The sequence below is a fragment of the Actinosynnema sp. NPDC020468 genome (genome assembly GCF_040642015.1).
In the GTDB taxonomy this organism is placed as follows: Bacteria; Actinomycetota; Actinomycetes; order Mycobacteriales; family Pseudonocardiaceae; genus Actinosynnema.
This window is the reverse complement of the sequence record NZ_JBFAEO010000056.1, coordinates 1-50994: the sequence shown is the minus strand read 5'-3', so window position 1 is coordinate 50994 and position 50994 is coordinate 1. Positions and strand designations below refer to the sequence as shown.

The window sequence follows — 50994 nt, the reverse complement described above, 5'->3', positions numbered from 1 at the left end:
GACATCACCTTGCTGGTCACCACGACGACGTCGCCGTCGCGCAACCAGGGCGCGGGGGGGGGGGGCGGGCCCCCCCCGGCGGCCGCCGGCCGGGCCGCCGCGGCCCCCCCGCCCCCCCCCGCCCCGCGCTCGGCGAGGTGGCCTGGTCGATTCGGCGCCGTGGCGCGACGCCGGTCAGGCGTAACGCGGGGGAGTGGTCATTCGACCAGGAGACGTATCCCGGTCGTCCCGTGGTCGGAGAACACCACGAACGACTTCGCCGCCGCGCCCGACGGAAACCCCTCGTCACCACCGGAATTCGCGCAACCGCACCAGGTCGCGGCGTCGTCCCACCGCCGCGCGATCGCTCTCCTCGTCCTCCTCGCCGTCGGAGCTGTGCCGCTGTCCGGCGGGCCGGCCGCGCCGAAGACGTTCGCGGGCGAGTGCGCCGGCGGCTACGCCGACATCGCGGAGGGGGCGCGGGTCACCGTCTACGACGCGGCGGGGGAAGGCGGTGGCCCTGGGGCGGCGTGTGCGCGTTCGACTTCACCGCGACCGACGTGCCGACCGGATCCACCAGGTCGAGGTGACCCCACCGGGGCAAGGTGTCGTTCGGCGACGAGGCCGCCCGCCGGGGCGACGTGGCGTTGACGCTCGGCTGAGCCGGCGGGCGCGCCGCGAGTACCCGACGCCGCGAAGGCCAGCCGAACGCCGGTGCGCCGGTGCGCCGGGAAAGGCTTGGCACACCGGCGTTCCCGGCGTTCACCTGAGGTAGTCGCGCAGCAGTTCGTCGCCCATCGGCCCGGCCAGCGCGTGCGCCAGGTCCCCGCCGCCGTGCACCACGTCCGGCGCGTTGCCGCCCACCTCCAGCAGCACGGGCCGCGGGTGGGCGGCGGCCAGGGTCGCGATCGCCTGGCCCGTTTCGGCCGAGCCGGTGAACGCCACGGCGTCCACGCCCTGGTGGGTGATCAAGGCTCGTCCGGTGTGGTGGTCTCCGGTCAGCACGTTCACGACGCCGTCCGGTACGCCCGCCTGCTGGACCAGTTCCGCGATCCACAGCGCGGGCAGCGGGGTGTCGCCCGCCGGTTTCAGCACCACCGCGCACCCGGCCGCCAGCGCCGGCGCCAGCCGCCACACCGCCATCAGCAACGGCGAGTGGCGGGGCAGGATCTGGCCGACCACGCCGATCGGGGCGCGGACGACCCGGTCGGCCCGGTCGGCCATGTGCCGGAACAGCTGCGCGGCCATCGGCACGTCGGCGTAGCGGGCGAAGGTGACCGGTCGGCCGTCGTCCATGGACGCGACCAGCGCCAGCTCCTCGCCGTTCTCCAGCACCAGGTCGGAGATCCGACGCAGCAGGCGACCGCGCCCGGCGGCCGCCATCGTGCGCCACGGCGACCCGGCGCGGACGGCCCTCCCGGCCGCCCGCACCGCGAGGTCCACATCGGCGGACCGGGCCTGGGGCACGGTCGCGAGTTCGACACCGCACTCCGGGTCGACGGTGGGAAAGCGGTCGCCGCCGACCGCGTCCACCCACCTGCCGTCGATGAGCATGTGCCGCACCTCCGACGCGGACCTGACCGGCGGCGACACGTCAGCCGACCGGCGCGGGAGTCGCGGGCTTGCGGGTCAGCGCGTGCGCCCGCTCGGCGACGACCAGCGCGAGGACCAGGCCGACGGCCGCGATCAGGCCCAGGTTGTGGGTGCCGACCAGGGACACGCCCGCCGCGCCGACCAGGCCGGACAGCGAGATCGCCAGGTACAGGGCGGTGCCGTTGAGCGCCAGCACGATCGGCGCGAGCGCCGGGTTCACCCCGATCAGGCGGTGCTGCTGCGGCACGATCAGCGCCCAGCCCGCGATGCTCCACACCACGACGGCGACGATGCCGGTGACCAGGTACGCGCTCGTGAACGGCATGAGGGCGAAGTCGACCGCCAGCACCACGAGGCTCACGTTGAGCACCCGGCGGCTGCCGAACTTGTCGGTGAGCGCGCCCGCGCCGAAGTTGCCCACGACCGCCGCCACGCCCCACGCGAACAGCAGCACGGTCAACGTCTCGCCGGAACCGCCGGTGGCGCGGTCGAACGACACGCTGATGTAGGTGTAGACGCTGTAGAGGCTGACGAACGCGAGCAGCGTGCCGAGCAGGATCGTCGCCACCCGCTTGTCCTTGAGCGGCGCGAGGCGCTGGGCCAGGCCCACCGGCGGCAGCGTCGGGATCGCGGGCAGCAGCGCGGCCACGCCCACGAAGCACAGCAGGCCGAGCGCGGCGACGAACCACATCGTGCCGCGCCACGTGGTCACGGTGGCGAGCAGCGTCCCGATCGGCGCGCCCAGCGCGGTGGACACGCTGGTGCCGCCCAGGACGACGGCCAGCGCGGTGCCGCGCTTCTCCGGCGGCGCGAGGGTGGCGGCGGCCGCGGTGGCGGCGGCGGCGTACCCGGCGGCGCCGATCGCGGCGATCACCCGGCTCGCGAGCACGAGCGGGTAGGTCGGCGCGATCGCGGTCAGCGCGTTGCCCACCACGAACAGGGTCAGCGCGGTGAGCAGCAGGGTGCGCCTGCTCCACCGCGCGGTCGCGGCCGCGAGCACGGGCGAGAGCACCGCGTAGCAGAGCGCGAACACGGTCACCAGCTGGCCGGCGGCGGTGACGCTGAGGTTCAGGTCGGCGCCCACCTCCGGCAGGATGCCCGCGATCACGAACCCGTCCGTGCCTATCGCGAACGTACCCAGGGCGAGCACGAACAAGCTGCGGTACATGGCTAGGCCCCCTTCTTACTGTTTGATGATCGTCATACTATCGACGGGCCATCAGGGCGGTCAACGAACAGTTTGACGATCATCCAACCTTTAGGAGAACGCGCGGTGCAGCAACCGCAGCGTGGCCACGTCGAGTCCACCATCGGGTGAAATCACCTGTCCGGTCAGGTAACGCGCGTCGTCGGACGCCAGGAACGCGATCACGCCGGCGACGTCCTCCGGCTCGCCGAGCCTGCCCAGCGGCAGGAACGCGCCGCGCCTTCGCTCCTCCTCCTCGGTGTCGCCGTACGCGCCGCGCATGCCCGGCGTGCGGACGAGCCCCGGCGCGACCGCGTTCACCCGGACGCCGCGCGCGGCGTACTCCAGGGCGGCCTGCCTGGTCAGCGCGATGAGCGCGGCCTTGGTGGCGGGGTAGATCCCGGCGCCCGCGAGCGGGTGGCGCGCCAGCACGGACGACACGTTCACCACGCTGCCGCCGGACTGCTCGAGGAACTTCGCGCACGCCTGGGTCATCAGCAGCGTGCCGAGCAGGTTCACCCCGACCACCCGGTGGAACCGCTCGGGTGTCACCGAATCGAGTGGTCCGAATTCCACCACTCCGGCGTTGTTCACCAGAAGGTGTACAGATTCCAGTGACGAAGCGAAGTCGGTCACCGCGGCCGGGTCGGACACGTCGCAGCGCGCCGCCCGTCCGTTGACCAGCGCGGCCACCTCTTCGGCCGACTCGTCCACGTCCAGCGCGACGACCGAGTAACCCTTGTCCCGCAACGCGATCGCGGCCGCCCGGCCGATGCCGCGCCCCGCGCCCGTCACCACCGCCACCGGGCTCACGGTTTCACCCGGACGGGGAGTTCCGCCAAGCCCCGGATGAACGTCTTGTCCCGCCACGACAACTCCTCCACCGGCACCGCCAGCTCGACGCGGCGGAACCGCCGCAGGAACGCCCGGACCCCGATCTCCACCTCGACCCGACCCAGCGTCGCGCCGGGGCAGCGGTGCCTGCCGTGCCCGAACGACAGGTGCGGGTTGTCCGCGCGCGCCCAGTCCAGGTCTGCCGGGCAGGAGAACACCGCCGGGTCCCGGTTGGCCACGTCGGTCAGCGGCAGCACCACGCCGCCGGCGGGGATCGTGCCGCCGGGCAGCTCCACGTCCTCGGTGGCCACGTGCAGCGCGCCGCCGGTGGAGTTGAGCGACATCCACCGCATCATCTCCTCGACCGCGCGCGGCACCCGGTCGGGCTCGGCCCGCAGCGCGTCGGCCGCCTCGGGGTGCCGGATGAGGATGTACAGGCACGCGGTCAGCGTGTGCGCGGACGTCTCGTACCCGGCCAGCAGCAGCCCGGTGCCCAGCACGACGAGGTCGGCGAACGGCAGCGCGAGCGCGGGGTTGGCGGGCTGGAGCAGCTCCTCCAGCATGTCCGCGGGCTCCCCGCCCGCCGCGAGCCGCGCCTGCTTGGCCTTCAACACCCCGGTGAAGTACGCGGCCATCCGGTGGTGCGCCTCGCCGACCTCGGCCTCGGAGTGCTTGGCGATGGACATCATCACCTCGACCCACGGGTGGAACACCGCGCGGTCGGACTCCGGCAGCCCGAGCAGCCGGCAGATCACGATCACCGGCAGCGGCCAGGCGAACGCCGGTCCGAGGTCGACCACGCCGTCGGCCGCCTCGACCTCGTCCAGGAGCGACTCGGCCAACTCCTCGATGCCCGGTTGGAGATCGCGGATCCGGCGCGCGCTCAGCGCGGACGAGATCGACCGCCGGCGCCCGGTGTGCACCGGCGGGTCGACCACGTTGAGGGGCAACGAGGTCGGCTTGCGCGCGGTGATGGTGAGCGCGACGGCGGCGGCCCGGCTGAACCGGTCGTCGGCGAGCACGGCGCGCGCGTCCTCGTACCGGGTCACCAGCGTGACCTCACGCCCGGACGACCGCAGGTGGGCCGGGCACAACGCCTCGGCGCCGACGAGCGAGAGCGCCTCGGCGGACGGCTCCACGCCCGCGTAGTCGGGAAACGGGAACAGCACTAGAACCTCCTCGACCGCGCCCGCCGCGCCGCGACGAGCGAAACGGGCGGCACGAGCGAGAGCCCGCGCACCGCCACCGACACGTCCGCCGCGGTCACGACCTCGTCGACCACCGCGCCGATCCACCGATCCCGCCCGGTCGCGACGACGGGCACCGCCAACCCCGCCACCCGCCGCAGGTTCCCCGCGAACACCGCGAACGCCGCCGCGTCCGACTCACCGCGCGACCCGGGCTGTGCCGGGATCGGGACCTCGCGCGGTCCGAGCACGCCCGACCCCGGACGCCCGCGGGCATGCCATCCCCAGGTGTCCAGGGATCGGGTCGACCCGGCGGGCGGGACCTCGCGACCTCCGGTCACGCCCGGCGCGTCGCCCGTTCCCGGTTGCCGCGCGCGCACCCCGAAGTACGGCCCGGTCGGGAGGCCGAGTCCCTCGGACGGGTCCCGGCGAGCGGTCGGGACGGTCGGGTCGCCGGTGATCACCACCGGCAGGGCGAGCTTCGCGGCCAGGCGCAGCGGACCGGCCGCGTCCGCCCGGTACAGCGCGCGGGTGTCCACGGTGATCACCGGGACGCCGTGCCGCCAGTCCACGCCGCCACCGCCCGCGCCGCGCAACGGCACGAAGCCGCCCGGCTCGGGAGCGGTCGGCAGGCCCGCGTCGCCCACGCCCAGCAGCCACTGCGCCGCGTCCGCCAACTCCGCCACCGGCGCGACCAGGTCCGCCGGCCCGCGCACCCCGGGCTCGGCCAGCACCACGTCGGCCAGGGAGGCCACCGCGCCCGCCGAGCCGAGCCGGCGCAGCGCGACCACCAGCACGCCCGCCTCGTCCAGCTCGCCGAACGCCCCCGCGACCGCGGCCAACCCGGCCGGGTCGGGGTCGGGGCAGGACAGGACGAGCAGGGGCAGCCGCGCGGAGCACGCCCGCAGCGCCGCCCGGACCACGGCCGGAGCCGGGCCGTCCGCCACCACGGCGGACCGGCCGGCCTCCAGCAGGGTCGTCACCCGAACACCATCGGCAGCACGTGCGGACCGCGGAACGTCGGCGTCGCGGTCCGCTCGACCTTCGCCAGGTCGACCCGGGGGTTGCGCACCCGCGCGGCGAACGACTCCAGCGCGATCTCCGCCACCAGCTGCCCGAGCTGACCGCCGAGGCAGTAGTGCGCGCCGTGGCCCAGCGCCAGGTTCTGCGTCTTGGGCCGGTCGATGTCCAGCACGTCCGGGTCGGCGAACGCGGCCGGGTCGCGGTGCGCCGCGCCGATCCAGACGAACACCTCCTCGCCCTCGGAGATCAGGTGCCCGCCGAGCTCGACCGGCCGCACCGCGCGCCGCTTCGTCAGCTGCACCGACGAGTCGTAGCGCAGGAACTCCGGCATCACGTCGGGCACGACCGACGGGTTCGCGCCGATCCGCGCCAGCACGTCCGGGTGCGCCACGAGCCCCAGCACGGTGTTGCCGATCTGGTGCGCGGTCGTGGTCTGGCCGGCCGTCAGCACGAAGATCAGGTTGCCGAGCAGCTCCTCCTCGGAGTCGAAGTGGCCCTCGTCGAACCCGTCGGCCAACGCCTGGAGCAGGTCGTCGGCGCGGTTCTCCCGGCGGGACGCGACCTGCGCCCGGAAGTAGTCCATGTACTTCGCGATGCCGGCCAGGTGGTAGTCGGGGTTGTCGTCGCTCATCGGGCCGCCGTCGACCATGACGCCCCAGCTCAGCACCCGCTTCCAGATCTTCGGCCGGTCCGCGAGCGGCACGCCGAGGACCCGCGCGACGATCGCGGCGGGCAACGCCATCGCGAAGTCGGCCATGAAGTCCATCTCGCCGGAGTCGCCCACCCGGTCGAGCAGCTCGGCCGCGGTCCGCTCGATCTCGCCGCGCAGCAACTCGACCGCGCGCGGCAGGAACGGCTTGGCCATCAGCTTGCGCAGCCGGGTGTGCTCGGGCGGGTCGCTGACGAAAACCTGGGTGAACAGCGCGCGCAACGGCGCCGACAGGTGGTCGTCGCGCTGCTCGGGCGACCACTGCGGCCGGCGCGCGGACAGCTTCGGGTCGCGCAACGCGGTCAGCGCGTCCCGGTACCCGGTCACCTGCCACGCGCCCACCCGCTCGTCCCAGAACACCGGGTCGATCTCCCGGACGCGGCGGTACAGCGGGTACGGGTCGGCGATGAACTCGGGGCGGTGGACGTCCGCCATCGTCACGCCGTCGACGGTCGTCGTCATGTCGGATCTCCTCGTCGCAAGGGGTGGACGTCGAGCACGGGGGTGCCGGACGGCTCGCGCGACACCCGCAGGCGCCCGGAAGCCGGGTCGGCGTCGATCCGGCACGGCCCGTGCGCCGCGCCTCGGTCGTGCAGGGCGATCCGGCGCACCGCGAGCCGGTCGACGTGGTGGCCGAACGCCAAGCGCAGCGCGTTCTCCAGCGCCGCGTGCGGCAGCAGGGAGCGCGGCGCCTGCGGCAGCACCCACAGGTCCTCGGGCAGCACCGCGCCGACCACCCCGTCGCGGGCGACCGGCAGCACCCGACCGCGCCAGCACAGCAGGTGCCCGCCGGTCGGTTCGGGAAGCACGCCCGCGGGCGGCAGGGCGGCGACCCGGTGCGGCCGTCCGACGACGCGGTGCGCCAGCCGGGCCGAGGCGACCGGGTCGCCCGAGGCCGTCGCGTACTCGGCCAGCACCACCCACTCGTCGCCCTCGTGCCGCCCGGTCAGCGTGCGCCGCAACGTGGTCCGCCCGTCGCGCAGCGCCAACCCGGCCGGGTGCACCACGAGGTCGTCCACCCGGTCCAGCACCAGCCGCGGCAGGTCCTCCGGCGTCACCCACTCCGCGGCCCGCGCGGCGTTCTCCAGCAGCACCGACACCGGCACCGCCTCGACGCCGTCCACCGCGAACTCGGCGAGCACCGGCGCGCAGGTCCGGTCGAACAGCACGTCCGCGGTCTGCCACTCGTGCGGCCGGGACGCGACGAGCGTGCCGAGGTGGCCGACGCGGGGCAGCACGTCGGCGAACCCCGGCACGTCGGTGCTCGCCGGGTACCCCGCCGCCTGCACCGGCGTCAGCGCCGGACCCAGCGGCAGCACGAACGTGACCTCACCGCTCGTGCCGGCGAGCAACTCCGCGACCCACCGCCGGACGCCGTCCTCGACGCCCAGCGGGGCCATGTACCGCAGGGTGGCCTCGAAGTTCGCCACCATGCCCAACCGCTCCCACGTCGGCCAGCACAGCGTCGACACCGGGAAGGCCACCTCGCCGCGGGCCCACAGCCCGAGCCGGGCCAACCCGTCGTTGGCCGCCGCGTAGTCCAGCTGGCCGACCATGCCGCCCAGCCGCCCGGTCAGCGAGCCCACGTTGCAGAAGAACTTCAGCGGCAGGTGCCGCACCGCGTCGAACAGCGACCGGAAACCGTCCACTTTGGTCTCCACGGTGCCGGCGAAGTCCGCGTCGGACTTGCGCGGCAGGCGGACCGGGTGGTCCACGCCCGCGTTGTGCACCACGCCGGTGACCCGGCCGAGGTCCGCGACCAGCCCGGCGACCCGCGCGCGGTCGGTGAAGTCGCAGTGCTCGTAGGAGATCCGCAGGCCGGCGGCCCGCGCGTCCGCCAGGTTCGCGAGCAGCTCCCGGGACCGGGTGATGCCCTCGATCGTCCGGCGCACCGCGGCGAGCGGCTCGGACCGGCGCACCAGCAACCCGTTGCGGTACCGCTTGAACTCCGCCTCGGACAAGCCGGCCCACGGCGGCGACCCGGTCGGCAGCTGCTGCCGGCCGGTCACCACGACCCGGCAGTCGAACTCCTCGGCGAGCGTGCGGGCCAACCGGAACCCGATGCCGCGCCCGCCGCCGGACACCAGCACCGTGTCGTCCGGTCCCAGACGGACGGCGTTGGACCCGACCGGCTCGTGCCGGGCGGCCAGGGTGGTGCGCCGCCCGTCCCGGTGGCCGACCTCGAACAGCCCCCACCGGTACAGCTCGCGCACCAGCAGACCCGGCAGCGCCGCCACGTCCGCCACGTCGAGCACCCGCGCGTTGCAGTTCGGGATCTCCCGGTGCAGGGTCTTGGCGAACCCGGCCCACACCCCGCCGAGCGGCTGGTCCGGCCGCACGTCCTCGCGGTACCCCATCGTGCCGCCGAGGTAGGTCACCGCGACGTAGCCGATCCGGGTCGCCGACGACTCGGCCGCCCAGTCCTCGTACACCGCGCGCACCGCGGCCACCGTGCGACCCAGCGCCGCGCGGTAGTCCGCCGCGCCGGGCGGCAGCGTCAGGTCCACCAGCGCGTCGACCACGCCGCCGTCGACCACCACCGCGCCCGCGCCGACCAGCTCGGCGGCGACCGCGCCGGCCGTCTCCGGCGTGCCGTTGAGCACCCGGACCCGCTTGCCGCGCAACAACTCCGACGGCCCGCCGGGCAGCGGGGGAGCGGCCGCGAGGGTCCACCGGATCCGACCGGCCGACGTCGTGGTCCACGCCCGCGCCGGCGCCTCGACGAGCGCGGTCACGACTTCCTCCGGTGCACGGCCATCATCACCTGCGGCTGCGGGCGCAACGACACCAGCGCCGCCGCCCGCACCGGGTTGCCGCCCGCGAGGTCGAGCCGGTACCGCTGCACGACCATCGCCACCACCAGTTGCAGCTCCAGCAGCGCCAGGTCCATCCCGATGCACTTGCGGTTGCCGCCGCCGAACGGGAAGTACGCGTACCGGTCGGGCGCCTTGCGCGCCGGGCAGAACCGCTCCGGGTCGAAGGCCTCCGGGTTCGGCCAGTGCTCCGGGTCGTGGTGCGCCGCGTACGGCGGGATCAGCACCGTCGTGCCCGCCGGCACGTGGTACCCGGCGATCACGTCGTCCGCCACGGTGTCCCGGGGGAACAACCAGATCGGCGGGTACATCCGCAGCGTCTCGTCCACGACCTGGCGCAGGTAGGGCAGGTCGGCCAGGTCGTCGGCGGTCGGCGCGCGCCCGTCGAGCACCTCGGCGAGCTCTGCCTCGAGCCGCCGCCGCACGTCCGCGTGCTGGGACACCGCGTACAGCGTCCAGGTCAGCGCGCACCCGGTGGTCTCGTGCCCGGCCAGGAACAGGGTTTTCAGCTCGGCCCTGATCTCCCGCTGGGTGAACGGCCGCCCCTCCGCGTGCTGCCCGTTCAGCAGCGCGGTCACCACGCTGTCCGGACTGCCGCCACCGGCGCGGTGCAGGTCGATGATCTCGTCCATCACGCCGTTCAGCACGGCCTGGTGCCGCTTGAGCTCCCGCTGGTACCTCGTCGGGATCCACTTCGGCAGCATCTGCTTGACCTCGCCGGTGATGATCATCGCCTTGAGCGAGAACCGCACCGACGGCAGCAGCCGTTCCGCGTAGTCGCGCAGGTCCACCCCGTAGAGCAGGCGGCCCAGCACGCCCATCGCGACCCACATCATGTCGTCGGTGATGTCGAGCTGCTCGCCGCGGTCGGCCACGCCGTCCCACTTGTCGAACAGCTGCCCGACGGTGTCGGTGATCACCGGCGCGCCCGCCCGCAGCCGCGGCTTGTGGAAGAACGGCTGGCTCACCGCGCGCCGCGCCTTCCACTCCGGTCCGTCGGTGGTGAGCATGCCGCGACCGAAGAACAGGGTGAAGCCGCGGTAGAAGCGGCCGCGCACGTAGTTGCGGGGGTTGTCCTGCAACACGTGCTTCACGGCCTCGGGCGAGGTCACCTGGTGCACCAGGTACGGGCCCATCTTCATCCGGCTGACGCCGCCGTACTGCCGGCGCAGTTCCACCAGCAGCCGCAGGGTGTCCTTCTTGAACTCGCTGAGCGCGCCGAACAGCACGCTGCCCTGCGGTCCCGGCGCCTCCTTCGGCGTCGGCTGCTGCGTCACCACGTGGTCCTCCCGGGCCTCGGTCATGCGCCTGCCACCCCCGCGAGCGCCCCGTCGGGCAGTGAGGTGAGGTCTTCGTGGAACCCGCCGGTCACCGTGTCGACGTAGCCGATCACGGTGGCGCGCATGTCCTTCATCTGCGCGACGACCCGGCCGTCCGGCGTCGCGGCGACGAACCTGTTGCCGGGCGCGGACTCGTCCAGCCCGAAACCGGCGGGCTCGGCGTAGAGCTCCAGGTGCCCGTGCCGGCGCACCAGCTCCACGTCGTTGCCCTGCTCGTAGAGGTCGATCCGGCGGATCGACAGCGGCGCGGCGATCGGCACGTACCGGCCCTCCAGCAGGTTCAGCACGCCGGTGCGGGCCAACCCGTCGAGCAGCACCGCCGGCATGGTGAACCGCTCCCACACCGGGTCGGTCAGCCCGACCCGGTACCGGGCCCGCTTGCCGCGCGGTGTCCAGCGGGTGTCCGAAGTGGACACGAACGGCCCGGTCAGCGTCACCGGCGACCCGGCCACGTGGTACGGGTCGACCACCGGCAGCGCGCCCTCGGCCGACCACGCGGGCCAGCTCGGCGCGGGCGGTGTCTCGGCGTGCAGCAGCACGCGCGCGGTGAAGTGCGGCCGGTCGCGGACCAGCAGCACCCCGGTCGGCGACACCACGTCCGTGGTGATCCGCACCTCGACCTCGGTGACCTCGTCGGTGTCGGCGACCACCCGCGCGTGGATCCGCTTGGGCGCGGTCGGCAGATCGCGGTGCACCCGCAGGAAGTTGAGGAACCGAAGGTCCTCGAACGCCACCACCTGCTTGCCCGGCACCAGGTCCCGCGCGGCCTCGGCCGCGATCTCGGTGACGAACGTGCCCGGCAGCGTCGGGTGGTCGCGCACCAGGTGGTGCTCCAGGTAGGCGTCGGTGTCCAGGTCGAACCGGCACTCGTGCACCGCCTCGCCCGGGCCGGACGACACCCGCTCGCGCAGGTAGAACGGCGTCACCGCGGGCGCGGGGTAGAACTTCGCGACCGTCGCCCACTCGGCCTCGCCCAGGTGCACGGTCGACGGCCGGCGCACCGACGCCTGGAGTTCGCGCACGAAGTGGTGCACGCCCTCGGGGATCGCCATGTGGCTGTAGGAGCCGGCGCGCTCGAAGTACGCCTTGGTCAGCTCGTTGGCGCCCATGCCGACGCCGTCCCACAGCGTCCAGCCGACGGTGAACTCACCGCCGCCCGCGTAGGACGCCGCGGTGGCCAGGAAGTCGTTGCCCGACGCGTAGTCCGGCTCGCCGAGCTGGCCGTAGTGGCCGAGCAACGAGCCGAAGTTGCACCACAGCCGGGGCGGGCTCGCCGCGAACGCCCGCTTGAGGTTGCGGTACCCGCGCAGCTTGAGGTCCCGGATCGCGGTGAACTCGGCGAAGTCCTTGTCCGCGATCCGCGCCGACCGGTTGCGGCCCGGCGCGTTGAGCACCAGGTCCACCGAGCCGGCCTCGGCCAGCACCGCGTCGACCACCCGGGCCACGTCGTCCGGGTCCAGCACGTCGCAGCGCAGGTAGGTGACCCGACCCTCGCCGCTGTGCGCGGCCATGGCGCCGATGTTGCGGTGCGCGGCGCGGGCGTCGACCATCCGGTCGAAGTCCCGGTTGAGCTGCGCCACCGTGCGACCGGAACCGAGCCCGGCCCGGATGTGCGCCTGCCTCGTCGCCGCGAACGCCTCGTCGTCGCCCTCGAACACCGCGGCCGGGTACTCCGCCACGGGGTTGCTGCCGACCACGTAGATCCGCGACCCGTAGTGCTCGGCCACCGCCTTGACCACCTCGGCGGTGATGCCGCGCGCGCCGCCGAACGCGACCACGGTCGACTCGCGGGTCAGCACCGCCTCCGCGAGCGGCTCGGCCTCCTCGTCCACCAGCTCGTAGGCCAGCCGCAGCCCGTCGACCTCGTACACCGTCGGGAACCTCCGGCGCAGCGCCGACTCGTTCTCCGCGGCCAGCGCCGCCGTCCGGACCCGGGTCGTGTCGGTGCACAGCGCGAACACCAGGCCGGCGCCGAACTCCAGGAACGCGGACTTCACCAGACCGCTGAACAACCCGGCGAACGGGTGCGGCGTGCGACCCTCCACCGCGCCCAGCAGCACGGTGACGAACGACGACCCGGCGGCGTCCAGCGACGCGTGCGCCGCCTGCGCCACCAGGAACGCCGCGTCGTGCAGCGCGATCACCGAGTCCGCGCCCCCGCTCAGGCAGCGCGGCGCGGGCGCGGTCCGGCTCAGGTCGGCGACCACCCGCAGGTGCCGCACCTCCCGGCCCGCCAGCGCGGCCCGCACCGACTCCGGTGTCACCTTCGCGAGGTGCGTCCAGCCGGGTCGGGTCACGTCCAGCGGCGCGGTGGACAGCACCAGCGCGTCCGCCGGCAGGTGCCGCAGGTCCGCGCCGAGGTCCGGCAGGTCGGTCAGCACGACCACGCCGGAAGGCAGGAACGGCACCCGTTCGCGGACCGCCGCCGTCGGGATCGGCGTCAGCTCGGGCACCTGGCGGCGCACGACCGTCGGCGCGCCCGGCGCGTACTCGTCCCCGTTCGCGAACCGCGCCGGCACGACGTCGGCCGGTGCCCCGTCGGCGAGCACGCCGGTGACGTGCAGCGCGAGCCCCGAGCCGAGCGGGACCCGGCGCGCCGGACCGTGCAGCGCCTCGAGGATCGACACCGCGCCGGACGCGCCCAGGTAGCGGGCGTGCGCGAGGTCGGCCGGCTCGTCGCCGGGCGCGTCGTCCAGGTACCCCAGCACCCGCAGCCCCGACCGCGCGGCGATCTCCTCGGTGGTCAGGGCGAACAGGAACGCGCCCTCGGCCGGGTCCTCGACGCGCGGGCCGGGCAGGTCGGCGAGCAGCGCCCGGTACTCCGGCAGGCTGTTGCCGTTGACCCCGCCCGCCAGCGCGAACTCCAGCTCGCCGGTGCGCAGGTAGCGGCTCGCGGTCTCGATCGCGGTCAGCGCCGAGCCGAAACCCGAGTCCAGCGTGATGTTCGCGCCCTTGAGGTCGAAGTAGTTCGCGACCCGGGCCGAGATCACGTTCGGCATCATGCCCGGGAAAGCGTCCTCATTGGACGGTGGCACCTCGCCGCGCACCTTGTCCCGCAAGCGTTCCAACAGCACGTCCAACCCGGGTTGCCCGGACGTGGCCGGGTCGGAGGTCAGCGCGTGCTCGACGTCGTCGAGGTAGCACCGGTTCGCGAACAGCATCGCCGCGCGGGTCGGGCCCATGTTGCCCACGAACACGCCCGTGGTGCGGTACCGCTCCTGCCAGAAGTCGGTGAGCTGGTCGCGCAACTGGTGCGCGCAGTTCACCGCCATCAGCTGGCAGCGGTCGATGGTGCGCACCGTGGCCGGCGGCAGCTTCATCTGCTGGAACGGCGGCGTCGGGTAGAAGTCGCCGAAGCTCGCCTCCGGCGCGCGACCGCCGCGCAACCACCCGGGCACGTCGTCCGGCGTCAACCCCGGCACGTGCGCCGACCAGCCCACGAGCGCGATCCGACCGGGCTTGGCCGCGGGCCTCGGTGTCGCGGGCTCGTCCGGTTTGTCCTCCTGCACCACGAGGTGCGCGTTCGTACCGCCGAACCCGAAGCCGGACACCGAGACGGTGCGCCGCCTGCCCTCCCGCGCCCGCCACGCGACCGGCTCGGTCGGGATCTCCAGCCGGGTCTCCTCGATGCGGAAGTCCTCCGGGGGCGAGGTGAACCGGAACTGGTGCGGGATCACGCCGTGCTCCAACGCCAGCGCCGCCTCGATCAGCGACACCACGCCCGCCGCCCAGCCGGTGTGCCCGACGAGCGACTTGTTCGAGGTGACGTAGGTCTTCCGCTCGGTCCCGAAGTGCTGCCGCAGCGTGGTGAACTCGGCCAGGTCGCCCGCCGGGGTGCCGGTGGCGTGCGCGATGACCCAGTCCACGTCCGAACCGGACACGCCGCCCGCGAGCGCGCGTCCGACCGCGAGGTCCTGGCCCGCCGAGTTGGGCGCGTAGATCGCCTTGCCCTTGCCGTCCGACGACGAGCCGAACGCCTTGAGCACGGCCAGCACGGTGTCGCCGTCCTCGCGCGCCCGGCTGAGTCGCTTGAGCACCACCACGCCCGCGCCGTCGGCGAAGATCACGCCGTCGGAGGTGGCGTCGAGCGCGTGCACCGCGCCGCGCTTGGACAGGCCCTGGAGCTTGGAGAACAGCACCGTGCCGCGGGGTCCGAGGGCGAACGCGCCACCGGCCACCGCGATGTCGTGCTTGCCCTGGAGCAGCCCCTTGATGCCGATGTCGATGGCGTAGAGGGAGGACGAGCACGCCGTGTCCACCATTTGCAGCTCGGTGTCGTCGGGCAGCAGCCCGCGCAGCGCGAGGTCGCCGACCCGGTGCGGCAGGAACCGCGACGGACCCTGGCCGCCGCGCCGGTACCGCCTGGCCAGCACGTCCTTGACCCGGTCGACCAACCCGTCGTCCAGGTCGCCCGCGAGCCGCCGCGCCCGGTCCTCGACCGCGGCCAGCACGCCGGCTTCCTCGAGGTGCTGACTGCCGTCGGGCGTGTACCCGACGGTGAACGAGAACCGGGTGCCCTCGTCCTTCGCCACCCCGCGCAACGCCTGCGCCAACGAGTGCCGCAGCCACAGGGTGGTCAGCTCGTGGTCGTCGGCGGGCGGCAACCCGGGCAGCACGTCGGCGTCCGGTTCGAACCCGGTGATGAACACGCAGGTGTCCTGGTAGGACTTGTCCTCGGCGGCGGTGTCGGCGGAGTGGAAGTTGACCCGCTCCCACCGGTCCTCGGGCACCGGCACGAACAACTCGGCACCGGTGGTCCGCAACCGCCAGAACTCGTCCGGGCTGTTCGCACCCGCGACCGCCAACCCCATGCCCACCACGGCGATGTCGTCGTCACACGCCTCGTCGGCGGCGACCGGCCGCGTGGTGACCGGCGCACCGGCCCGCTCCACCTCGGGCTTGGCCGCCCTGTCGACCGGGACCGCGTCCGGCTCGACCCGCGCGGCGTCCGTCGCCGGCCCGTTCGCCGCCGCGACCTCGGTCGCCCGGGACGCCGACTCGGCGACCGCCGCGACCGCCGCCGCGACCACTGCCGCCTTCGTGACCGGAGTGGTGCCCGCGGAGGTCCGTTCCGCCTCCGGCGCGACCACCGCCTGCTCGGCCGGTGCGGGGGAGAGCAGGGGCGCGCCCAGGGTGAGGCCGCCGTCGGCGAGGATGACCTGGCCGGTGATCCAGCGCGAGTCCTCCGACGCCAGGAACGCCACCACGTCGGCGAACTCCTCCGGCGTGCCGAGCCTGCCCAGCGGCGTCGCGGCGCGGATGGCGTCCTGCATGCGGTCCGCGTCCGGGAACGCGTCGGCGACCTCGCTCACCAGCATCGCCGCCGACGCCGTGTTGACGCGGATGTTCAGCGGCGCGAACTCCACCGCCAGGTAGCGGGTGACGGCCTCCGCCGCGGCCTTCGCCGGCGCGCAGGCCAGGTAGTTCGCCATCACCATCTGCGAGCCGCCCAGCGCGGACACCGTGACGATCGAGCCGCCACCGCGCGCGGCCATCAGCGGCGCGGCGGCGCGGGCGCAGCGCAGGCCGCCCTTGTAGTTCGTGTCCACGGCGCGGTCCAGCAGGTCGTCGGTCACCTCCGCGACCGGCACCAGCGCGCCGTTCGCCGCGTTGTTGACCAGGATGTCCAGGTACCCGAAGCGTTCCCGGACCTCGGCGAACATCCGCTCGACCTGCTCGGGCCGGGCGACCGACGCCCGGATCAGGTCGACCGTCGCGCCCTCGGCCTCCAGCTCCGCCTTGGTGCGCTTGGCTTCCTCGTGCGAGTGGAAGTAGTTGACCAGCACGTGCGCGCCGCGCCGCGCGAGCGCCCGGGTGATCGCCCGACCCACGTTCCGCGCCCCGCCGGTGACCAGCGCGAGCTTGCCGTCCAGTGGTTTCGTCATGCCGACCCCTCAGACCCGGTGGGTCAGGACGAAGTCGACGATCTTGCCCATGGTGTCGTAGTCCGCCAGCCGGAAGTCGCTGCCGCGCGGCGGCAGTCCGTACTGCTGCGACACCCGGGTGAGCAGCTCCACCTGCTTCACCGAGTCGACGCCGAGTTCGGCCTCGAGCAGCACGTCCTCGGTGAACACCTCCTCGGGGTACTCCAGCGCGGTGGCGTAGGTCAGCCGCACGGTCGCGGCCACCGCGTCCCGGTCCACCTCGACCACCACGGGCGCGGCGACCGCGACGGGTGCGGCGGCGGTGAACTCGGCCAGCAGCGTCCCGGCCAGCGCCACGACCTCCGCGCCCCGGCTCACCCAGAACCGCTCGAACACGTCCTGCGCCACACCGGGCGCCAGCACCTCGCGCAGCCCGCCCGCCACGCCGTCGGCCAACCCCGCGCCGCGCAACGCGATCAGCGTGCCGTGCAACGCCAACGCGCCGTCCCGGTCGGTGGTGAACGACGCGCCCGCCGTCACCTCCTCGCCGAGCAGCTTGCGCACCGCCGTGGTCAGCGCCGCCTTGCCGCCCGCCTCCACGAAGTGCCGCCCGCCCGCCTCGCGCAGCGCCCGCACCGCGGAGGCGAACCGCACCGGGCGGACGAAGTGCTCGGCCAGCAACGCGCCGAGGTCGTCGGTCGGCTCGTAGTAGCGCTCGAGGATCGGCGAGTACACCGGGATCTCCAGCGCGTGCTGGGTCAGGTCCCGGATCCGCGCGGCGAACACCGGGGCGGCCGGCGCGAGCGCGGGGGTGTGGAACGGGAACGGCGCGCGCAGCTCGACCGCGCCGACCTGGAGGTGACCCGCGATCCCGACGACGCGCTCCACCGCGGCGGCCGGACCGGACAGGACGGTCTGCTGATCGTGGTTCTCCGTGGCGACGGCCAGCAGCGGGTCGGCGATCAGGTCCACGATCGCCGCCGCGCGCCGGGCGTCCACCCCGAGCGCGACCATCCGGCCGTCGGTCCCGTCCTGCTCCGCGATCACCGCGACGCGCGTCGCGACGATCCGCGCGCCGTCCTCCACCGAGAACGCGCCCGCCGCGACCAGCGCGGTGATCTCGCCGAGGCTGTGGCCCGCCAGCACGTCGGGCCGCAGGCCGTGGTCGGCCAGCACCCGGTACGCGGCCAGGCTGGTGGCGTAGATCGCGAGCTGCGACACCCACGGCTCGTCGTCCAGCAGCCGCCCGATCTCGACCTCGCCGTCGAGCACCAGGTCGCTCACCGGTCGTCCGTACAGCTCCACCGAGACCTGGTCGACCGCCTTGAACGTCTGCGCCACCTGCGGGTGCGCGCGGTTCGCCAGGGCCAGTGCCGCGCCGTCGAAGGCGCCCTGGCCGGGAAACAGGACTACGACCTCGCCGTCAGCCATGTGTTCTCTCCATCGTCTCGTCGAGTCGGTATGTGCGCGGCCGACATCCAAGGGGCGCCGAAAGCGCGCGACCGAACCACGGCGGTCCATGCCGTGGCGGAAAAAGGGCAGCGCCGCCCGATTGTGCGCACGCGTCGGAGAACCGGCGCGCGAGTCGGCGGTTCGGCGGCGCGGAATGCACACGCCGGACCGCGGTGAAAGCGACGTGCGGATCAGACCGGGGTACCGGCCGAAGATCCACGGCACATGGTGCTCAACGTTCCCCCAGAAGAATCGCCCCAGTACGGCATGCCTGCCGTGATTCGAGGTTAGGGCAGGGTGGTGGGACCGTCAACGTGCGGAGTGCGGATTTGCTTCCGAGCGAATACGACGTTCAGCCGTTCGGGTCACATCGGTTGATCGGGAACAGAGCGTCGACTGTTTGATTGCCGTCCGACCGTGCTCCGACGCACGTGGGAAGCCGTGTAACAGCGAGGTTTCGGCATCGGCGAAACAGTCTGCATACGACACTGTGACGTGGACCACGTATCCGCCGGTGGCCTGATGAGGAGGGCCGAAGCGCGCCGTCGCGGCTTTCCGCAGGGAGTTGTTGACCCGCTTGTGCGGCGGTGCATAAGCTCCCGAAACCGTCCGAGGAGCTTCGAGGAGATTCCCATGGGTGCTGACGGCGAGGCGGCGCGGCGGTTGCCGGATTTCCTGGCGCACAAAGGCGCGTTCCTGGACTCGATGGATCTCCGGTTGGACGAGATCGCGGGCGACCGGGTGCACGGGCACATCGACTTGGGCGTGGAACACCACACGCCGTGGGGAGTGGTGCACGGCGGTGTGTACGCGAGCGTGATCGAAAGCGTGGCGAGCACCGGCGCGTCGGCCGCGGTGATCGAGCGCGGCGAGTTCGCGATGGGCGTCAGCAACACCACCGATTTCCTCCGCCCGGTCCGCGAGGGTCGGGTGGACATCCTCGCCACGCCGGTGCACCAGGGCCGCTCGCAGCAGTTGTGGCAGGTCGTGCTCACCCGGGCCGAGGACGGCAAGGAGGTCGCGCGCGGCAGCGTCCGGCTCCAGAACGTGCCCCTGGAACGCTGACGGCCCCGGCCCGCACGGGGGAGCGTGCGGGCCGGGGTGATCAGGCGGTGGTCGGGGTGGTGTCGGTCGGGGGCGGCGAGGAGTTCTTCCGCGCCTTCGGCCGGGACCGCACCGAGTCCAGCAGCGGTCCGAGGTCCGGGTCCCGGGCCAGTTGCTCGTACACCTCGGCCAGCGTCACGTCGTGGAACGGCACGGCGTTCTCGAACACCTCGCGGCCCTCGGGCGTGATCACCGTGTAGACGCCGCGCCGGTCGGTCTCGCACAGCTCGCGGGCGCACAGCCCGGCCGACTCCAGCCGCGCGACCAGCCGGCTGACCGAACTCTGGTTGAGGCCCACCGTGTCGGTGAGGTCCTGCATCCGCAGTTCGCCCTCGGGCGACTCGGCGAGCGCGCAGATGGCGGTGAACTCCGACAGGCCGAAGTGGAAGCGGCGCTGCAACCCGCGTTCGAGCGCGGCCTCGATCCTGTTGTGCAACGCGCGAAGCCTGCCCCAGTCCGACCGGTCGGCCGAGCGGACGTACGGGTCCGCGGTGCCGCCGGGCGACGCGTCGGCGGTCATCGCTGCACCTCGCAGAAGGGGTCGCCACGTCGGTCACGTGCGTCGCGCTCGCGGCGCGACACGGGTGGAAGCATGTCACTACATGGTACGCGCAACGGTCGGGGGGCACAGCGCCGAGCCGAAGGAGCGGGTGCGCGAATGGTCCGGTATTCGCGGGCGGGCGTTGTCGGCTCCGGGTCGGTCCCGTTACGTTGCGTGAGGTGATCATCGGGTCGACGCCCGTCGCGACCGTGGTCCAGGACCGCCGGCCCGCGGACGCGCCGTGCCCGGTCGACCACCGCGCGGGCGACCGACGACTGCAAGGGGGGAACCTTGTCCGGCCGCAGGAAAGCACCCGGCCCGTTCTTCGACGTGCTCGTGTCCTTCGCCAGGAACCCGCTGCGCCTGGTGACGAGGCTGCGCGACCGGCACGGCCCGCTCGCGCGGGTCCGCATGGGCCCGTTCACCGTGCACCAGGTCAGCGGTCCCGAGCAGATCCGGCACGTGCTCCAGACCAACGCGCGCAACTACGTGCGCGGTCGCTTCTACCGCGGGTTCCACCTGTTCTTCGGCCGGGGGATGCTCACCACCGACGGCGCGGAGTGGAAGGCCCGGCGCGCGGCGAGCCAACCGCTGTTCCACAAACCCAGGCTGCGCGCCGAATCGCCGACGATCACCGCGATGGTCGGCGAGGTGCTCGACGGGTGGGACGGTCGGATGCGGCGCGGTGAGCCGGTCGAGGTGACCGAGGAGATGATGCGGCTCGCGATGGGGGTCCTCGGCACCCTGCTCTACGGGGTCGACCTGCGCCGGCACGCGGACGACCTGCTGCCCGCGGTCCGGTTCGCCATGGAGGCGGGCAACAACGCGAACCCGCTCCGCCCGCTCGCGCCGGGGTGGAAGCGGCGGCTCGCGCGGCACCAGGCGGTGCTGAACCGGGTGATGGACGAGGTGATCGACCGGCACGAGGCGGGTGCCGGCGCGCCGGACGGGCTGGTCGCCGCGCTGGCCTCGGCCACCGGGCCGGACGGGAAACCCTTCGGCAGGCGGGAGATCCGGTCCGAGCTGAAGACGGTGTTCCTGGCGGGGCACGAAACCACCGGCTGCGCGCTCGCGTGGACGTTGCACGCCTTGGCGAACCACGAGCCGGTGCGCGAGAAGGTGGCCGCCGAGCTGGCCGAGGTGCTCGACGGGCGCGTGCCGACCGCCGAGGACGTCGCGGACCTGCCGTACCTGCGCCAGGTCGTGGACGAGTCGTTGCGGCTGTACCCGCCGATCTGGCTGTTCCCGCGCGACGCGGTCGCCGACGACGTGATCGGCGGCTGCCCGGTGCCCGCCGGGTCCACCGTGCTGGTGCCGCCCTACGCGGCGCACCGCGACCCGGCGGTCTGGGACCGTCCCGAGGAGTTCGACCCCGAGCGGTTCGGCCCGGGGCGCAAGGCGCCCGACCGGCACGCCTACCTGCCGTTCGGCGGCGGCGCGCGCAAGTGCGTCGGGATGGACCTGGCGCTGCTGGAGCTGCACCTGGTCGTCGCGATGGTGGCGCAGCGGTTCCGGCTCACCCCGGTGTCGGCGGGACCGGTCGTGCCGGACGCGCTGGTGTCGCTGCGCCCGCCGCGGTTGGAGATGCGGTTGAGCCCGGCCTGAGCCGGTGGGGGCCGTGGCGGCGGCCCCCACCTCTCGCTCAGGCGTCCGGGATCCAGGAGCCGTGGAAGCCGCCGGGCACCCGGCGCGGCAGGCGCACCGAGGCCACCGGCGGCGCGGACAGGTCGGTGGCGTCCAGCACGAGCAGCTCCGACCGGTTCGCGGCCCGGTCGCCGGCCAGCGCGATGAGCCACCCCTCGTCCTCGGCGCGCCCGTCGGCGGCCGGCACGAAGACGGCCTCGCCCGCGCGCCGGTGCGCGCCGACGTCGTGCGTGGTGCTCGCGCCGGTGTCGCCGTCGAACTTCACGACGAGGTTCGACGTCTCGTCCGGTCCGCCCTTGACGATCGTGTACAGGTACCGGTTCGGCAGCCCGGTGCGGGAGTCGTTGATGGTGGGGAACTCCAGGTCCCGGTCGTCCCGCTGTCCACTGTGGACTCGCCCGGTGGCGGGGTCCAGGGTCCAGCGGTGCAACCGGGCTTCGCCCAGACGGGCCACCCGGTGCGCCGGACCGGGGTTCGGCGCGGTGCTCCGGCCCACCTCCTCGAACGCCTTCCACGCCTGGCGGAACGACTCGGGCGCGTAGCGGACCACGTCGATGACCACGGCGCCGTCGGCGTCCTCGAAGGCGTTGCCGATGTGGAACACGTAGCAGTCGTCCACCTCGAACCACCGCACCGGACCGTCGCCGTGCTTGGGCATCACGCCGATCCGCGCGCCGTAGCCGTCGTCCCACCGGTACGGGATGTCGTCCTGGCGGCGGGCGAGGTCGAACACCAACGGCAGGTCCAGCCACACCACGTGGTTCGCCGTCACCGCGAAGTCGTGCATCATCGTCGGTCCCTTGACCTCGACGTCGCGCGAGCGCACGAGATCGCCCCGAGGCGACAGGACGTGGTAGGTCAGGAACGGCGGGCGCGCCGAGTAGCCGAAGAAGTGCAGCTCGCCGGTGGCCGGGTCCTCCTTGGGGTGCGCGGTCATCGCGCCGGTCAGCCGGCCGCCGAAGTCGCACGGGCCGATCGTGTCCAGCTCGCGGGACAGTTCGTACGGGACGGTGCCCTCCAGCAGCGCGAGCACCCGGCCCGCGTGGTGGACCACGTGCGTGTTGGCGCTGCCGACGGTGCGGTCCCGCGAGCCGTCGGGCAGGTCGCGCGGCGCGCCGTCCAGGTTGCGGGTGCGCACCCACCGGTTCCGGTACCACTCGGCGCGCCCCTCGCGCAGCCGCACCCCGTGGATCATGCCGTGGCCGACGAACCGGTGGGTTTCGGTCTCGCCGGGCAGCGGGTTCGGCCCGTTGCGGAAGTAGCGACCGGTCAGCTCGGCCGGCAGTGCTCCGGTGACCTCCAGGTCGACGGCGTCGATCTCGTCGGGGACGGGGGTCCAGTAGCCCTGCACCTCGATCGTGGTCATGCGCTCGACCGTGGCCCGAAGCCGTTGCCCTGTCAATCGATGACACCGCACCCTCGCGACGGTACGTTCCGGGAACGGCGCACCCGTCGACCGCGGGTTCGCGGCGCGTGCGACCGGAAACGGTGGTGTGCAACGAGGACGCGCCGTGTCCTGGTCCGCCTCCGGCATCGTGGCCGGCCGTCGCCGGCTGCCCGGCGCGGGGTGCGGGGCGTCCGTCCGGCTGGGGCCGAGCCGCGTGTGCTCGGGAACGCGTCCGTGGGGAAGGGATGGCGAACATGGGTCGGGAACCGGGAATCCGGTGCGGTGACGTCGAACGCGGGTACCCGGAGTTCCGCGCGCGGGCCGCGCGGGTGGCGGGCGGGTTGGCCGCGCTGGGTGTCGGGCCGGGTGACGCCGTCGCCCTGGTGCTGCGGAACTCCGTGGAGTTCCTGGAGTTGTCGGCGGGTGTCGCGGTGGCGGGCGCGAACCCCGTGCCGGTGAACTGGCACTGGTCGGCGGACGAGCTGGGCTACCTGCTGGCGGACTGCAAGGCGCGCGTCGTGTTCGCGCACAAGGAGTTCGCGGCGACGGTGGCGGGCGTACTGCCGCCGGGCGCGGTGCTGGTCGAGGAGGTCGACTCCTGGATCGACGCGCAGGAGCCGTTGACGGCGGCGGTGCCGAAGTCGTCCGCGCTGGGCGTGGTCTACACCTCGGGCACGACCGGGCGGCCGAAGGGCGTGGTGCGCGAACCCGTCACCGACGAGCAGCTGGTGCGGATGGCGATGGGCGCGGTGGAGCGGATGGGGTTGCGCGAGGGCGGCAGCACGCTGATCCCCGCGCCGCTGTACCACATGGCGCCCAACACGTTGGCCACGATCGCGGTGACGGTCGGGCTGGACGTGACGCTGCTGGAGCGGTTCGACCCGGAGGAGTTCCTGGCCGCGATCGAGCGGCACCGGATCGAGCAGGTGCAGGTGGTGCCGACGATGTTCGTCCGGCTGCTGCGGCTGCCGGAGGAGGTTCGCGCGCGTTACGACCTGTCGTCGCTGCGCCGCGTGGTGCACTCGGCCGCGCCGTGCCCGCCGAAGGTGAAGCGGGCCGTGATCGACTGGCTGGGGCCGATCGTGTGGGAGTACTACGGCGGTTCGGAGATGGGTGCCGTGGTGTGGTGCGATTCGGAGACGTGGTTGGAGCGGCCGGGCACGGTCGGGCTGCCGGTGGACGGCGCGGCGGTGCGGGTGATCGGATCGGACGGGCGGGACGCTCCGGTCGGCGAGGTCGGGTCGGTGTACGTGCGGCCGGCGGGGTACTGGCCGGACTTCACCTACCTGGACGCCGACGACAAGCGCCGGGCGATGGAGCTGGAGGGTTTCATCACCGTCGGCGACCTCGGCCGGTTGGACGCGGACGGCTACCTGTACCTGGCCGACCGCGCCGACGACATGCTCATCACCGGCGGCGTGAACGTGTACCCGGCGGAGATCGAGGCGGCACTGTCCGAATTGGACGGTGTCCGCGACTCGGCCGTCTTCGGCGTCCCGGACGAGGAGTTCGGCCAATCCGTCGCCGCGCACGTGGAGGTGGAGCCGGGCTCGACGCTGACCGAGGACGACGTCCGCGCCCACGTCCGCAGGCTGCTCGCGGGCTACAAGGTGCCGAAGGTCGTGGTCCTGGCCGACAAACTCCCGCGCGATGAGAACGGCAAGCTCTACAAACGCCTCCTCCGCGCCTGACCGACCTGCGTCCGCCCCCGATGGTCGACTTGTTCCATCAGAGAATCGTTGAACAATCCTCTCACCTCGCCGGGAGGCCGAGAGGATTGTTCAACAACACCACACCTCACACGTTCAACACCCGCCTGCCGCTCAGGCACAACGGCGCCCCGACCACGCGACGCCCCGACTCTCACCGCCGGACTGCCGGACCGCCGGCCGCCCTGACTGCCGGACCGCTGGGTGGCCAGACCGCCGGGCGATCGGGGCTGCCGGACTGCCCGACCGCCGGACTACCCGACCGCCGGGCGGCCCGACGGCCCGACTGCCGGACCGCGTCACTACCCAACCGCCCGAATGCCCAAATGCAGGCGGCCCGAGTGCCAGGCGGTCCGACTGCCGGCCGGCCGGACTGGCCGACTACCGGACCGCGTGACCACCCGTCCGCCCGAATACCCAAATGCCCGACCGCCTGACCGCCCGACTGCCCAACCGCCCGACCGCCGGGCGGCCGTCGTCCAATGCCGGTGGCCTGGCCGCACACTCGCCGAGCCCCTGCGTCAGTCGTTCTGCGGGAAGACCAGGTCCAGGCCCGGGGTGGCGCGCTTCGGCCACCGGGTCGTGACGACCTTGCCGCGGGTGTAGAAGTGGACTCCCTCGGTTCCGTGGGCGTGCGTGTCGCCGAACAGGGAGTTCTTCCAGCCGCCGAAGCTGTAGTACGCCATCGGCACGGGCACCGGCACGTTGATCCCGACCATGCCCGCCTGCACCTCCCGCTCGAACCGCCGGGCCGCGCCGCCGTCTGAGGTGAACACGCACGCCCCGTTGCCGTAAAGGTTCGCGTTCACCAGGTCCAGCGCCGCGTCGAACGTGTCCACCCGGACCACCGACAGCACCGGCCCGAAGATCTCGTCGGTGTACACGCTCATCTCCGGCTTCACGTGGTCCAGCAGCGTCGGCCCCAGCCAGAACCCGCCCGCCTCGCCGTCCGGCCGCACCTCGCGACCGTCCAGCACCACCCTCGCGCCCTCCCGCTCACCCGCCGCGACGTACCCCGCGACCCGGTCCCGGTGCTCCTCGGTCACCAGCGGACCCATGTCGCAGCCGCGGCGGCCGTCGCCGGTGCGGACGCGGGCGGCCAGGGTGGCGATGCGCGGCACCAGGGAATCCGCCACCGGACCGACGGCCACCACCACGCTCACCGCCATGCACCGCTCGCCCGCCGAGCCGAACCCGGCGTTCACCGCGGCGTCGGCGGCGACGTCGGGATCCGCGTCGGGCAGCACCACCATGTGGTTCTTCGCGCCGCCCAACGCCTGGACCCGCTTGCCGTGCCGGCTCGCGGTCGTGTGGACGTGCCGGGCGACCGGGGTCGACCCCACGAACGACACCGCCTCCACGTCCGGGTGCACGAGGAGTTCGTCCACCGCGACCCGGTCGCCGTGCAGCACCGTGAACACCCCGGCGGGCAACCCGGCCTCGGCCCACAGCGCGGCCATCCAGTTCGCCGCCGACGGCACCTTCTCGCTCGGCTTGAGCACCACCGTGTTCCCGGCCGCGATCGCGAGCGGGAAGAACCACATCGGCACCATCGCGGGGAAGTTGAACGGCGTGATCACCGCGACCGGACCCAGCGGCTGCCGGATCGAGTGCAGGTCGACGTTCGTGGACGCGTTCTCCGTCATGGAGCCCTTGAGCAGGTGCGCCGCGCCGCAGGCGAACTCCACGACCTCCTGCCCGCGACCGATCTCGCCCAGCGCGTCCGACAGCACCTTGCCGTGCTCGGCGGTGATCAGCTCCGCCAGCTCGGACTTCCGCTCCTCCAGCAACTCCCGGAACCGGAACAGGATCCGGGTGCGCCGGGTCAGCGACAGGTCGCGCCACGCGGGGAACGCGGCCTTGGCCGAGGCGACCGCCGCTTGGACGTCGGCCACGTCGGCGAGCGCGACCCGCCCGGTCACCTCGCCGGTCGCCGGATCGGTGACCGGCGAGGTCGTCGTCCCGCTGCCGGTGTACGGCGCGCCGTCGACCCAGTGCGGCACCACCGCGCCGCTCACGCGTCCTCCTCCCGACCATCCAGCAGCCGGCCGAACGCGCCGGTCAGCTCCACCACCGCCGCCTCGGCCGCCGGCGACAGGCCGGGCATGCCGAAGAACGGGTGGATCAACCCGGGGTAGACCCGCAGCGCCGTCGGCACCCCGGCGCGCAGAAGTGTTGCCGCGTAGGCGATCCCGTCGTCGCGCAACGGGTCGAACCCGGCCACGCCGACCACCGCGGGCGCGACGCCCGCCAGGTCGGCCAGGGCGGGGGAGACCCTGGGGTCGGCGGCGTCGCCGGCACCGAGGTAGAACCGCCGGATCACCGCGAGGTCGGCGCGGGTCAGGAAGTACCCGTCGCCGTTCTCGGTCGCCGACGGGTACTCGGTCGAGAAGTCCGTCACCGGCGAGACGAGCAGCTGGCCCGCCACGGGGATCCCGGCGTCCCGGGCCGCGATCGCGGTCACCGCGGCCAGGTTCGCCCCCGAGCTCTCGCCCGCCAGACCGACGCGGGACGGGTCGCCGCCGAGGTCGGCGATGGACTCGACCACCCAGCGCAGCGCGTCCAGCGCGTCGTCGACCGCGGCCGGGAACGGGTTCTCCGGCGCGAGGCGGTAGTCCACCGACACCACGCACGCGCCCAGGTCGTGGGCCAGCCGCCGGGCGACGTCCTGCATGAGGTGCGCGCTGCCCATGGTGAAGCCGCCGGGGTGGAAGTACAGGACGGTCGGCCTCGGGCCGGTCGCGATCGGGCGCACGACCTGGAGCGGCAGCCGCCCGGCGTGGACGTCCTCGACGCTCGCGACCGGTGCGAACGCCGACGGGTCCCAGTGGCCTTCGATCGCGGCCCGCATCCGGTCGCGCATCTCGGCGGGCGTGCCGGCGAACCCGGGCGGCGCGCCGGCCGACCGGAGCGCGTCCAGGAATCCGGCGATGTTCGGGTCGAGTGACATGAGGTCCTTTCGAACGGGGGGTGGAAGAGGAGGTCAGGCGTCGAGCAGCCGGCGGTGGGAGGCGAGCGCGAGATCCCGCGCGCGGGCGGGTTCCGGGCCGACGAGCGCACCCGCGCGCTTGCGGACCACACCGTCGACCAGGACGGTGTCGACGTTGCCGGGGTGCGCGGAGGCCACGACCGCGGCCACCGGGTCGGCCACCGGGAACAGGTTCGGGTCGGTCGCCCGGATCAGCACGACGTCCGCGCGCTTGCCGGGGGTGAGACTGCCGATCCGGTCGCCGAGTCCGAGCACGTCCGCGCCGCCCTGGGTGGCCATCGCGAACACCTCGTGCACGCTGAACGGCGCGAGCGCGCCGCCGAACCGGGACCGCCCGTCGGCGAGCTGACTGCGGTGCGCCGCCAACCCGGCCCGCATCTGGGTGAACAGGTCGGCCGCGCCGAACGCCTCGGTGTCGCTGCTCAACCCGGCCGTGACGCCGTACGCCCGCACCCGGTCGATCGGCGTGTGCCCGATGCCCGGCATGGCCTGCTCGTGCTGGGGCGCCAGGGCGATCGAACCGCCGCTGTCGGCGATCATCGCGAACTCGTCGTCGGCGGACTCGCTACAGTGCACGAAGGTCAGGTCCGGTCCGAGCAACCCGGCGCGACCGAGCTGCGCGATCGCGGCCAGCGCGCCGAACGGCTTGCCGCACCCCATGTGCACCGACGTGCGGATGCCCAGGTCCCTGGCCATCGCGAGGTCCCGCCGCGTCACGTCCATCGTGGACAGTTCGGGCCCGCGCGCGGCCAGCTGCAACGTCACCAGCGCGTCGTCGTCGGCGAGCAGCTCGCGCCGGATCCGCCGCACGTCGTCGGTGTGCGGCAGCACGCTCCCGGAGATCCACGCCGGCAGGTCGACCAGCGGCCAGCCGTGCCCGAACACGGCCCGGATCCCGGAGTCGCGCAACGCCGCGACGGCCTGGTCGCTGTGCGCGGGCGAGTTCTGCACGTGCGACCAGTCCATCAGCGTGGTGGTGCCCGCGTCGAGCGCGGAGAGCGCGCCCAGCAGGTTGCCCGCGTACACGTCCTCGGGGAGGTAGCGCGCGCCGAGCCGGCCGAACATCTCGCCGAAGTAGGTCATCAGGTCGAGCTCGGTGCACCGGTGCCGGACGGCGGACTGCCAGGTGTGCTTGTGGGTGTCCACGAGCCCGGGCGTCACGATCATGCCGGTGGCGTCGAGGACGTCCGCGCCCGTCCGGTCCAGGTTCGGTCCCACGGCGGCGATGTGGCCGTTCTCGATCAGCACGTCGCAGTCGGCGACGGTGCCGAGCGCGGGATCGCCGGTGACGACCCAGCCGTCGGTGATGAGCGTGCGGTCGGTCATGGTGTGGTCCTTCCTTCGCCGGTGCGGTTCACGGCGCGCCGATCGCGGTCCGGTAGGCGGCGGCGACGTCCACATCGGACGGTCTTACGTCCCACGCGCGCGCCACGTAGGAGTCCGGGCGGATCAGCACGGTGGCGACGCCGGCCAGTTCCTTGGGCAGCGCGTCGGGCCGGGTGGTGGTGGCGGTGATGGTGTCGGGCAGGGCGCGCACCGTCGCGGCCGTGTCGACCAGGACGAACCCCGCCGTCCGGGCGAACTCCGGGAAACCGGTGGTGTCCAGCGGGAAGTCGCCCACGCGGGTGCCGTCGGCCCGGTGCGGGTCCGACTCGCGGTGGTAGGACGTGCCGAACCCGCTCAGCCGGTCGCGCAGGATCGCGTTGACCTCGGGCACGGGCACCAGCTCGCGCTCCACGAAGTCCTTGAGCGCCAACCCTCCCGGCGAGAAGTCGAAGTGCAGCGCGCACTGCGCGGCCACGTCGTCCATCATCGCGGCCAGCACCGGGTGCCGCTCGTCGTGGTAGGTGTCGAGCAGCGCGTCCGGCGCCCGGCCGTCGGCGACCCACCCGAGCTTCCAGCCCAGGTTGAACGCGTCCTGGACGCAGTAGTTCATCCCGATGCCGCTCGCCGGGTAGTGCACCCGGGTCGCCTCGCCGACCAGCAGCACCCGGCCGCGGCGGAACGTCGGCACCATCCGGTGCGCGTCGCCGTAGCGGGACAACCACTTCGCGCTCGTCACGTCGAAGTCGGTGCCGAACACCAGCCGCAGCGACTCGCGGACCTCGGGGATAGTGACCGGCTCGGTCTTCGGCACGGTCCGGCGGTGCTCGGCGACGATGATGAACCGGGTGGTGCCGTGGCCGAACGGGTAGGCCAGCACCCAGCCGTGCTCGTTGCGCCGCATCTGCATGGACGCCTGCCACGGGAACGGCAGGTCGGCGTCGACGGCCACCGCCGTCATCCGGGTGGGGTGACCCTCGAACGGGATGCCCGCCGCGTCGCGCACCAGGCTGCGCGCGCCGTCCGCGCCCACCAGGTAGGCGGCGTCGATCTCGAACGTCGCGCCCTCGCCGTCGCGGGCGGTCACCGTGACGCGACCCTCGGATTCGGTGTGCCCCAGGTAGGTCACGCCGCGCCGCAGGTCGACGCCCTCCTCCACGGCCCACTCGGCGAGCAGGTGCTCGGTGGTCATCTGCGGCAGGATCAGCGCGTACGGGAAGCGGCTGTCCAGCTGGTCGTAGCGCAGGCCGGGCAACCCCGCGTACATGTACAGCGGCACCTCGAAGTCCGGCCGCCACCGACCGGCCGCGGCCCGGAACCGCTCCATCAACCCGCGCGCGTCGAGCAGTTCCAGCACACGGGGCTGGATCACGCCGGCGCGCGAGTGCGTGTCGCCGGTCCGCTTCTCCAGGACGACGACCCGGGCTCCGGCACGGGCGGCCTCGGCCGCGGTCGTCAAGCCGGCGGGTCCGCCGCCGATGACGACGACGTCGGCAGGCGGGGCACTGTTCGACATTGGACTGTCCTCCACTGCGGTCGGTGAGCGGTCAGCCGGCCGCCAGGCGGTCGTCGGGCTGACGCGAGGAAGAATGCGAGCTTCGTTCGGTGCTGTCAAGCGCTGCGGAGTGCCGATTTCCCTTGTGGGGCAAGCACTGTGCGGAGTTTAAGTCCTGTTGGGACGGTGTCCGCGAGCGCGGTTCGCGGGCAGCGTCGAGCCGGCCGTCGGCGCACGACGGCCCGGTGGTCCGGAGTGTTCTCCCTGCCGCGTGACCGCCGTGTCGCGCGGACGCCGAGGGTGGTTCGAAGCCCGGTCGCCCACGGGCAGTCGACCGGGCCGGGGCGCACCCTGGCGGCGATCGGGGCGGGTGGCCGAACCCGGTGCGCGGCAACGGGTTCGGCGTGCGGCCTACCGGTCGGGCGGCGGTTCTCCCGCCCAGGCGGCGCGGAGCAGCCTCGTCACACCGGTCGGGGTGACCGGCGCGGGGTTGGCGTAGGGGTTGCCCACGACCTCCGCCGCGATCCGCTCGACGTCGGCCTCCGCCATGCCCAGATCGCGCAACGACCGGGGCGCGCCCAGCGAGCCGGCCAGGTCCCACAACCCGCGCGCGGGGTTCGGCGTCGTCCACGCCCGGGACAGCGCGGCGACCGCGTCGGGCGCGGCGGCCTGGTTGTACGCGAGCGCGTGCGGCAGCACGACCGTGTGGGTCGGCGCGTGCGGCAGGTCCAGCGTGCCGCCGAGCGCGTGGCACAGCTTGTGGTGCAACGACATCGTGGTCGCGCCGAGGCACGCGCCGCACAACCACGACGCGTACAGCGCGGTGCCGCGCGCGTCCAGGTCGGCACCGTCGGCCGCCACCCGCGGCAGCGCGTCGACCATCGCCCGCGCGCCCTCCTCCGCCATCAACGACACGACGGGGGAGCGGTCCGGCGCGTACAGGGCCTCGACGGCGTGCGCGATGGCGTTGAAGCCACTGGTGATCGACATGCCGACCGGCAACCCGACGGTGAACGCGGGGTCGTAGAGCACCGCCACGGGCAGCACCCGCCGGTCCTTGCCGGTCCGCTTGCGGCCGTCCTCGGTGAGACCCCACACCGGGGTCATCTCCGAACCGGCGTAGGTGGTGGGCACCGCGACCACCGGCAGCCCGTGCTCCAGCGCGATGGCCTTGCCCAACCCGACCGCGGACCCGCCGCCGACCGCGACGCAGCCGTCCGCGCCGAGGTCCGCCGCGTGCCGGGCGGCCTCGCGCGCCACCTCGACCGGGACGTGCATCCGGGCCCGGGCGAGCACACCGGCCGACCGGTCGCCGAGCGCGCGCGCCACGGCCTGCCCGGTCTCCTCCTGCTCGGGCGAGCAGAGCACCAGCACGCGGCGCAGGCCCAGGCGGGCGATCTCCTCGGGCAGCGAGTCGACCACGCCCACGCCGAAGCGCACGCGCATCGGCGCGGCGTCGTAGGCGAACGGGGACACCGACATGGTCACCGCTCCCCGTCGAGCGCGGCCAGCACGACGTCGAAGCGCACCTCGCGGAACGGGTTCGGCAGGCCCGCCTCCGCCGCCCGCGCCGGGTCGTCCACCTCGGGGAACTCGCGCACCAGGCTGGGTTTGACGCCGAACACGGCGTCCGAGTCGAGGTACGGGGTGCCCGCGACGAACACGTGCGTCGTCAGCGTGCGGTAGCCGGGCGCGGACACCTCGAAGTGCACGTGCGCCGGGCGGTTGGGGTGCCGCGACGTCGCGGTCAGCAGCGCGCCGACCGGGCCGTCCGCCGGGATCGGGTAGTAGCGCGGCACGATCGAGCGGAACCGGAACGCGCCGTCGGCGTCGGCGGTGAACAGGCCGCGCAGGTCGCCGTGCGCCTCGGTGGACCGCTGCACGTCGTAGAAGCCCTCGTCGTCGGCCTGCCACACGTCGACCAGCGCGCCGGGTACCGGCTCGCCGTCGGGGCCGGACACGCTGCCGGTCACCAGGCACGGCGTGCCCCGGCCGTCCTCGGCGATGCTGTCGCCCAGCGCGCGCGGCGGCGAGGCGACGACGTGGAACGGTCCCTCCACAGTGGACTCGGTCAGCTCGCCGACCGCGCGGTTGTTGATCGTCTCGACCAGCATCGACACCCCGAGCACGTCCGAGAGCAGGATGAACTCCTGCCGGGTGTCGGTGCAGGTCTGCCCGGTCGCGGTGAGGAACCCGATCGCGGCGGACCACTCCTCGTCGGTCAGCTCGACGTCCTTGACGAAGTCGTGCAGGTGCCGCACCAGTGAGGTGAGCACTCGGCGCAGTCGCGGATCGCGGGTGCCCGCGAAGCTCGCCGCGACCACCTCCGCCGATCGCTCCTCGCCGAACAACCCGCTCGTCGCGGCGGGAGGGTCGGCGACGGTGCCGGACACGTCCCGTTCGGCCATGGTCGTCCTCCAGGTTCTCGGGTGCGGGACGGATTGTCGGCACGGCGCGGCGGACGGGAACAGGGCGTCGTCCGTTCAACGGACAACGAGCTGCGCCGGGCTAGGCGTCTCGGATCCGGATGCCCGGCTTCCACCCGAGCACCCGGGAGATGCCGAGACCGCTCGCGATCAGCGACGGCAGCGCGGCCTGGTGCTTCACCGAGTCCGTGCGCACGACCACGGACAGCGCCGCCACCACCGCGCCCTCGGCGTCCACGATCCGGGTCGCGACCGAGTCCGCGCCGGTGGTCAGCTCGCCGCGCACCGCGGCCGTGCCGGTCCGCCGGCACTCGGCCAGCTCGCCGCGCAGCAGCACCGGGTCGACCGTGGTGCGCGGCGTGTGCCGCTCGAGCCTGCCGGACAGCACCCGGTCGATCAGCTCCGCGCCGCCGTGCGCGAGCAGCACCTTGCCCACGCCCGAGCAGTGCAGCGGCAACCGGCCGCCGACCTGCGAGACCAGCCCCGGCGCGCGGGGCGCGGACAGCCGTTCGATGATCACCGCCTCGGTGCCCTCCAGCACGGCGAGCTGCACGTGCTGGTGCAGCGCGGTGTAGAGGTCCTCCATGAACGGCTGGGCGCTGGTGCGCAGCGACTCGGTGAGCGGCGCCAGCGTGCCGAGCTGCCACAGCCGCAGTCCGATGGTGAACCGGCCGTCGTTCTTCCGGCTCAGCGCGCCGACGTCGGTCAGCTCCATGGCGAGCCGGCGCACGGTCGCGTGCGGCAACCCGGTCCGGCGCACCAGGTCGGCGAGGCTCAACGCGCTCTGGTCGGGCTGGAAGGCGAAGAGGACCTCCAGCAGCCGCGAGCTGACGCTGCGGCCGGGTTCGTTGGTGCGTGGCACGACACGACCTCCTTGTCGTCGTCGGACAAAGGTAGTCGACGTTGTCCATAGGACGGCCACTCCGGCGAGTTCACCCGCCCGGTCGGGGCAGCATCACGCCGTCAACCGGAAGCGAACGACGAGCGCGGGAGTCGAGGACTGGATGTCCGGATCGAACAACGGGACGCCGGGGATCGCGATCCTCGGCGGTGGGATCGGCGGCCTCGCCACCGCCGCGTTCCTGCACCGGGCGGGACTGCGCTGCACGGTGTACGAGCAGGCGCCGGCGCTGGCCGAGGTCGGCGCGGGCCTGGTGGTGGCGCCGAACGCGGCCCGGCTGCTGCGCCGGCTCGGCGTGCTGGACGACCTGCTGCGCCGCGCGGTGCGGCTGGACGTCGGCTGGGAGTTCCGGCGCTGGCGGGACGGTTCCGTGCTGTCGGCCGAGGACCTGGCGACGGCGTGCGAGCGGCTCTACGGCGAGCACACCTACGCGGCGCACCGGGCCGACCTGCTCGACGCCCTCGGCGGCGCGGTGCCACCGGACGTGGTCCGGCTGGGCAGGCGGTGCACCGGGGTCACCGTGCGGGACGGCCGCCCGTCGCTGCGGTTCGCCGACGGCGAGGAGGTGGAGGCCGACGTGGTGATCGGCGCGGACGGCGTGCACTCGGTGGTGCGCGCCGCGCTGGCCGGACCGCGGCCCGCCACCTACTCGGGGTTGTGCGCGTTCCGCGCGCTGGTGCCCGCCGACCGGGCGCCGGCGTTCGCCCGCCGTCCCGCGCAGACGCTCTGGCTCGGACCGGGGCACCACCTGGTGCACTACCCGATCTCGGGCGGGAGGTTCGTCAACCTGGTGGCGTTCGCGCCGGCCGGCGAGCACTCGGTGGAGTCGTGGACCGCCACCGCGACGGTCGAGGAGTTCCTCGCCGAGTTCGACGGGTGGGACCCGAGGTTGGTCGACCTGGTCCGGGCGGCCGAGACGCCGGGCCGGTGGGCGTTGCTGGACCGCGCGCCCCTCGAACGGTGGTCACGCGGACCGGTGACGTTGCTCGGCGACGCGGCCCACCCGATGTTCCCGTTCTTCGCGCAGGGCTCGGCGCAGGCGATCGAGGACGCGGCGGTGCTGGCCCGGTGCCTGGCCGACGACGTCGCGGACCCGGTCGCGGCACTGGCCCGCTACGAGGCGGCACGCCGGCCGCGGACCACCCGGTTGCAGGAGGTGAGCCACGCCCGGTCGCACGTCAACCACCTGCCCGACGGCCCCGAGCAGCGCCGCCGCGACCGGTCGTTCGCCGACGTCGACCCGCTCGTGGCCAACGGGTGGATCTACGAGTACGACCCGGACGCGACGACGCCGCACCGGGTGCCCTGACCTGGGGCGAAACCGGCAGTTCATTCATCGGACACCGTGCTGACCCACCCGGTGCCGGTGGTGGAGAGTTCGGCCCGAACGACGAGGTTCAGACCTAAAAGGAGTGTCGAGATGAAGGTGTTCGACGTGCGGGACATCTCGAAGGGTGTCGACGCCGCGCTGGCCGTGGTGGAGAACCCGAGGCACCGGCACGTGCTGAAGAACTACCGCCGGCACGCGCTGCTGGAGGTGTCGGGCTACTGGGAGGACATCCTGATCCCGACGATGACGGTCGAGAACCCGCTGTACCGGCTCACCGAGCGCGGCAAGACGTTCGTGTGCGACGGGATGCCCGCGGTGCGCGCGTTCTACGCGGACATCGTCGGCCGGGGGATGAACGTCTTCGGCGCGCTGGAGGAGGAGATCGCGGTGTCGGACCACGGTCTGTTCATGCAGTCGGTGTTCGCCCAGGTGCTGCCCGGCACCGACGAGTCCCTCGCGGACGAGGGCGTCGACCCGGACGGCACCTACCAGGTGTCGCACCGGTTCGCGGGCGTGTGGCCCTACGTCGACGGTCGGCTCCTCGGCGAGTTCATCTACGACGACAGCGGCAGCTGGCAGGTGGACGAGGTGCCGCGGTCGGCGATGCTGTCGCCCGCGCAGGCCCGCGAGGCGTTGGCGCCGCTGCTCGCGCAGAGCCCGCTCGCGGAGATCGAAGAAGGTCTCCGGCTGTTCCGGGACCGGTGACGCGGGTGACCACGGTGACCGGTGGACCGGCGCGGTACGTGGACGTGCACGCGCACTTCTCGGTGCCGAGCACGGAGCGGGAGCGGCGGCGCGGCTGGCAGGCCATGCTCGCCAAGGGGATCTACTTCCCCGAGCCGCACGAGTGGTCGGTGGAGCGGACGCTCGCCTACATGGACGCCTCCGGCACCGCGACGCAGTTGCTGAGCACCATCCCGGACGGCCTGGCCGCGTTGCGGGCGTCGAACGACTACGGCGCCTCGCTCGTGGCCGAGCACCCGACGCGGTTCGGGCTGCTGGCGGCGTTGCCGACGGACGACCCGGCGGCGGCGGTCGCGGAGGCCGGGCGGGCGTGGGAGGAGCTGGGCGCCGACGGGTTCGCCGTGACCACGAACTACCACGGGGTGCACCTGGGCGACGAGTCGCTGAGCCCGTTGTGGACCAGGCTGAACGAGCTGGGTGCCACGGTGTTCGTGCACCCGGACGCGCGGCGGCCCGCGGTGCTCGACCACCCCGCGCCGCTGTACGAGGTCGCCTTCGACACCGCGCGGACGATCTTCGACATGGTCTTCCGGCGGACGTTCGAGAGGTTCCCGGACATCACGTTCGTGATCGCGCACTGCGGTGGCGCGTTCCCGGCGCTGACCGGGCGGCTGCGGCTGCTGGGCGACGAACCCTGGGTGCCGCAAGGGGTTTCGGCCCGGGACGTCGACGCGCAGACCTCGACGCTCTACCTCGACACGGCGGCGACGGCGTTCGCGCAGTCGCTGCTGCCGGCCGTGGCCACCGTCGGCGCGGACCACCTCGTCTACGGCAGCGACTGGGGCGCGCCGTGCACGGACGAGGCGTCCGCCGAGGCGAACCGGCGCAGTCTCGCGGACTGCGGCGCGTTGTCCGCGCGGGAGGCGGACGGGGTGCGGGACCGGGCGTTGAGCCTGTTCCCGCGGTTGGCACAGCGCGTCTCGGCGTTCGCCGAGTAGTTCTTCCCTTCGCCACGAGGGATTTCACGGGGGATTCGCTCGTCCTTGACCCTGGCCGCCGGCGTTCGGCGGCACCCCTTCCCGGCGCGAACCGGCAGTGCGGCCGTTCGCGCCACCCAGTTGAGGAGACAGTCATGTCCACCACCGGGCTCGTGCGCCCTCCGGACGCGGACCTCGTCGCCGCCGGCAGGCAGAACACCCTCGTCACGATCATGTTCTTCGCGGCGGGAATCGTCTTCCTCGACCGCTTCGGCATCACGTTCCTGTTCCCGCAGATCGGCGCCGAACTCCAGTTGACCAACGCCCAGTTGGGTTCGCTGGTGTCGGTCACGGCGGTCGCGTGGGCGGTCTCCGGGTTGGTGTTCTCGATGCTGTCCGACCGGTTCGGCGGGCGGACGAAGTGGTTGATCGTGGCCAGCCTGGTGCTGTTCTCGTGCGCCGTCGGGTTGATCGGGTTCGCCTCCGACTACGAGACGATGCTGCTGTACCGCGCGTTCATCGGGTTCTGCGAGGGACCGGCGCTGCCGTTGATCCAGGGCGCGGTCGCGCGGGTGTCCTCGCCGGGCAGGCGCGGGCGCAACCTGGGCATCGTCATCGCCGGCACGTTGGTGATCGGCAGCGCGCTGGCGCCGGGGATCATGGTCGGGTTGGCGTCGTTGTCGGGGTGGCGCAACGCCTTCCCGATCGTGGCGGTGCCCGGGATCCTGGTGGCGGTGCTGGTGGCGATCTTCATGAAGGAGGACGCGCGCGCCGCGGACGGTGACCGGGTCCGGCTGCGCGACTTCCGCGCGGTGCTGGCCAACCGCAACGTTCTGCTGGCGTTGGTGGGCACCACGTTCTGCATCGGCTCCAGCATCGGGTTCGGCACGTTCGGCGCGACCTACCTCGCCGCGGAGGGCCATTCGCCGGGCACGTCGACGCTGATCCTGACCGTCTACGGGTTCGTGATCGCGCTGGGCAACGTGATCGCGCCCGCCCTCTCCGACCGCTTCGGCCGCAAGCCGGTGCTGTTCGTGGCGGCCGTGTGCAGTGGACTGCTGCCGCTGTGCTTCGTGCTGTTCTCGGGTTCGGTGCCGGTGCTGCTGGTGTCGCTGGTCGTCGGGCTGATGGGCGGCGGCGCGCTCACCCTGATCGCCTACGTCGTCCCGGGCGAGTCGGTGCCGCCCGCCCTGATGGCGACCGCGTTCGCACTCCAGATCGCGGTGGGCGAAACCCTCGGCGGCGTCCTCGGTCCGCAGCTCGGCGGCGTGCTCGCTGACGCCACCCACAACCTGTCCAACGCCCTCCTGCTCTACGCCGCCGCCCCGATCGTCCTGGTCGTGGTCGCGGTGCTGATCAAGGAAACCGCACCCGAGAAGCGTGGTTCAACAAGAGGATCGTTGAACAATCCCACATAACAACAATCCTCACCCCAACCGACGGCTCCAACCCGTCGGCAACCCCGGCCCGAGCCCGCACGGAACTCCCGTGGCGCGGCTCGGGCCGGGGCGGTGCGGTGGATCGGTGAACAAAAGGATTGTGCGGCAAGAGGATCGTTGAACAATCCGACAGGCCTGTCGGAGGCGGAGCGGCGGATTGTCGTTGCGATGCAAGAAGGGCGCGATGAACGAGGGGATTGTGCGACAAGGGGATTGTTGAACAATTCGACAAGCCTGCCGGAGGCGGAGTGGCGGATTGTCGTTGCGCGGCAAGAGCGCGTGGTGCGGCAGGGCGGCGGGCCGGCCAGTCGGGTCAGGGTGGCGGGTTGTCGTTGCGCAGCAGGGCTAGTGAGGTGTCGAGCGCGGCTTCGAGGTGGGTGACTCGGCCGGTGGACATCAGGATCGTCACGCCGCCCTGGACCGCGGCGAGGAGGGCGGCCGCGGTGCGGTCGGCGTCCAGCTCCGGCTTGAAGAGGCCGGCGTCCTGCATGTGCCGGACGCCGGTGCGCAGGGCGGCCTGCCACCGCTCCACCAGTTGCGCGGTCAGGGTTTGCGCGGCCGGGGTGCTGCGGCCCAACTCGGTGATCAGCACGCCCAGCGCGCAGTGCACGCCCTGCTTCTCGTACCGCCGCACGACCACGTCCCGCCACTCCTGCCAGGCCTCCCACTTGGTGAGGTCGCCCAGGTGCGGCTGCTGGTCCTCCAACACCCGGTCCGCCTCGCGGGCGGCCACCGCCAGCAGCAACTCCTCCTTGCCGTCCGGGAAGTAGTGGAAGATCTGGCTCTTGCTGGTCGACGTGCGCGCGCAGATGTCGTCCAACGTCGTCGCCGCGGCGCCGCGCTCCCGGATCTCGGCCGCCGCGCCCTCCACGATGCGCCGCCGGGTCGCGGCGCCCTTGGCGGTCAACCGGGGTTCTCTGGCGGATCGCATGACCCTCCCTCTTCTGGACTTGCGGGTCCATTTTACCCGGACGACTGTGGGCGTCGTCCTGTCGAGGGAAAGGAAACCGATGAAAGCGATCGTGGTCGAGCGGTTGGGCGGACCGGAGGAGTTGCGGATCGCGGAACGCCCGACACCGCGACCGGGTCCCGGCGAGATCCGGGTCCACGTGCGGGTGGCCGGCGTGAACTTCATGGACACCGGCACCCGCCGGTTCGGTCCACCGGACGTGCGCCCGCCGTTCGTGCCCGGCGTCGAGGGCGCGGGCCGGGTGGCCGCGCTCGGCGAGGGCGTCACCGACCTCGCCGTCGGCGACCGGGTCGCCTGGGTCTACGCCTACGGCTCGTACGCGGAACAACTGGTGCTCCCGGCCGCGACCGCCGTGCCGATCCCCGACGACCTCCCGGACGAGGTCGCGGCGGGCGTGCTGATGCAGGGCGTCACCGCGCACCACTTCACCACCGAGGCGGCGCCGGTGACGCCGGGCCAGGTGACCCTCGTCCACGCGGCGGCGGGCGGCCTCGGTCAGAAGCTGGTCCAGCTGATCAAGGCCGCGGGCGGGCAGGTGATCGGGTTGACCTCGAGCGGGGCCAAGGCCGAGGTCGCGCGGTCGGTCGGCGCGGACCACGTCGTGGTGTCCACCGACGACGCGTTCGTGCCGGAGGTCCTGGCGCTGACCGGCGGCGAGGGCGTGCACACCGTGTTCGACGGCGGCGGCGCGACGACCTTCCGCGCCTCGATGGAGGTGCTCCGCCGGCACGGCACCCTGCTCTACTACGGCCCGCTGATCGGCGACCCGCCGGTGCTCGCGATGCGCGACCTCCCCCGCAGCATCAAGGTCTGCTACCCGGTCTTCCACGACCACGTCCCGACCCGCGAGGCCCTGCTCCGGCACACCGGGCACCTCTTCGACCTGGTCCGCGCCGGCCGGCTGCGGGTCGACGTCGGCGGCCGGTACCCGCTGGCGGACGCGGCCCGGGCCCACCGCGACCTGGAATCCCGCGCCACCACCGGGAAGCTGCTCCTGCTGCCCTGACCGGTGACGCACACCGTCCTTTGTGGACTAAAGGGAAGGGGTGTCGCCCGCCGCGGACCCGGCGGTTCCCGCCCGACCGGGGTTGGGTGGCGGTGCTCGGCCGAGTACTCTCTGCTATGTCCGCTGACACAACGGATGTCGCGTCGGGGAGGGTGACCCAGCAGTGCGTTGTCCGTTCTGCCGCAACTCGGAGTCCCGCGTGGTCGACTCGCGCGAAGTGGAAGAGGGCCAGGCGATCCGCCGGCGGAGGTCGTGCTCCGGGTGCGGTCGGCGGTTCACCACCGTCGAGGAGGCCGTGCTGGCCGTGGTGAAGCGGTCCGGCGTCACCGAGCCGTTCAGCCGGGACAAGGTCGTCAAGGGTGTCCGGCGGGCCTGCCAGGGCCGCCCGGTGGACGAGGACGCGTTCCACCTGCTGGCCCAGCGCGTCGAGGAGTCCATCCGGTCGACCGGGTGCGCCGAGATACCGAGCCACGAGGTCGGCCTGGCCATCCTGCGGCCGTTGCGGGACCTGGACGAGGTCGCCTACCTGCGGTTCGCCAGCGTCTACCGCTCGTTCTCCTCGGTCGAGGACTTCGAGAAGGAGATCGCGGGCCTGCGCACCACGCGCGGCGAGGACGAGGCCGCCGGCAACTCCTGACCCGCGGCCGGGGAGCGGTGCGCGCCCCGACCGCGGCCTGTGGTCAGTCCCAGTCGAGCGAGCTGCCCGCGGTGTACTCGGTGACCCGGGTTTCGAAGAAGTTCTTCTCCTTCTTCAGGTCGATCGCCTCGGACATCCACGGGAACGGGTTGTCGGCGGGGCCGAAGACCGGCGCCAGGCCGAGCTGGTCGCACCGCCGGTTGGTGATGAAGCGCATGTACTGCTCGCACTGGTCGGCGTTGAGACCCAGCAACCCGTTGGGCATCGTGTCACGGCCGTAGGCGATCTCCAGCTCGCACGCCTCGCCGAGCATGGTGCGCACCTCGGCCTGGAAGGCCTCGCCCCACAGGTGCGGGTTCTCGATCTTGATCTGGTTGATCGTGTCGATGCCGAAGTTCAGGTGGATCGACTCGTCGCGCAGGATGTACTGGTACTGCTCGGCGATGCCCACCATCTTGTTGCGCCGGCCGAACGACAGGATCTGGGCGAACCCGGTGTAGAACCACATGCCCTCGAACACCACGTAGAACGCCACGAGGTCGCGCAGGAACGCCTGGTCGTTCTCCGGCGTGCCGGTGCGGAACTCCGGGTCCTCCAGGTGCTGGGTGTAGTCGAGCGCCCAGGCCGCCTTGTCGGTGATGGAGGGCACCTCGCGGTACATGTTGAACAGCTCGCCCTCGTCCAGGCCGAGCGACTCGCAGATGTACTGGAACGTGTGGGTGTGCACGGCCTCCTCGAACGCCTGGCGCAGCAGGTACTGGCGGCACTCGGGGTTGGTCAGGTTCCGGTACACGGCGAGCACGATGTTGTTGGCCACCAACGACTCCGACGTGGCGAAGAAGCCGAGGTTGCGCTTGATCGCGTGCCGCTCGTCCTGCGTCAGCCCGGTGGGCGAGCGCCACAGCGCGATGTCGGCCTGCATGGACACCTCGGTGGGCATCCAGTGGTTGGCGCAGCCCGCCAGGTACTTCTCCCACGCCCAGTGGTACTTCAGGGGCAGCAGCTGGTTCACGTCGGCGCGGGCGTTGATCATCGCCTTGTCGTCGACGTGCACCCGGCCGGCGCCGCGCTCGATGTCGCCGAGGCCGGTGGTGTCGGGGATGTTCGCGGTCACTGGCAGGCCTCGCAGTCGGGGTCGGTGACGGCGCAGACAAGGGCGTCGTCGGACGTCGTGGTCGGGACGGGCGCGGGCCGGGGCGTCGGCGGGGGAGTGGGCGCGGCGACGACCGGGCGGACGGCGTTGAGCTTGCCGTCGGTGCCGCGCAGGGTGGACTTCTCCACGCTGGTCGCGGCGGTGGACCGCAGGTAGTAGGTCGTCTTCAGGCCCTTGTGCCAGGCCAGCCGGTACAGCGTGTCGAGCTTGCGGCCGTTGGGCGCGGCGATGTAGAGGTTGAGCGACTGCGCCTGGTCGATCCACTTCTGCCGGCGCGAACCGGCCTCGATCAGCCATTCCGACGGCATCTCGAACGCGGTGGCGTACAACGCCTTGAGGTCGTCGGGCACCCGGTCGATCGGCGTGAGCGAGCCGTCGAAGTACTTCAGGTCCGACACCATCGCCTCGTCCCACAGGCCCAGTGCCTTGAGGTCGGCGACCAGGTGCCGGTTCAGCACGGTGAAGTCGCCGGACATGTTCGACTTCACGTACAGGTTGCGGAACAGCGGCTCGATGGACTGGCCGACGCCGCAGATGTTGGAGATGGTGGCGGTCGGCGCGATCGCCATCGTGTTGGAGTTGCGCATGCCGCCGCGCACCTTGGTCCGCAGCGCGTCCCAGTCCAAAGTGGACGACGTGTCGACGTCGAGGTCACCGCCGCGGGCCTGCGCCAGCAGGGCCAGGGAGTCGATCGGCAGCACGCCCCGGCTCCACAGCGAGCCCTCGAACGACTCGTAGCTGCCGCGCTCCCGCGCCAGGTCCGCCGACGCGGACAGCGCGTGGTAGCCGATGTGCTCCATGCTGCGGTCGGCGAACTCGACGGCCCCGGGCGTGCCGGGCGCGAGCCGCAGGGTGAACAGCGCGTCGCTGAAACCCATCAGCCCCAACCCGATCGGCCGGTGCCGCAGGTTGGACCGGCGCGCCTCCGGGATCGTGTAGAAGTTGATGTCGATCACGTTGTCGAGCATCCGGACCGCGGTGTGCACGGTCCGCCGCAACCGGTCGACGTCGAGCCCGTCGGCGCCTACGTGGTTGGCCAGGTTCACCGAGCCCAGGTTGCAGACGGCGACCTCGTCGGCGCTGGTGTTCAGGGTGATCTCGGTGCACAGGTTGGACGAGTGCACGACACCGACGTGCTGCTGCGGCGACCGCAGGTTGCACGGGTCCTTGAAGGTGATCCACGGGTGGCCGGTCTCGAACAGCATGGTCAGCATGCGCCGCCACAGGTCGACCGCCTTGACCCGGCGGAACACCCGGATCTCGCCGCGGTCGGCGGCCTGCTCGTAGGCCCGGTAGCGCTCGGCGAACGCCAGGCCGTAGAGGTCGTGCAGGTCGGCGGTCTCGTCCGGGGAGAACAGGGTCCACTCGGCGTCCGCCTCGACGCGGCGCAGGAACTCGTCGGGCACCCAGTTCGCGGTGTTCATGTCGTGCGTGCGCCGCCGGTCGTCGCCGGTGTTCTTGCGCAGGTCGAGGAACTCCTCGACGTCCACGTGCCAGGTCTCCAGGTACGCGCACGCCGCGCCCTTGCGCTTGCCGCCCTGGTTGACCGCGACCGCGGTGTCGTTGGCGATCTTCAGGAACGGCACGACGCCCTGGGACTCGCCGTTGGTGCCCTTGATGTGCGCGCCCATGCCGCGCACCGGGGTCCAGTCGTTGCCGAGGCCGCCGGAGAACTTCGCGAGCAGTGCGTTGTTCTGGTAGCCCTGGAAGATGCTCTTCAGGTCGTCGTCGACGGTGGTGAGGAAGCACGACGACAGCTGGGCGCGGGTCGTGCCCGAGTTGAACAGCGTCGGCGTGGAGCACATGAAGTCGAACGTCGAGAGCAGCTCGTAGAACTCGATCGCGCGCGCCTCGCGGTCGTCCTCGCGCAGCGCCAGCCCCATCGCGACCCGCATGAAGAACGCCTGCGGCAGCTCGTAGCGCACGCCGCCGTCGTGCAGGAAGTAGCGGTCGTACACCGTCTGCATGCCCAGGAAGTCGAACTTCGCGTCCCGCTCCGGCGCGATGGCGGCGGCGATCCGCGCCAGGTCGAACGTGGCGAGCTCCGGATCGAGCCGGTCCAACTCGATGCCGAGCCGGACGTAGTCGGGGAAGTAGTCCACGTAGGACATCTGCTCGCCGGTGGCCTCGACGGGTCGACCCGCGATCCGGGTCAGCACCTCGCGACGCAGTCGGTCGAGCAGCAGGCGCGCGGCGACGAACGAGTAGTTCGGCTCGGTCTCGACCAGCGTGCGCGCCGCCATGACCAGTGCCACGGCCAGCTCGTCCACCGTGATGCCGTCGTAGAGGACCTGGCGCACCTCGGCGATCACCTGCTCGGTGGAGACGTCCGCCAGGCCCGCGCACGCCTCGCCGACCACGACCGCGATCCGGTCCCAGTCGACCGGTCGCAGCGCGCCGTCCGCGCCGGTGACCCGGAACTCGGGCGCCACCGGCACGACCGCGCGCGCCTTGGCGTGCTCCTCGCGGTAGAGCACGTACGCGCGGGCGACCTTGTGGTGACCGCCGCGCATCAGCACCAGTTCGACCTGGTCCTGGATCTGCTCGATGTGCAGCGCGGTGTCCGGTCGGGCGTGCTTGAGCAGCGCCGACTCGACCTGGTCGGTCAGCTCCGCCACGAGCGGGCGCAGGTGCGCCGCCGCGTCCCGCTCCACCGCCAGGAACGCCTTGGTCATCGCGACCCGGATCTTGCCGGGGTCGAACGTCGAGACGCCGCCGTCGCGGCGGATCACCCGCACCTGCGGCACACCAGTGGTTGTGGTCGACAAAGCCCTCTCCTCGCGAGCCTCAACGGCCCGGAGCACGCGGCGACCCCACAGCGGCGCGCACGAGAGCACACCATCCGTGTCGGCCCGCCCACGAGGCCCCGGACACGCGCACGCCGGCCGGCGCGCGCATCGGTGGCAGGTCTTCGGACTCGCGGACACCCGACTGTGCTCCAGTCGGACCTACTGGCCGTCGCTTCCCGGGAGCGAGTGCTCCCAGTGCTCAATGACGGCGGTTGTTTCCGCTCACCGCTGCGGGGCAGTCCCGGAATCGCACCGGGTTCCCTCTTGCCTCCTCCGCCCTCGGGGAGGGCGTCGGAACCATCGACGGGCGGAACACTACATGTTGTAGATCGGCTTGCAACACGACCCCACATGGGCGTGCCGCACGCCGCCTTCGAATCCCGGTGGCGCGAGACGGGCCCGGGTTGGGAACCTCCTGCCGTGGACGGTGATCCGGTGGACGAGGTGCGGCGCGCGGTCGACGGCGCGGTGGGTGGACCGGCCGACGCGGGCGAGGCGCTCGGGTCGGTGCTGCTCGCGGTCGGTCGGAGCGGGGACGCCGAGTCGATCTCGCGGGCGGCGCAGGTGCTGGTCGAGGCGGACCCGCGGGTGTGGCTCGCGCTGGACGGCGCGGCTCGGCGCAGGTCCTGGTACCCCTCCACGTGGGCCGAGGAGGCCGCCGAGCGGTTCGCCGGTGATCGGCCCGGCGTGCTGGACGTGCTGCTCGCCGCGTGCCACCGCAACGGTTTCGTGCGGGAGGCGGCGGTCGCGGTGATCGCCGAGCGGGAGGACGAGGTGCTGCTGCCGGTGGTGGCCCTCCGCGCGGCGGACTGGGTGCCGCAGGTGCGCGAACGGGCTCGCCCGGTGTGCCGGCGGACCCTCGACCGCGCGCCGACCGCCGCGGTCGGGTTGGCGCCGGTCGCGTTCCTGCTGCGGGACCGGAGGGTGGGCGGGTGGCTCGCCGACGCGCTGGAGGAGTGGTTCCGCGCCGGGCCGCCGGAGGCGTTGGACGCCGGGTTGGCGGCCCGGGATCGGCGGACCAGGCGGGCGGCCCACACGGTCGGGTTGGCGGCGGGACGGCTCGGTCTCGACCGGATGGTGCGCGCGGCGACGACCGACCGGGACCTGCCGATCCGGATCCGGTGCGCGGAGGCGGCGATCCGGGCGGCACGGGCGGTCGGCGACGAGGACGTGCCGCGGCGGTTGCTGGCCGGCGGCACGGCCGCGGTGCGGGCGGAAGCCGTGCGGGCGTTGGGGAACGAGGTCGACGCCGAGGCGGCGCTGGCCGACCGCAGCGGGTTGGTGCGCGCGGTCGCGCAGGCCCTCGTGCGGCGGGCCGGCGTCGACCCGGCCGCCCGGTACCGGGACCTGCTCGCCCGGCGGCCACCGGACCCCGCGGTGATCGCGGGCCTGGGCGACACCGGGTCCCCGGCCGACGCCGACCTGATCCGGCCGTGGTTGGCCCACCCGTCCTCGCGCGGGCGGGCCGAGGCGGTGCGCGCGTTGCGCCGGCTCGGTGTCACGTCGCCGGGCCCGCTCCTGCCGCTGCTCACCGACCCGGTCTCCTCGGTGACCCGCCAGGCGACGCTTTCCCTGCTGCGCCAAGCGGAAGCGCTGGACGAGCGCGAGCTGGGGCGCCTGCTCGACGACCACCACCCGCGCCACGTCCGCACCGCGGCCTACCGCCTGCTCCGGGCGCACGGCCCGTGGACCAGGATCGCCGTGGACCTGCGGCTCGTGACCGACCCCGACCTGCGGGCCGACGCCCGCGGCGACCTCACCGCCTGGCTTGAACGGGACGCCGCGACGACCTACGCCGTGCCGCGGGGTTCGCGCGCGGAGGAGTTGGCCGCGCTGATCACCGCGGCCGAACCCGTCCTCGGTGCCTCCCGGACGCGCGCGCTGCGGTTCCACCTGGGGGCGACGCGCTGACCGGTGTCACGGCCGTGCGGTCTTCCTGGTGTTCTGGAAGGACGCGAACCGCCAGCCGTCCTCCTGGCGCACGGCGGTGAGGGTGATGACGGACGCCTGCTCCGCCCGGCCGCCGTCGGTGATCACCAAGGCCGCGTCCGGTGCCAGGTGACGGATGTCGAGGGTCGAGTCCGCGGTCCCGGTCAGCCGGCTCCCCTTCAGCGGCCCGTCGAAGAGGAACCGGTGGGTGGCCTCGATGGCGGCCCGGCCGGTGTCGCGGGTGCCGAGCCAGGTGATGTAGTCGGCGTCCTGGGTGAACAGCTCGGCGTACGCCGTGGCGTCGCCCGCGTTCCACGCGTCGGTCAGCCGGGTGAGCAGGTCGCGGATCTCGGTGGTGTCGGACATCGGTTCTCCTCAGTCGGTTTCACGGTGGGTGAACAGCCGGGACAGGTCGTCGGGCCAGTCCAGCGCGCCGCTGTCGAGGTCGGCGAGCAGCGCCCGGACCCAGTCCCGCTCCGCGGTCACCCGGGCCAGTTCGTACTCGAGCTCCACCAGCAGCAGTCGAGGCAGCCGCGCCTGGAGGTCGGGCAGCTGCGACCCCATCCCGGCGGCGGCCGCGGTCAGGGTCGAGGCCCGGCTCCGCAACGCCTCGCGCGCGTCGGCGACCGGGAGACAACCCAGGAAGGACAGGGCCGCGGTGAACAGCGTGGTGTCCGGGTCCGGCGTGGCGATCAGCCGGCGGGTGCGGGCACGCAGCTCGGACCGGCCGTCGTCGGTGAGGCGGTACGGGGTGCGCTCCGGCCGGTTGCCCTCCCGGCTGGTGTCCGCCGCGACCACCAGGCCGTCGCGGGTGAGGCGCTCGACGGCGTGGTACATGCTCCGCGGCAGGCCGGTGACGAAGTCCTTGTGGGTGTCGACGATCTGCCGGTGCATGTCGTAGACGTGCCGTTCGCCCTGGGACAGCAGGGCGAGCACGGTCAACCCCACCAGGTCGCGGTCGGTTCTGGGCAACGTGGTCACGGCGCCTCCTCGTGCCGTGAACCGTATAGTGCAGTCCGCACTATGGCAACCTGCCATAGTGGGAAATTCGGGCGCGGCGGAGCCGGGTGCCGGTCAGGATGGCGGTGTGGCGGAAGCGCGGTGGGTCGGTGCGGCCGACGTCGACCAGCACGTGGAGTGGTTGGCGCATGGTGACGCGGGTTCGGGGTGGGTGACCGGCTACGACCGCTCGGGGTGGGAGGACTCGACGTGGGTGCTCCACGCCCTGTGGGAGTGGCCGGTCGACGGTCCGCCGCCGACGCACCACGAGCAGCGGCAACGGTTGTCGGCGCTGGGGTTGGTCGCACCGGTGGTCGTCGGCGGCCTCGACCTCGACGCGGTGACCGTCGCCACCGGGGTGCCGCTGGGGTACGCGGCGGACCCGGGCGCCGGGTGGCGGCGGGTGCGGTGGACGGAGTGGGCGCTGCGCCGGGGTTTCGCGCTGGGCGGCGGCCGGGTCGTGCCGCCCTGCCACCGCTGGTTCCCCGTGGACAGTTGGCCCGCCAACACCAGGCCGCCGACCGAGGGGTCGTTGGACGAGACGAGCCTGCGGGCACTGCTGCGCGTCCTCGCCCGGCACTCGGTCGGCGGCGGCGAGGCGGTCTGCCACGCGTTCTACGGGGCGGCGGTGGTGGACGAGTGGGAGCACCGGGTGGTGCTGACCGGACCGCTCGACGCCGTGCCGGACCTCCTCGAGGGTGACGACGGGAAGGCGGCGACGCCGTCGTGCCTGTGGCCCGCGGACCGGTCCTGGTTCCTCCACACCGACTGGGACCTGTGGGCGACCAGGGTCGGCGGGTCGCGCGGGTTGATCGCGGAACTCCGCGCGGAGCCGGACCTCGAAACGCGGGAGTGGTCCGCGCCCACGGCGTGAACCTGCGGTTTCCCGGTGCGCGGGAGCGCGTCCCACGATGCGTTACGCTGCGACTGCTGGTGGTTCGCGACCTCGGTAACGTCGGAGGCCGCGAGGCAAGAGGGAACCCGGTGCGAGTCCGGGACTGTCCCGCAGCGGTGAACGGGAACGGAAGCCGTCAACGAAGCACTGCGCGCGAGCGTGGGAAGCGACGGCCGGTAGGTGTGCGCCCGCACGGGCGCGCGTGCCCGTGAGTCCGAAGACCTGCCACCGGTCCGCGCGCCCGCCGGGCGCGCGGTGTCCGGAAGCCTCGTGGGAAGGCTTGTGCGGACGCGGCCCCGTGCCGCCCGCGAAGCGTGCCCGCGAAACCTCCGGACTTCACGCACGCTCGCGAGGAGTAGAGCTTGTGACAAGCGGTATCGGCGCCACTGTGCTCGGCTATCCCCGGATCGGACCGCGCCGGGAGCTCAAGCGCGCGGTCGAGGCGTACTGGGCCGGCCGGATCGACCGGGACGCCCTGCTCGCCACCGCCGCCGACCTGCGCGCGGCGACGTGGGCGGAGCTGAGGGACGCCGGGCTCGACTCTGTCCCGTCCAACACGTTCTCCTTCTACGACCAGGTTCTCGACACGGCGTTCCTCGTCGGCGCGGTGCCCGACCGCTACCGGCGCGAGCACGAGGTGGACGCGTACTTCGCGGCGGCACGGGGTGACGCGGACGCGCCGCCGTGGGAGCTGACGAAGTGGTTCGACACCAACTACCACTACCTGGTACCGGAAATCGGTCCGGAGACCACGTTCCGACTGGCCGGCGACAAGCCGCTGGCGGAGTACCGCGAGGCCCGCGCGCTCGGCCTGGAAACCCGTCCGGTGCTGCTCGGTCCGGTCACGTTCCTGGTGCTGGCCAAGGGAATCGACCCGTTGGCGCGGGTGGACGAGCTCGTCGACGTCTACGCCGCACTGCTCGGCGCGCTCGCGGCCGAGGGCGTCGAGTGGGTCCAGCTGGACGAGCCCGCGTTCGCCGCCGACCGCACCGACGCCGACCTGGCGGCGCTGCGCCGGGCCTACACGCGGCTCGCTTCCCTTGCCGCACGGCCGAAACTGCTCGTGACCGGCTACTACGGCAGCCTCGGCCCGGCCCTGTCGGTGCTGGCCGACACGGCCGTCGAGGCGATCGGCGTCGACCTCGTGGCGGGCACCGCCGACGGTCTCGCGGACGTCCCGGGCCTGCGCGGCAAAACCGTGGTGGCGGGCGTCGTCGACGGTCGCAACGTGTGGCGGGCCGACCTGGCCGCGGCACTGGCCGCCGCGGCGGGGTTGCGCGACTCGGCGGCCGAGGTCGTGGTCTCGACCTCCTCGACGTTGCTGCACGTGCCCTACGACCTGGACGCGGAAACCGGGCTGGACGAGGAAGTCCGGTCGCGGTTGGCGTTCGCGCGGCAGAAGGTCCGCGAGGTCGTGCTGCTCGGTCGGGCGCTGCGCGACGGCACGCCGGGGGAGTGGTCGGCCGACACGACCGCGAGCCCGCGCCGGGACGAGCGGATCCGGGCCCGGATCGCGGCGCTGACCGCCGAGGACCGCACCCGCGCGCCGTACGCGGACCGCGCGGCGGCCCAGGAGGCCCGACTCGCCCTGCCGCCGTTGGCGACCACGACCATCGGGTCGTTCCCGCAGACGACGGAGATCCGCGCCGCGCGGGCCGGGCTGAAGTCGGGGACGGTGTCGGCGGAGGAGTACGCCGAGCGGATGCGCGGCGAGATCGCCCGGGTCGTCGCGGTGCAGGAGGACATCGGCTTGGACGTGCTGGTGCACGGCGAGCCCGAGCGCAACGACATGGTGCAGTACTTCGCCGAGCACCTGGACGGGTTCGCCTCGACCGAGCTCGGTTGGGTGCAGTCCTACGGCTCGCGCTGCGTGCGCCCCCCGATCCTGCACGGCGACGTGTCCCGGCCGGAGCCGATCACGGTGCCGTGGGCGACCTACGCGCAGTCGCTGACCGACCGCCCGGTGAAGGGCATGCTGACCGGACCGGTGACGATCCTGGCGTGGTCGTTCGTCCGGGACGACCAGCCGTCCGCCGAGACCGCGGACCAGGTCGCGCTGGCACTGCGGGACGAGGTCGCCGACCTGGAGGCCGCGGGCATCGCGGTGATCCAGGTGGACGAGCCCGCGCTGCGCGAACTGCTGCCGTTGCGCGCGGTCGACCAGCAGGCGTACCTGGAGTGGTCGGTGGGCTCGTTCCGGCTGGCCACGTCGGGCGTGGCGGTGGGGACCCAGGTGCACACCCACCTGTGCTACTCGGAGTTCGGCGAGATCATCGACGCGATCGACGGCCTGGACGCGGACGTCACCACCATCGAGGCCGCCCGGTCCAAAATGGAGGTTCTGGAAGACCTGCGCGCCACCGGTTTCCGACGCGGTGTCGGGCCCGGCGTGTACGACATCCACTCGCCGCGGGTGCCGACCGAGGACGAGGTCGCCGCACTGGTCGAGGCCGCCGCGCGGGCGGTGCCGGGCAACCGGTTGTGGGTCAACCCGGACTGCGGCCTGAAAACCCGCGGCTACGCGGAGGTCGAACCCGCCCTGCGCAACCTGGTCGCCGCCGCGCGCCGGGTCCGCGACTCCCTCTGACCGCACGTGGTGGGGGGGGGCCGGGGCGGCCCCCCCCCCCCCGGCAAGGCCGGCCGGCCCCCCCCCCCCCAGGGGGGGGGGCGCGCAGGGGGAGAGAGGG

36 protein-coding genes and 2 riboswitches are annotated in these 50994 nt (G+C 73.1%); of the genes, 12 read left to right on the top strand and 24 right to left on the bottom strand.

Features of this window, described 5'->3' with window-relative positions:
• Window positions 1-741 precede the first annotated feature (741 nt).
• From AB0G50_RS30600 to AB0G50_RS30555, 10 genes are all read right to left on the bottom strand, one after another.
• Window positions 742-1533, bottom strand: coding sequence for an aldehyde dehydrogenase family protein (locus AB0G50_RS30600; RefSeq protein ID WP_360115508.1), 792 nt, complete (start codon window positions 1531-1533; stop codon window positions 742-744).
• 40 nt (window positions 1534-1573) lie between these two features.
• Complete coding sequence (locus AB0G50_RS30595; protein ID WP_360115505.1) at window positions 1574-2740, bottom strand: MFS transporter; 1167 nt, start codon at window positions 2738-2740, stop codon at window positions 1574-1576.
• Window positions 2741-2830: 90 nt separating this feature from the next.
• Window positions 2831-3571: an SDR family NAD(P)-dependent oxidoreductase gene (locus AB0G50_RS30590; RefSeq protein ID WP_360115502.1), complete on the bottom strand. Its 741-nt coding sequence runs from the start codon at window positions 3569-3571 to the stop codon at window positions 2831-2833.
• Window positions 3568-4761 (bottom strand): cytochrome P450, encoded by a 1194-nt coding sequence (locus AB0G50_RS30585; protein ID WP_360115499.1) that lies wholly within the window; start codon window positions 4759-4761, stop codon window positions 3568-3570. The genes AB0G50_RS30590 and AB0G50_RS30585 overlap by 4 nt, the downstream gene beginning before the upstream one ends.
• Complete coding sequence (locus tag AB0G50_RS30580) at window positions 4761-5762, bottom strand: hypothetical protein (protein ID WP_360115497.1); 1002 nt, start codon at window positions 5760-5762, stop codon at window positions 4761-4763. The genes AB0G50_RS30585 and AB0G50_RS30580 overlap by 1 nt, the downstream gene beginning before the upstream one ends.
• Complete coding sequence (locus AB0G50_RS30575; protein ID WP_360115495.1) at window positions 5759-6973, bottom strand: cytochrome P450; 1215 nt, start codon at window positions 6971-6973, stop codon at window positions 5759-5761. The genes AB0G50_RS30580 and AB0G50_RS30575 overlap by 4 nt, the downstream gene beginning before the upstream one ends.
• Entirely contained in the window at window positions 6970-9246 is a 2277-nt protein-coding gene (locus tag AB0G50_RS30570; RefSeq protein WP_360115492.1) for a KR domain-containing protein, read from the bottom strand. The genes AB0G50_RS30575 and AB0G50_RS30570 overlap by 4 nt, the downstream gene beginning before the upstream one ends.
• The gene (locus tag AB0G50_RS30565; RefSeq protein WP_360115489.1) at window positions 9243-10628 is read right to left on the bottom strand and encodes a cytochrome P450; all 1386 of its coding nucleotides are present in this window, start codon (window positions 10626-10628) and stop codon (window positions 9243-9245) included. Before AB0G50_RS30565 ends, AB0G50_RS30570 begins: the two co-directional genes overlap by 4 nt.
• Window positions 10625-16549, bottom strand: coding sequence for an SDR family oxidoreductase (locus AB0G50_RS30560; RefSeq protein ID WP_360115486.1), 5925 nt, complete (start codon window positions 16547-16549; stop codon window positions 10625-10627). Before AB0G50_RS30560 ends, AB0G50_RS30565 begins: the two co-directional genes overlap by 4 nt.
• 9 nt (window positions 16550-16558) lie before the next feature.
• On the bottom strand, window positions 16559-17959 hold the full coding sequence (locus AB0G50_RS30555; RefSeq protein ID WP_360115483.1) for an acyltransferase domain-containing protein: 1401 nt from the start codon (window positions 17957-17959) through the stop codon (window positions 16559-16561).
• Between the two features lie 654 nt (window positions 17960-18613).
• Between AB0G50_RS30555 and AB0G50_RS30550 the strand changes: the two genes are divergently transcribed.
• Window positions 18614-19045: a PaaI family thioesterase gene (locus AB0G50_RS30550; RefSeq protein ID WP_360115480.1), complete on the top strand. Its 432-nt coding sequence runs from the start codon at window positions 18614-18616 to the stop codon at window positions 19043-19045.
• A gap of 40 nt (window positions 19046-19085) precedes the next feature.
• Here AB0G50_RS30550 and AB0G50_RS30545 read toward each other — a convergent pair whose 3' ends face one another.
• On the bottom strand, window positions 19086-19604 hold the full coding sequence (locus AB0G50_RS30545) for a MarR family transcriptional regulator (protein WP_360115477.1): 519 nt from the start codon (window positions 19602-19604) through the stop codon (window positions 19086-19088).
• Between the two features lie 312 nt (window positions 19605-19916).
• On the opposite strand from AB0G50_RS30545, the gene AB0G50_RS30540 reads away from it, so the two are divergent.
• Window positions 19917-21230, top strand: a complete 1314-nt coding sequence (locus tag AB0G50_RS30540) for a cytochrome P450 (protein WP_360115474.1) — start codon at window positions 19917-19919, stop codon at window positions 21228-21230.
• A gap of 37 nt (window positions 21231-21267) precedes the next feature.
• Here the strand turns inward: AB0G50_RS30540 and AB0G50_RS30535 are convergent, their stop codons facing one another.
• Window positions 21268-22635, bottom strand: coding sequence for a carotenoid oxygenase family protein (locus AB0G50_RS30535; protein ID WP_360115471.1), 1368 nt, complete (start codon window positions 22633-22635; stop codon window positions 21268-21270).
• Between the two features lie 266 nt (window positions 22636-22901).
• On the opposite strand from AB0G50_RS30535, the gene AB0G50_RS30530 reads away from it, so the two are divergent.
• Entirely contained in the window at window positions 22902-24347 is a 1446-nt protein-coding gene (locus tag AB0G50_RS30530) for an AMP-binding protein (protein ID WP_360115468.1), read from the top strand.
• A gap of 539 nt (window positions 24348-24886) precedes the next feature.
• Here AB0G50_RS30530 and AB0G50_RS30525 read toward each other — a convergent pair.
• The 7 genes from AB0G50_RS30525 to AB0G50_RS30495 all read right to left on the bottom strand — a co-directional run bounded on the left by AB0G50_RS30525 (window position 24887) and on the right by AB0G50_RS30495 (window position 33460).
• Window positions 24887-26371 carry a CoA-acylating methylmalonate-semialdehyde dehydrogenase gene (locus AB0G50_RS30525; protein WP_360115511.1) on the bottom strand — a complete coding sequence of 495 codons (1485 nt, stop codon included), beginning with the start codon at window positions 26369-26371 and terminating at the stop codon, window positions 24887-24889.
• An 8-nt stretch (window positions 26372-26379) separates the two neighbouring features.
• Window positions 26380-27315, bottom strand: a complete 936-nt coding sequence (locus AB0G50_RS30520) for an alpha/beta hydrolase (protein WP_360115465.1) — start codon at window positions 27313-27315, stop codon at window positions 26380-26382.
• 33 nt (window positions 27316-27348) lie between these two features.
• Window positions 27349-28680, bottom strand: a complete 1332-nt coding sequence (locus tag AB0G50_RS30515) for an amidohydrolase family protein (RefSeq protein WP_360115462.1) — start codon at window positions 28678-28680, stop codon at window positions 27349-27351.
• Between the two features lie 28 nt (window positions 28681-28708).
• Window positions 28709-30193: an FAD-dependent oxidoreductase gene (locus AB0G50_RS30510; protein ID WP_360115459.1), complete on the bottom strand. Its 1485-nt coding sequence runs from the start codon at window positions 30191-30193 to the stop codon at window positions 28709-28711.
• Between the two features lie 390 nt (window positions 30194-30583).
• Window positions 30584-31654, bottom strand: coding sequence for a maleylacetate reductase (locus AB0G50_RS30505; RefSeq protein WP_360115456.1), 1071 nt, complete (start codon window positions 31652-31654; stop codon window positions 30584-30586).
• A gap of 2 nt (window positions 31655-31656) precedes the next feature.
• On the bottom strand, window positions 31657-32580 hold the full coding sequence (locus AB0G50_RS30500) for a dioxygenase (protein ID WP_360115453.1): 924 nt from the start codon (window positions 32578-32580) through the stop codon (window positions 31657-31659).
• A gap of 100 nt (window positions 32581-32680) precedes the next feature.
• Window positions 32681-33460, bottom strand: a complete 780-nt coding sequence (locus AB0G50_RS30495; RefSeq protein ID WP_360115450.1) for an IclR family transcriptional regulator — start codon at window positions 33458-33460, stop codon at window positions 32681-32683.
• A gap of 142 nt (window positions 33461-33602) precedes the next feature.
• On the opposite strand from AB0G50_RS30495, the gene AB0G50_RS30490 reads away from it, so the two are divergent.
• From AB0G50_RS30490 to AB0G50_RS30475, 4 genes are all read left to right on the top strand, one after another.
• Entirely contained in the window at window positions 33603-34808 is a 1206-nt protein-coding gene (locus AB0G50_RS30490; RefSeq protein WP_360115447.1) for an FAD-dependent monooxygenase, read from the top strand.
• Window positions 34809-34919: 111 nt separating this feature from the next.
• Window positions 34920-35534 (top strand): hypothetical protein, encoded by a 615-nt coding sequence (locus tag AB0G50_RS30485; RefSeq protein WP_360115444.1) that lies wholly within the window; start codon window positions 34920-34922, stop codon window positions 35532-35534.
• A 5-nt stretch (window positions 35535-35539) separates the two neighbouring features.
• On the top strand, window positions 35540-36511 hold the full coding sequence (locus AB0G50_RS30480; RefSeq protein WP_360115441.1) for an amidohydrolase family protein: 972 nt from the start codon (window positions 35540-35542) through the stop codon (window positions 36509-36511).
• Window positions 36512-36645: 134 nt separating this feature from the next.
• On the top strand, window positions 36646-37908 hold the full coding sequence (locus AB0G50_RS30475) for an MFS transporter (RefSeq protein WP_360115438.1): 1263 nt from the start codon (window positions 36646-36648) through the stop codon (window positions 37906-37908).
• A gap of 334 nt (window positions 37909-38242) precedes the next feature.
• On the opposite strand, the gene AB0G50_RS30470 is transcribed toward AB0G50_RS30475, so the two are convergent.
• A complete protein-coding gene (locus AB0G50_RS30470) occupies window positions 38243-38860 on the bottom strand; it encodes a TetR/AcrR family transcriptional regulator (protein ID WP_360115435.1) in 618 nt (205 codons plus the stop codon).
• 79 nt (window positions 38861-38939) lie between these two features.
• Between AB0G50_RS30470 and AB0G50_RS30465 the strand changes: the two genes are divergently transcribed.
• Together AB0G50_RS30465 and nrdR are read left to right on the top strand one after the other, a co-directional pair.
• Window positions 38940-39905, top strand: a complete 966-nt coding sequence (locus tag AB0G50_RS30465; protein WP_360115432.1) for a quinone oxidoreductase — start codon at window positions 38940-38942, stop codon at window positions 39903-39905.
• Window positions 39906-40068: 163 nt separating this feature from the next.
• Window positions 40069-40542: a transcriptional regulator NrdR gene (gene nrdR / locus AB0G50_RS30460; protein ID WP_360115429.1), complete on the top strand. Its 474-nt coding sequence runs from the start codon at window positions 40069-40071 to the stop codon at window positions 40540-40542.
• 43 nt (window positions 40543-40585) lie between these two features.
• Here the strand turns inward: nrdR and AB0G50_RS30455 are convergent, their stop codons facing one another.
• The gene (locus tag AB0G50_RS30455) at window positions 40586-41656 is read right to left on the bottom strand and encodes a ribonucleotide-diphosphate reductase subunit beta (protein ID WP_360115426.1); all 1071 of its coding nucleotides are present in this window, start codon (window positions 41654-41656) and stop codon (window positions 40586-40588) included.
• A complete protein-coding gene (locus AB0G50_RS30450) occupies window positions 41653-44463 on the bottom strand; it encodes a ribonucleoside-diphosphate reductase subunit alpha (RefSeq protein ID WP_360115423.1) in 2811 nt (936 codons plus the stop codon). Before AB0G50_RS30450 ends, AB0G50_RS30455 begins: the two co-directional genes overlap by 4 nt.
• Window positions 44464-44579: 116 nt before the next feature.
• A riboswitch (cobalamin riboswitch) is annotated at window positions 44580-44801 on the bottom strand.
• Window positions 44802-44904: 103 nt separating this feature from the next.
• Here AB0G50_RS30450 and AB0G50_RS30445 point away from each other — a divergent pair.
• Complete coding sequence (locus AB0G50_RS30445; protein WP_360115420.1) at window positions 44905-46395, top strand: hypothetical protein; 1491 nt, start codon at window positions 44905-44907, stop codon at window positions 46393-46395.
• A gap of 6 nt (window positions 46396-46401) precedes the next feature.
• Here AB0G50_RS30445 and AB0G50_RS30440 read toward each other — a convergent pair whose 3' ends face one another.
• A complete protein-coding gene (locus AB0G50_RS30440; RefSeq protein WP_360115417.1) occupies window positions 46402-46779 on the bottom strand; it encodes an SgcJ/EcaC family oxidoreductase in 378 nt (125 codons plus the stop codon).
• A 9-nt stretch (window positions 46780-46788) separates the two neighbouring features.
• Window positions 46789-47394 carry a helix-turn-helix transcriptional regulator gene (locus tag AB0G50_RS30435; protein ID WP_360115414.1) on the bottom strand — a complete coding sequence of 202 codons (606 nt, stop codon included), beginning with the start codon at window positions 47392-47394 and terminating at the stop codon, window positions 46789-46791.
• A 106-nt stretch (window positions 47395-47500) separates the two neighbouring features.
• Here AB0G50_RS30435 and AB0G50_RS30430 point away from each other — a divergent pair, with 106 nt between their 5' ends.
• Both AB0G50_RS30430 and metE read left to right on the top strand, forming a co-directional pair.
• Window positions 47501-48286: a hypothetical protein gene (locus AB0G50_RS30430; RefSeq protein ID WP_360115411.1), complete on the top strand. Its 786-nt coding sequence runs from the start codon at window positions 47501-47503 to the stop codon at window positions 48284-48286.
• 43 nt (window positions 48287-48329) lie between these two features.
• Window positions 48330-48552: riboswitch (cobalamin riboswitch) on the top strand.
• Window positions 48553-48671: 119 nt separating this feature from the next.
• The gene (metE, locus tag AB0G50_RS30425) at window positions 48672-50894 is read left to right on the top strand and encodes a 5-methyltetrahydropteroyltriglutamate--homocysteine S-methyltransferase (RefSeq protein ID WP_360115408.1); all 2223 of its coding nucleotides are present in this window, start codon (window positions 48672-48674) and stop codon (window positions 50892-50894) included.
• Window positions 50895-50994: the final 100 nt, after the last annotated feature.

What these genes read in the sequence shown, in the direction of transcription:
- AB0G50_RS30600 (WP_360115508.1), bottom strand. Translation starts at nt 1,533, where the DNA reads ATGCTCATCGACGGCAGGTGGGTGGACGCGGTCGGCGGCGACCGCTTT.
- AB0G50_RS30595 (WP_360115505.1), bottom strand. Translation starts at nt 2,740, where the DNA reads ATGTACCGCAGCTTGTTCGTGCTCGCCCTGGGTACGTTCGCGATAGGC.
- AB0G50_RS30575 (WP_360115495.1), bottom strand. Translation starts at nt 6,973, where the DNA reads ATGACGACGACCGTCGACGGCGTGACGATGGCGGACGTCCACCGCCCC.
- AB0G50_RS30565 (WP_360115489.1), bottom strand. Translation starts at nt 10,628, where the DNA reads ATGACCGAGGCCCGGGAGGACCACGTGGTGACGCAGCAGCCGACGCCG.
- AB0G50_RS30560 (WP_360115486.1), bottom strand. Translation starts at nt 16,549, where the DNA reads ATGACGAAACCACTGGACGGCAAGCTCGCGCTGGTCACCGGCGGGGCG.
- AB0G50_RS30555 (WP_360115483.1), bottom strand. Translation starts at nt 17,959, where the DNA reads ATGGCTGACGGCGAGGTCGTAGTCCTGTTTCCCGGCCAGGGCGCCTTC.
- AB0G50_RS30550 (WP_360115480.1), top strand. Translation starts at nt 18,614, where the DNA reads ATGGGTGCTGACGGCGAGGCGGCGCGGCGGTTGCCGGATTTCCTGGCG.
- AB0G50_RS30545 (WP_360115477.1), bottom strand. Translation starts at nt 19,604, where the DNA reads ATGACCGCCGACGCGTCGCCCGGCGGCACCGCGGACCCGTACGTCCGC.
- AB0G50_RS30535 (WP_360115471.1), bottom strand. Translation starts at nt 22,635, where the DNA reads ATGACCACGATCGAGGTGCAGGGCTACTGGACCCCCGTCCCCGACGAG.
- AB0G50_RS30530 (WP_360115468.1), top strand. Translation starts at nt 22,902, where the DNA reads ATGGCGAACATGGGTCGGGAACCGGGAATCCGGTGCGGTGACGTCGAA.
- AB0G50_RS30520 (WP_360115465.1), bottom strand. Translation starts at nt 27,315, where the DNA reads ATGTCACTCGACCCGAACATCGCCGGATTCCTGGACGCGCTCCGGTCG.
- AB0G50_RS30515 (WP_360115462.1), bottom strand. Translation starts at nt 28,680, where the DNA reads ATGACCGACCGCACGCTCATCACCGACGGCTGGGTCGTCACCGGCGAT.
- AB0G50_RS30510 (WP_360115459.1), bottom strand. Translation starts at nt 30,193, where the DNA reads ATGTCGAACAGTGCCCCGCCTGCCGACGTCGTCGTCATCGGCGGCGGA.
- AB0G50_RS30505 (WP_360115456.1), bottom strand. Translation starts at nt 31,654, where the DNA reads ATGTCGGTGTCCCCGTTCGCCTACGACGCCGCGCCGATGCGCGTGCGC.
- AB0G50_RS30500 (WP_360115453.1), bottom strand. Translation starts at nt 32,580, where the DNA reads ATGGCCGAACGGGACGTGTCCGGCACCGTCGCCGACCCTCCCGCCGCG.
- AB0G50_RS30490 (WP_360115447.1), top strand. Translation starts at nt 33,603, where the DNA reads ATGTCCGGATCGAACAACGGGACGCCGGGGATCGCGATCCTCGGCGGT.
- AB0G50_RS30485 (WP_360115444.1), top strand. Translation starts at nt 34,920, where the DNA reads ATGAAGGTGTTCGACGTGCGGGACATCTCGAAGGGTGTCGACGCCGCG.
- AB0G50_RS30475 (WP_360115438.1), top strand. Translation starts at nt 36,646, where the DNA reads ATGTCCACCACCGGGCTCGTGCGCCCTCCGGACGCGGACCTCGTCGCC.
- AB0G50_RS30470 (WP_360115435.1), bottom strand. Translation starts at nt 38,860, where the DNA reads ATGCGATCCGCCAGAGAACCCCGGTTGACCGCCAAGGGCGCCGCGACC.
- AB0G50_RS30465 (WP_360115432.1), top strand. Translation starts at nt 38,940, where the DNA reads ATGAAAGCGATCGTGGTCGAGCGGTTGGGCGGACCGGAGGAGTTGCGG.
- AB0G50_RS30440 (WP_360115417.1), bottom strand. Translation starts at nt 46,779, where the DNA reads ATGTCCGACACCACCGAGATCCGCGACCTGCTCACCCGGCTGACCGAC.